Origin of the sequence: Seonamhaeicola sp. (genome assembly GCF_028281565.1) — a bacterium.
Classification (GTDB): domain Bacteria; phylum Bacteroidota; class Bacteroidia; order Flavobacteriales; family Flavobacteriaceae; genus Seonamhaeicola.
The window spans coordinates 230687-277866 of the sequence record NZ_JANQJQ010000016.1; the positions used below are offsets into that span (position 1 = coordinate 230687).

At 37.3% G+C, this 47180-nt stretch carries 26 protein-coding genes and 1 pseudogene (1 of these 27 cut by a window edge); 23 read left to right on the plus strand and 4 right to left on the minus strand.

All coding sequences use genetic code 11. From position 1 onward, the window contains the following. A protein-coding gene (locus Q0983_RS08785) for a glycosyl hydrolase (protein ID WP_299551502.1) crosses the window boundary here: on the minus strand, positions 1 to 2487 show its 5' portion. Its footprint begins 159 nt before the window's first position; 2487 of the gene's 2646 nt are visible here — the first part of the coding sequence; the start codon lies at positions 2485 to 2487; the stop codon falls past the left edge of the window. 497 nt (positions 2488 to 2984) lie between these two features. On the opposite strand from Q0983_RS08785, the gene Q0983_RS08790 reads away from it, so the two are divergent. Beyond that, complete coding sequence (locus Q0983_RS08790) at positions 2985 to 4061, plus strand: LamG-like jellyroll fold domain-containing protein (RefSeq protein ID WP_299551505.1); 1077 nt, start codon at positions 2985 to 2987, stop codon at positions 4059 to 4061. A 99-nt stretch (positions 4062 to 4160) separates the two neighbouring features. After that, positions 4161 to 6062, plus strand: coding sequence for a sulfatase-like hydrolase/transferase (locus Q0983_RS08795; protein ID WP_299551508.1), 1902 nt, complete (start codon positions 4161 to 4163; stop codon positions 6060 to 6062). A gap of 189 nt (positions 6063 to 6251) precedes the next feature. Here the strand turns inward: Q0983_RS08795 and Q0983_RS08800 are convergent, their stop codons facing one another. Beyond that, the gene (locus Q0983_RS08800; RefSeq protein ID WP_299551511.1) at positions 6252 to 9134 is read right to left on the minus strand and encodes a sulfatase-like hydrolase/transferase; all 2883 of its coding nucleotides are present in this window, start codon (positions 9132 to 9134) and stop codon (positions 6252 to 6254) included. Positions 9135 to 9791: 657 nt separating this feature from the next. On the opposite strand from Q0983_RS08800, the gene Q0983_RS08805 reads away from it, so the two are divergent. From Q0983_RS08805 to Q0983_RS08850, 10 genes and pseudogenes are all read left to right on the plus strand, one after another. Further along, positions 9792 to 12959, plus strand: coding sequence for a TonB-dependent receptor (locus Q0983_RS08805; protein WP_299551514.1), 3168 nt, complete (start codon positions 9792 to 9794; stop codon positions 12957 to 12959). Positions 12960 to 12969: 10 nt separating this feature from the next. Next, positions 12970 to 14703 (plus strand): RagB/SusD family nutrient uptake outer membrane protein, encoded by a 1734-nt coding sequence (locus Q0983_RS08810; protein WP_299551517.1) that lies wholly within the window; start codon positions 12970 to 12972, stop codon positions 14701 to 14703. Between the two features lie 35 nt (positions 14704 to 14738). Then, positions 14739 to 16235 carry an arylsulfatase gene (locus Q0983_RS08815; protein ID WP_299551520.1) on the plus strand — a complete coding sequence of 499 codons (1497 nt, stop codon included), beginning with the start codon at positions 14739 to 14741 and terminating at the stop codon, positions 16233 to 16235. A 10-nt stretch (positions 16236 to 16245) separates the two neighbouring features. Beyond that, positions 16246 to 17700: a sulfatase gene (locus Q0983_RS08820; protein WP_299551524.1), complete on the plus strand. Its 1455-nt coding sequence runs from the start codon at positions 16246 to 16248 to the stop codon at positions 17698 to 17700. A 116-nt stretch (positions 17701 to 17816) separates the two neighbouring features. After that, complete coding sequence (locus Q0983_RS08825; protein ID WP_299551527.1) at positions 17817 to 19343, plus strand: sulfatase; 1527 nt, start codon at positions 17817 to 17819, stop codon at positions 19341 to 19343. Next, positions 19343 to 20773: a sulfatase gene (locus tag Q0983_RS08830; RefSeq protein WP_299551529.1), complete on the plus strand. Its 1431-nt coding sequence runs from the start codon at positions 19343 to 19345 to the stop codon at positions 20771 to 20773. Before Q0983_RS08825 ends, Q0983_RS08830 begins: the two co-directional genes overlap by 1 nt. Position 20774: 1 nt before the next feature. Then, entirely contained in the window at positions 20775 to 22217 is a 1443-nt protein-coding gene (locus Q0983_RS08835; protein ID WP_299551532.1) for a sulfatase-like hydrolase/transferase, read from the plus strand. A gap of 51 nt (positions 22218 to 22268) precedes the next feature. Continuing rightward, positions 22269 to 23816, plus strand: coding sequence for an arylsulfatase (locus Q0983_RS08840; RefSeq protein ID WP_299551535.1), 1548 nt, complete (start codon positions 22269 to 22271; stop codon positions 23814 to 23816). Positions 23817 to 24260: 444 nt separating this feature from the next. Beyond that, positions 24261 to 24785, plus strand: a pseudogene (locus Q0983_RS08845) (CPBP family intramembrane glutamic endopeptidase); the annotation flags it as partial. 13 nt (positions 24786 to 24798) lie between these two features. Beyond that, positions 24799 to 25041 (plus strand): hypothetical protein, encoded by a 243-nt coding sequence (locus Q0983_RS08850; RefSeq protein WP_299551537.1) that lies wholly within the window; start codon positions 24799 to 24801, stop codon positions 25039 to 25041. 3 nt (positions 25042 to 25044) lie between these two features. Here Q0983_RS08850 and Q0983_RS08855 read toward each other — a convergent pair whose 3' ends face one another. After that, complete coding sequence (locus tag Q0983_RS08855) at positions 25045 to 25641, minus strand: TetR family transcriptional regulator (RefSeq protein ID WP_299551540.1); 597 nt, start codon at positions 25639 to 25641, stop codon at positions 25045 to 25047. 135 nt (positions 25642 to 25776) lie between these two features. Between Q0983_RS08855 and Q0983_RS08860 the strand changes: the two genes are divergently transcribed. The 4 genes from Q0983_RS08860 (at position 25777) to Q0983_RS08875 (ending at position 32910) form a co-directional block, all read left to right on the plus strand. After that, the gene (locus tag Q0983_RS08860) at positions 25777 to 29064 is read left to right on the plus strand and encodes a TonB-dependent receptor (RefSeq protein ID WP_299551542.1); all 3288 of its coding nucleotides are present in this window, start codon (positions 25777 to 25779) and stop codon (positions 29062 to 29064) included. A gap of 23 nt (positions 29065 to 29087) precedes the next feature. Beyond that, entirely contained in the window at positions 29088 to 30872 is a 1785-nt protein-coding gene (locus Q0983_RS08865) for a RagB/SusD family nutrient uptake outer membrane protein (RefSeq protein ID WP_299551545.1), read from the plus strand. A 27-nt stretch (positions 30873 to 30899) separates the two neighbouring features. Then, positions 30900 to 31742 (plus strand): hypothetical protein, encoded by an 843-nt coding sequence (locus Q0983_RS08870; RefSeq protein WP_299551548.1) that lies wholly within the window; start codon positions 30900 to 30902, stop codon positions 31740 to 31742. Positions 31743 to 31812: 70 nt separating this feature from the next. Then, entirely contained in the window at positions 31813 to 32910 is a 1098-nt protein-coding gene (locus tag Q0983_RS08875; protein WP_299551551.1) for an endonuclease/exonuclease/phosphatase family protein, read from the plus strand. A 761-nt stretch (positions 32911 to 33671) separates the two neighbouring features. Here Q0983_RS08875 and Q0983_RS08880 read toward each other — a convergent pair. Next, complete coding sequence (locus Q0983_RS08880; protein WP_299551555.1) at positions 33672 to 34277, minus strand: RNA polymerase sigma-70 factor; 606 nt, start codon at positions 34275 to 34277, stop codon at positions 33672 to 33674. Positions 34278 to 34391: 114 nt separating this feature from the next. On the opposite strand from Q0983_RS08880, the gene Q0983_RS08885 reads away from it, so the two are divergent. From Q0983_RS08885 to Q0983_RS08915, 7 genes are all read left to right on the plus strand, one after another. Then, on the plus strand, positions 34392 to 35555 hold the full coding sequence (locus Q0983_RS08885; RefSeq protein ID WP_299551558.1) for a FecR family protein: 1164 nt from the start codon (positions 34392 to 34394) through the stop codon (positions 35553 to 35555). Positions 35556 to 35799: 244 nt separating this feature from the next. Next, complete coding sequence (locus Q0983_RS08890; RefSeq protein WP_299551561.1) at positions 35800 to 39183, plus strand: TonB-dependent receptor; 3384 nt, start codon at positions 35800 to 35802, stop codon at positions 39181 to 39183. A gap of 10 nt (positions 39184 to 39193) precedes the next feature. Further along, complete coding sequence (locus Q0983_RS08895; RefSeq protein WP_299551564.1) at positions 39194 to 40912, plus strand: RagB/SusD family nutrient uptake outer membrane protein; 1719 nt, start codon at positions 39194 to 39196, stop codon at positions 40910 to 40912. A 488-nt stretch (positions 40913 to 41400) separates the two neighbouring features. Next, a complete protein-coding gene (locus tag Q0983_RS08900; protein ID WP_299551567.1) occupies positions 41401 to 42144 on the plus strand; it encodes an SGNH/GDSL hydrolase family protein in 744 nt (247 codons plus the stop codon). Between the two features lie 102 nt (positions 42145 to 42246). Next, positions 42247 to 43863 (plus strand): beta-N-acetylhexosaminidase, encoded by a 1617-nt coding sequence (locus Q0983_RS08905; RefSeq protein WP_299551570.1) that lies wholly within the window; start codon positions 42247 to 42249, stop codon positions 43861 to 43863. A 23-nt stretch (positions 43864 to 43886) separates the two neighbouring features. Continuing rightward, on the plus strand, positions 43887 to 46046 hold the full coding sequence (locus tag Q0983_RS08910) for a hypothetical protein (RefSeq protein ID WP_299551573.1): 2160 nt from the start codon (positions 43887 to 43889) through the stop codon (positions 46044 to 46046). 50 nt (positions 46047 to 46096) lie between these two features. Next, positions 46097 to 47180 (plus strand): AGE family epimerase/isomerase (locus Q0983_RS08915; RefSeq protein ID WP_299551576.1); only part of this gene is annotated, 1084 nt, incomplete at its 3' end.

Consider the following 47180-nt stretch of genomic DNA (forward strand, 5'->3'; position numbering starts at 1 on the left):
TTTAATATTTAATAAGCCTTCATTTACAGGGTTGGGATAAATATTGATTAATTTATGTAAGTTGACATCTTCAACACTCAAGCTTGCTGCTTTACCATAAACCTCGATTTCATACAATCTTACACGGCCTAGATCTGGCTCTTTAGTAATATTAAGCTTTACTTTAGTTGTGGTTACTGGAGTAAATGAAAGGGCATATTCACTTGAAGCATTACCAGTTTCATTAATGGTATTTGTCCAATTAGCACCATCCCAGTATTGAAATTGAAAGTCTTCTAAAGGTTTGTTGTATCCTTGATAACCCGTAAATAATCGCAGCCCGTTTATTTCATATTCGCCCGCTAAATCAATTTCAATCCAGTGAGGATAAGAATTATCTTCAGAGGTCAAAGTGACCCATCTTGAGTTGTCATCTAACAAATTACCATCTACAGCTTTAATTCCTGTGTAACCTGCACCAGCATTTTCAGAACTAACTATTAGATTTGCCGTTTTGTTTAAAGCCACATTTTCATGGTCTGGATTAATAACGGTTGTTGATGCATTATCACTGTAAGGAGAGCTGTTTCCGCCTACTACCAATTGCTTGACCCGGTATGTGTAACTTCCAAAACTTACATCTGTGTCTTTATAATAATTGATATCTGCAGTTTCGATACGGGCAATTTCAGTCCATGACCCGCCATTTTCTTTTCGCTCTATTATAACCGCATTTTCTATGTCGGATACATCATCCCAAGTTAATTCAACAGAATAATCTGAGTCGTTAAAGGATGCATTTAGATTAGTAGGTAATGCTAAAGGGTTAAAAGAATTGGCAAACTCCTTTTCTGGATTGAAAGCCATGGGTGATTTGTTGTCCCTGTAAACAATTCCGGTAGCTGTTAAGTTTCCATTATTTAGTGTGTTCCAGTTCCCTCCTAAATATGGGAAAATGCAGTAGCGCTCAACATAAGGTAGATCATCCATCATTTGTATAAAACTATCGACTTTGTTTGCGTTTTCTTGATTTGTTTGTGGCTTGCAGTTTGTCCAGTTTGCACCATTGTTCCATTCCGTTATCCATATAGGTCTGCCAGTTCTTTGATGAACTGCTTGAATAAAATTTTTGAAGTCGTTTGCAGATGCACAACCCCTGTAATAGTGAATAGCAACAAAATCTACGCGATAGTTTCGTTTATCACACTCATCAATAAAATTGTATAACCTGTTTAACCCACCATCGGATGGGGCAGGAGACCCAAGGCGTAAACCAGACTCTAAAAGTCTAGGCCATTGTTCAATCATTTCATCAACAGTAGCATCTGCTTGGTCCGGACGATCGGGCTCATTGTAGCCAAGCATTTGAGTAGAGCCTTCTATTGAAGTGAATTTTCCAAAACTAGGCCAACTTAAATTATGCTTTATGGGGATATATTCTGCATTTAAGCCAGAGGTTTTATTCGCGTTCCAATTATAAGTCCAAGCGCTATTTGTGCTAGACGCATTCCCTGGGTGTCCTTTTTTATGTGGCCATCGCCAAGGAATTACTCTTGCAAACGAGACTTTTCCAACTAAACCATCTGGCATTGTATTTACTACCAAATCGTTATCATGCGCTATAAACACTTTACTGTATCCGGTACCATTTTCATTTTGAGCCATTGTAACATAGTAACCTCTTTTCACTTTAAAAGAACTTACAGCATCATTAAAAGTACCCAGTTCGGCAACTTTGTTGTAAGTATATGGGGTTAACTTCATTGAGTTACCGGTAAGATTTGGACCATCAAAAATTTCAACTGCTTCATAGGTAGGGCTATGAGGTATAATGACACAGCCATTTACATATTGAACAATTCTAACATTTTGGTTTAGAACTGCCGGATGCCCATAAGCTTTTATAAGTGGTAAATAATTGTCTCTAGCGTTAATTGGTGAAATATTGTCAAGCCTTAACCAGGCATTTTCAGAGTTTATATTTACAGAACTAAATTTTAAAGGTATATCAGCTTCTTGAGCTGTTACAATTAATTCTGAAGCATCATTTAAAGTAATATTAAGATAATTTAATTGGTATTTTACACGACTATGATTACTTGTATACGTTTCATTTGTTATAGTTGGACCGTTCAGAACTATAGCATAGATTCTAACTGAAGCATCAGGAGCCGTTACCCGTACTTGATGTGATGATGTAACAACTGTGTCATTGTTTGAAATAACACCTGTATCGTCGGTAATATGAAAGTTAGAACCAGCTTCAACAGTTATAGCTTTACTTAATTGAATTACTGTTGAAGGATGCGGTATACCTTCAATAGTTGATGTTGTTTCATTAACCGTCCCGACTGTCAATGAAATAATGCTAGAAAAATTCGAAAATGAATTGCTCTTAATAATATTCTTCAAAACAGCATTTGAAAACGTTTTATTCGAGTTTAAATTTTTAGGAAAGCTCCAGTTAATGGTTAAGGTAATTAATAAGAGGAGTAGTTTTAGTTTCATAATTTAATTTTTAACAATTCTAGAAGGTATTTAAAGAATATCTTAACCGAATGAGGTAACGTTTTTAGAATGTCCGGTTAATAATCAAACTGAGTATTATCCTGATATTTATTGTGCCTTGATAAATCAATCCAAAAGCAAATATCTTATTATCTTCCAAGGGACCAAATTAACAAGACTTAATTGCAACCTAGTGACACCATATTGAGACATCTATGCAAATGCGTAAGCAGGAATTCGGTGAAAGGTGGTGTTGACGGGGTATAATGTTCTTTGTCAGACCCTTAGGGCTAATGAAATTACTGACTTAATTTTCTTAGATTATTTTATGTCTGCAACCTATAGGTACCTTTTTGAGACGGAGGAGCCAATTATAATAATAAACATTTTTCAAATTTGTTATCACTAGCGCATAAGGACGTTAACAATGCAGGGTGAAAGCATAATGGCGTTAGTAATGCGGGACTAAATAAGGTATTAACTAAAATTTGATAAGAATGAAAACAAAAATTACATTTTTTAAAACAGTTTTTTTAATTACAGCGCTGTTTGCATTAACAATTTTACAGGCTCAAACACTTGTTGCTCATTATGAGTTTAATGGAGATTTAACTAGTTCCGGAGGAACCTATTCTGACGACTTAACACCACATTCCGCTAATGATGGTGTAACAACTTTTTCTCCTTTTTTCACCTACACAAATGACAACAATTCTAACTCTAATGCTGCGGTTAATATAGCTTTAACAGGTGCTACCAGTGGAGGTAATCCAACCGAAGATAGACCATTGCATTTGAGAGGAACTAATAATTTCTCTATAAGTGGCGGAAGTAGTCGTACTTATGCCATGTGGATAAAAGTTCCTGCAATTGGGGATAATAATAATGGTATAGGGCTTATTGATAATGGCATAACATCAGCTGGAGAAAGATTTACAATGCTTTTGAATAGAGTAGATGGAAATGGAGGTGTTACTCCAAGAGCGGTAAATGTGGGCGTTAATGGCTGGGGGACATCAGGAACAACGGCCGTTGCTGAAGATGTTTGGACTTTTATAGCCATGACTTATTTAAATAATACAGATGGTTCGCCTGATGCTAATGGAACAATCTCTGTCTATTTAACTGATGGAGCAGATGTAACTACCTCAGATTTTTCGGCAGAACCAGGTCAAGTAATTAATACAGCTTCCACTCCATTATATATAGGAATGTCAATTAATAATTTTGTTAAAAGAGGGTTTATTGGAGATATGGCTGATGTAAGAGTTTATGAGGGAGCACTTTCTGTAGCACAGATAAACCAGGTTAAAAATGGGAGCACCCTAGGCGTTGAAGATGAAGGCTTTGCTGAAAATGAATTAAAAGTTTTTCCCAATACTGTAACTGATTATTTAAATATAAAAACCTCAGTTTCTGGTAGACCGCATATAACAGTTTACGATTTAGTAGGTAAAGTAGTTAAAAAAGATTTTTCTGAGAAAATTGATATGAGAGACTTGCCTTCTGGTTTATATATTATTAATGTAAGAGCTGGTAATAAAGCAGGTAGCTTAAAAATTATCAAAGAATAGTTTGTTTTTTTGATGTTTTAGTGTTTTAAAAGGGTGCTAAATAGCACCTTTTTTTAATAATGGCTAATAATTGTTAGATATAGATTAAGAAAAATTATTATGATGAAAGGAATTATGTTAATACGGGGTCTAATACCTGTGTTTTGGATATTGGGAGTCTCTGTATTTGCACAAGGCCCTCCCAAACCTAATATTATATTGATTATAGCAGACGACCAAGGGTGGTCTCAAGTTAGCACTGGAAAAACAAACTTAAATAACCCAAGCGATTTTTACGAAACCCCTGTATTGGACAGATTGGCAAATGAAGGTATAACGTTTCCGCATGCATATGCTAATGGTGCTAATTGTGCGCCAACCCGTGCTGCCATATTAAGTGGGCAATATGCAGTAAGATCTACTAATGATGTATATGCTGTAGATAATTTAAATAGAAAAAATGGTAAAACAACAACACTATGCGGACCAACAATGGGTATATCAAATGGACAGGATGAACTACCAGAAGGAGCCATAACCATTGCCGAAACTTTGAAAACAGCTGGGTATATAACAGCACATTTTGGTAAGTATCATGTTGGAGGGTCTATAAACTCTAATAGACCCCAGGATCAGGGGTTCGATTTCAACTACGGAGGAGGTTCAGCTGGCAATCCGGGCACTTACTTCGCTTCAAATTCTGGTGGATGGAAGTTTAGTGGTAATATAGGCGTGGAGTTAGATCCTTTTGCGCAACCATATACAGAAACGGAATCTCAATTACTAGCCAAAAACAGTTCACTTACTGGTACTAAAAAACATGTTACAGATGCTTTAGCTGAAGCAGGTTTGGAGTTTATTAATAATAATAAGGAAGCGCCTTTTTTTATGTATTTTAGTCAATATGCAATACATGGCCCTTATAATACAGCTAATGCCAGACCTGACTTAGTATTAAAATATCAAACAAAAAAAGCAAATAATCCTAGTCAGATAGGGCATCATAATGTTGGCCAAGGAGCTATTTTGGAAGGGATGGATCAAACTATTGGAAGAATTATAAATTATTTAGAAAATACCGACGACCCCAGAAACGAAGGGCATAAACTATCAGAGAACACTTTGGTATATTATGTGTCTGACAATGGGGGTACGGTAAGTACGGATGATAATGGTCCATTAAAAGGAAAGAAAGGCGAACTAGATGAAGGTGGTATTCGTTCCGTTACGTTGGTCTGGTCTCCTGGTTTGGTGGCCAATCCTGGCACCATAATAGATACGCCGGTTTTAACTTTTGATACTTATCCTACATTTGCCGAACTTGCGGGAGCTTCTTTGCCCAGTAATTATGCTATTGATGGTGTTAGTCTCTTGCCTATTATTAATGGAACGGATATTAATATGGATAGGGGTTCCTTATTTTGGCATTTCCCTGGGTATTTATTAACAAACGGAAGAAATGCAAGACCAGAAACCTGCATTAGAAAAGGCGATTATAAGCTCAGATATACTTATGAAGATCAAAACTATCGTTTATATAACTTAATTAGTGATATGAGTGAAAGTACCAATTTGATTGATGAAACTAATAGTCCTACTCAAGCAGATAGGTTAAAGGCAAAAGAACTAAGTACGGAATTAAGAAATTATTTAATAGATACTAATGCTAAGCTACCATTATTGCAAAATGCAAATGGAAGTTGTTCTTCAACTGAGGTAGAATTACCAGAAATTTATACTCAAGGTATTTTGTCGTTTAAAGATTTTGAAATGAAATCTAGTGTAAAAGTTTTTCCAAACCCCTTTAATTCGGAACTAAAATTTGATTTAACAAGCTTAAATATAAATTCAGACGATATTCATATACTGCTAACAGATATTACCGGTAAGAAGGTATATTCTAGAACTGAAAAATTTAATAAAAATATTATTTTACATGATATAAATATTACCAAAGGGTTATACTTTGTTGAATTAAGAATTGGAACAAACAAAATCGTTAGAAAATTATTGAAAAACTGATGAATAAGTATAGTTGAGCAAGTTAAAAGTTTACCTGCACTTGTTTTGCTTACAAAGGTCTATAATTGCAAATGAGTTTATTGATTTATGTAGTTGGCAAATTATTGAGCCTGAATTGAATTGTGATTATCATCATCATCATCATCATAATAATAATAATAATAAAATTATTGTTAGTAGATAATATTTTTACTTCTTAATGAATTTTTTAATCAAGACTTCATTGTTTATATCAAATTTCAACAATAAAAAGTAATAACCAGAATTCAATTTCGATACCGATATATTTACATTATTCATGCCAGCATTAACATTAGTGCCTGCTTCATTTGTATATACTTTTTGTCCAGAAATATTATATATATTGGCAGTATATGTAGCTTTTTCTAAACTGGTAATAGAACCCATTAGTGTGTCTTTGACTGGATTTGGATAGATTTTTAAGTTAAACTTTAATGGTTTTACATTTTGAATGGATAATGTATTTTTTTTAAAATACATACTGTTTGGAATACTGGTTTTTGAAATCTCTGAACTAGAAATTTTTAAGTCTAAAGCAGGCGTTATATTGTCGTTTTGTTGGTAGTAAATTCTAATTGGATGCTTGCCAGCTTTGAGGTGTAATGTTGTTGATACCTCTGAAGGAGTAAACTCAAAATCATTATCAAGGGCATGAATGTCATGGATCATAACATGGCACTTTGAGGCAGATTTTAAATAAAACGTATAGGTTCCATCTACTGGAATGTCAAGGAATCCAGAATGCGATATGCCAAAATTTGATGTCAAACCACCTGTTGATAAGTCTATTCCCAATGTCTCTTCATTGCTAATAGGTGTTAAAAACTCAAAATTTGGTACCCAATCTGCTTCACCTATAAATACGCTTTTGGCTAGCCCACTTGAAAGTCCGGATATTGGAATACTTGGTATTAATTCATTATCATAAGGACGACTTGCAGTACTTTCATTCGTTCTAACCTGAAGTACTCTATCTAGCATTTTTTGTTGTAACTCAGTCATAGTAGATGCCAAATTGGTTGTCTCCCTTTCATCATTTACAACATCATAGATTTCAAAGTAATCCGAATGTCTCTGAATGTTATATCTAACACCTTTATAATCTCCCATTCTTATTACTTGCATTTGGTTTCTACGTCTAAGTCTCTTAGAGGCTTCGAAATCTGAATAATTTGGCGTAGAGCCATTATTTTGATATTCAAGATAAATGTAACCCTTGTCCTTTTGGTTAGTATTATCTTGTTTTAAAGAAGGTACAAGAGACGTTCCGTCAGTATAAATGGGGATTGAAACTTGAGCTAATTCAGCAAATGTTGCAAACCAATCCCATTGGCCAGAGGGAAAAGTAACTGTTGAATTAGCAGGAATCACACCAGGATATCTTGCAATGGTTGGCATTTTAATACCGCCTTCCCACATATCTCGTTTTATTCCATTTAAATTAGCATAAGACTGAAAAGCTTGTCCTACGCCATTACTTGAGTGAGGTCCATTATCTGATGAAAATACAATTAAAGTTTCATTGTCAATATTTAAATCTTTTAGTAATTGAATGATGTCTTCAACGGCATTATCAACACGACGAATCATAGTTGCAAACTTCTTTTCATTATCCGTCCAGCTTGTTGTTGCATAATCAGGATGAATATAGGAGTTTGGTATTCCAGAAGCAGTATTTACCCATGGTGTTGGCGATGTTGAGCTTGTCCATTGCAAACCTCCATTTAAACCTCTTCCGCTAGGGTAGACTTGTGTAGGGGTTTCCAAAGCTGTGTGAGGGACATCATAGGCTAGATATAAGAAAAAGGGTTGCTCAGGTCTTTTACTTTCATGCTCTACAATCCATTGTTTTGATTTTGCTGTAAAAACATCAGTAGTATAGGTTAAGTCGGTTCCCTCTAGTATTTTGGTATAGCCATCAGTAAAGAATGATTCTTTACCTGTAGTTCCATTTTGAGGATAATGAATATGCCCTTGGTTGTGATATAAAAACCCATAAAATTGTTCAAAACCTCTTTTTAATGGATGAGCTGGAAGTCCTGAATTACGTGGGCCAGCAGTTCCGTTTTTACCAACATGCATGGTTCTGTAACCTGATTTAGATAACATTTGCGCTAAGGTCAAGCTATTTTTAGAAGCCTTATCAAATTGATTATTTCGAACGCTTGAATGTCCCTGACTGAGGCCTTCTAAAAATGATGCTCTTGATGGCGCACAAACAGGAGCGGCTGTATAATGATGGGTAAGCATAGCACCTTCGTTAGCCATTTTATCTAACTGGGGGGTTGCCATTTTTTTATTTCCAGTTCTTAGATTTTGCCAAAAATTACCTAAATCACCATAACCTAAATCGTCCAATAATATATATATGATATTTGGGCCATTGTTTGGTTTTGGAGTATCTGCATAACTTTTATTGCCGTTACCTGGAAAAAGTTTTATAAGTGTTTCTTCTCCAGTTTCTGAAATAAAAATATTATCATCTTCAACTGCTGGAGAACTACCCACAGTTATATTGGATAAATAGTTATTGCGAACAAAATCAGCGGATATATTTTTTAAAAACAGTATTCCTGAATAATCAGGATCAATGCTGATAGTTGAACCTTGTAAAGGATCTGTAGCACTGTTAAGAGTAATGTGGGTGTCATTTTTTAAATCAATATTTAGATCCACAAGTTTATTAGTTGTAATTGTGCCTCCAAATGCTTCTAAAGTACTTTTTTGCCCGGTACTTGGAGTAAAAGACTCAATCCTATCTCCAATAAGGCTACCTCCGTGGATAGTTAGTGTATTTCCCCCTAAAAGCAAACTGCCGTTGAAACCACTAGAACCACCTACAGTACCATTATTAATTAACAAATTAAATGTTATTGGTGTATTCTTATCTATTTGAGGTGGAGGGTTTTCATTATCACTCCAATTTCCAATGTTAAAAAGTGAAACACCATCCGCATTTCCTGTCCAAGTATAAGTTTGAGCAGTTAAGTTAGTTGTTATTATTATTCCAATAATGAGTACGTATAATTTCATTGAAATGATTTTTTTCAAAATTAATTGCTTATAGATTAAAATATGTCTCTTATATGTTATTCACATGTTGCATATTTTAATGAAATGATATAAACTTGATGTTTTTAAGTATATGGAAGAGAGTTGATAGGAGCTAAAATGTTTTATGTATTATTTGCTAATTGCAATTCTAAAATACCGATTTCGACTTTTGAAGGGACTAGGTTTTTTCCCAAGGAACATATCGCTGTTCATGAGCCTATTGCAGAAACTATAATTGTTTGAATTTTAAATAGACTATATTCCTAATTAGCTTTATTTCGAGTTTTTATTTTGGTGTGTAATCAGCTTGTTTTCGTTTCAATCTCCAATTTTACTATCTTTTTGAAACTTTAGGCTTTCATCTATTTCTCTTTTGTCTTTAATAAGTAGGGCACTACCTTTTCAGTTTGTGTTATTTTGTTGGTGTCATGGTAATTTATTATTCCTTACAAAACCTTTTTAGGTTTTGAAAATCTGGTTGATTATTAGAGTTTTAACAACTATAGACTATTCACAAAAAAGCAGAGTAGAAGATCAAGTCTAACTTTTCAATTATACAATTTGCAACCTGGCGATACCTTATTGAGACATAGAAAGTCATATACATGGTTAATTAAATATAGATTTGCCGGTAAACTAAATCTAAATAGAATTATGAAGAAAAAACAGGTCATGTTTTTATTGCTGCTACTGAGTTCTATATCAGTTATAGCGCAAACAACATTAACGGGTAAGGTAACAGATGCTTCTAATGTTCCTCTTCCTGGGGTTAATGTTATTATTAAGGGAACAACACAAGGAACAACAACAGATTTTGATGGGAATTATTCAGTTCTAACATCGACAGGAGATATTTTGGAATTTTCTTATCTGGGATTTGTAAGCCAAAGTATTAGTGTTGGAGATCAAACTCAAATTAATGTTATATTAAATGAAGATGTTGCTAAACTAGATGAAGTAGTGGTAGTAGGTTATGGGACACAGAAAAAAATTAGTGTTACAGGTTCTGTAGCTACTCTAAAAGTAGAAAATATTGTTGAGCAGCCTGCTAGTAACGTTAAAAATTTACTTGTGGGTCAAGTACCTGGTTTGGTTACAAATCAAAATCCCGGACTACCTGGAGCGGACAATGTAGATTTAAGTGTAAGGGGTTTTGGTAATCCGCTAGTGATAGTAGACGGTGTAGAATCAACACTTGATAGATTAGATCCTAATGATATTGAAAATATTTCCGTTTTAAAAGACGCCTCGGCTGCAATTTATGGAGCTAGAGCAGGTAATGGAGTTATTTTGGTAACTACAAAAAGGGGAACTAAGGGTAAGATGACTGTTAACTATCATGGATGGACCGGTACTCAAGCTCCGGTTGCGTATAATAAAAAATCTAATGCAGTAAACTACATCTTACGTGGAAGAGAAGCCCTTTTTAATGAGCAATATGACCCTAATAACCCTAATGCAACAATTGACTATGGTACGGGAAATTTCACTGATGAAAATTTACAGAAATTCATCGATTCGGGAGAGAGTTATGATTGGGTTGATGCAACCCTTCGTAGTTCTGGAGCTTCAATAGCTCAACATAATTTTAATTTTAATGGAGGAAGTGATAAAGTAAGATATTATACCTCACTGGGAACCCTTTCACAAACTGGTATATTTAGAGGAGATTACGATTATAAAAAACTCAATGTAACAAACAATCTTGATGTGGAGCTTACTAATAACTTAAGTCTAAAATTTAACAGTTCCTATATATATGAAGAACAAGATTATGCTTTTACTCCAATAAATAGAATTTGGAATGATTTAGATACGGCACAACCTGTATTTAGAACATCCCTTCCTAATCCAGATTTAGCTCCTTATTCGGGGTTTAGCGAGCGTTCTCCGGTAGCTAGAACGTTTAAAAAATGGGCAGGTTATAACTATACCGAAAAAAACACATTAGCGGCCGCTATAGATTTAAATTATAAAACACCTTTTATAGAAGGTTTAAGCTTAGGTCTTAGAGTTAATTTTAGACATAGGGCTTTTTATAATGAAACATTTGAAAAACCTTATACAGTTTGGTCTTATGATCCTGATGATAATGATATAGAAAGAGTTGATGGTTATAAAAACGAAGGTGAGTTATTGCCTAATAATTTTTCTAAAAGATATTTCTCTGGAACAACAAATGGCAGACCGGATGCGAGATTTAGATTGTTGTACAGGGGAACCGCTAACTACAGCAAAAATTTCAATAAACATGCATTTGGAGTTTTAACCTTTCTTGAAAAAGAAGATAATACGTATAGAACAATATTTTCCACGACAAGGGACAATTTATCTTTACAAAATCCGGATATTGACGCCACAGATGATGCTTTGACTACTGTGGGAGGAACAGGTATAGATACGGAGTATACTCGAATAAGTGCTGCAGGAAGAATAAATTATGCTTATGATAACAAGTATTTATTAGAAGCCACCCTTCGTGCAGATGCAAGTTCTAAGTTTGGGTCTAATAACAGATGGGGGTTCTTTCCATCAGTTTCTATGGGATGGAATATTGCTAAGGAAAACTTTTTATTGGACAACAATACCATAAATCAATTAAAGCTCAGGCTGTCTTATAGTCAAACGGGTATTGATAGTAATGTTGGTAATACACAGTTCGACTATTTAACCGGATTTACGATACAAGATGGTTCGTATATTTTAAATGGAAATGCAGTTCCACTTATCGGAACAGCTGGAGTGGTAAATGAAGATATAACATGGGAAACAACGACCTTATACAATATTGGGTTGGATGTGACCCTTTTTAGTGGCAAAGTTAATGCTAGTATAGATGGTTTTTACCGGGCGAGAAAAGATATTTTGGCAGAAGCTATAGAATCTTTTCCAACTACATTTGGTGCTAATTTGCCAGATTCAAATATCAATTCAGATAATACAAGAGGTTTAGATGTTGCATTGGGTTATAAAGGACATATAGGTGAGGAGTTTAAATTTTCATTAAATGGAGTGTTTGGTATTCACAAAAAAAGATGGGACCATTTTGAAGAAGATATTGATGAAAATGATCCAATTCAAGTAAAATATGACCAACGATCAGGGAGAAATAAAAATATAACCTGGGGCTATCAAACAGCTGGTCTTTTTAATACTCAAGAAGCTGTAGATGAATATATTGCGGCCTATGATTTATCAAATTTTGACGGTGGTGATTTACCAAGACCTGGAGATTTTATATATGTAGATACCAATAATGATGGAGTGCTTGACACTTCAGATAGAGTAAATATTGGTTATGGAACATCTGCGGAGGTCACATATTCATTAAATACAAATTTTGAATATAAAGGGGTTTCATTGAACATGCTTTGGCAGGGAGCAAGTAATGTGAAAGTAACCGCCGGAGGTATATTAAGAGCGCCTTTTGGAAATGAACAATCATCCTTAGAGCTACATGATAAATATTCTTGGAGACAAGATCCAGCAAATCCTGGTGTTAATATAAACCCTAACGCTATTTTGCCGGCATTTGAAACAGGTTCTAGACAGTGGAATAGCCAACTTAATGATTTTTGGGTACTGGATGGTACTTATGTTAGGTTAAAAGCAGCAACATTGAGTTATAGTCTTGATAGTAGTTTATTAGATAAAATAGGGTTCAATAGGTTTGAATTATATGTGTCCGGAGATAATTTATTCACGTTGTCCAAATTAGGAATTTTCAAAGATGGTATTGACCCAGAACAGGCGAATAATCCAAGTGCTAATAGTTTACCTGTGCTAAGAACATATACTCTAGGATTAAGATTAAGTATTTAAAAAAATAGTTATGAAAAAAATATTTTATTTATTGGTAATCACAACTTTTACTTTTAGTTGTGAGTCGGAGTTGGAAAAAGTGGCTCCGTTTATTTCTGAAGATTCCGTTTTCGAGGAAGCCAGACTTACAGAAGCTTATATTGCAGAACTTTATGATGATTTAAGGTTCTTTGATACACGTCAGTCTCACTCTATCGGCATAATTTCTTGTATGGGAGGCGAATATACGGCTTTAGCCAATTGGCAATCGCCAAATCAAGCAGTTAGAAGAAACTATAGTCCCGAAAATGGTTCTGCAAATATGGATTTTTGGGCATATGAAACACTAAGGGAATTGAATACCTTTATTGAAGGTATTGTTACAAGTAGTTCTTTTTCCCAAGAATATATTAATACAAAATTGGCCGAAGCAAAATTTTTAAGAGCCTATTTATTTTTTGATATGGTAAGACGATATGGGGGTGTGCCTATTATAACTACTCCTCAAACCGAAGATGATCCCATAGAAGAATTATATCCGGCTAGAAATTCAGAACAGGAAGTATATGACTTTATTTATAATGAACTTGAAGAAACAAAGTCTTTGTTTACAAATACTAAAACAGGGGCTGTTGGTCAGGCGGATAAGTATGCCGCAATGGCTTTACAGAGTAGAGCCATGTTATATGCCGGGAGTATAGCTACTTTTGGTGATGTTCAATTGAATGGCTTGTTAGGTATACCGGCCTCGGAAGCCGAAGCTTATTACCAAAAAAGTTATAATGCTTCCAAAGAACTAATAGATTCAGGAATGTTTTCACTTTATAACGTGTCTTCTGACCCCGTAAAAAACTTCTCGGATATGTTTTTAGTAGAAGGTAATGATGAAGTTATTTTTGCCGAAGTTTTTGAACCTATAACTCATGGTCATTCTCTAGATTTGTTAGGTACACCAGAAGGATTTCCTGGAACATGGAACTCCAATTGGCAGGTTAATTATGACATTGTAGAAAGGTTTGAGTTTATGGATGGAAGACCGGATATTGATCGAGCAGATTTGAATTCTACTAACCTCTGGGATGTTGATGACTTTTTTGGCAATAGGGATCCAAGGTTAAGAGCTTCTGTTTTTTATCCGGAATCTGTTTACGAAGGTTTAACCCTTTATTTTCATTCGGCGTCTATAGTTAATGGTAACGAGGTAACGTCAGGTACAGTAATAAATGTCAATAATGAAGCTATACCTGCAGCCGGAGGTTCTAGAATGACAAGAAGATCTTCTATGCTTTTGCGTAAAAAATTAAATCTCTCAGCTTATGCTGCCATTGCTGATAATTCGGGACAAGACATGTATGTATTTAGATATGGCGAAATTTTGTTAAACTATGCGGAAGCTTCTCACTATCTTGGAAAGTTTGATGAATCCAAAGAGGCTGTTAATCAAATAAGAACAAGGGCAGGAATGTTTCTTAAGGATGTTGTTGGGGAAGAAGAAATTAGAAGAGAAAGAGAGGTTGAACTTGCTTTTGAAGAACATAGATACTGGGACATGAAGCGCTGGAGGCTCGCAGATACTGATTTGAACCAAAATAAAAAGGGTTGTACATTCAAATATTATCCAGATCAGGACCTTTATACTATTGAGTTAAGAAATGACGTAATTGGTAATAATAGAAGGAGGTTTGGAGAGGAACGTTATTATTTGCCTTTAAGAAGTGAATGGATAGCTGATAATCCAAAACTTTTACAAAACCCGGGATACTAATAAAAGGTCATAAAATTAATATTAAATAATTATGGATGAAGATTGTAATCTTCATCCATAATTGTAAGATTCAAAAAATGCTTAACAAAATAGTTAATTTTATCACCATAGGTTTCTTGCTTATAGGGCTTATGTCATGTAGTTCAAAAACTTCGACAAAAAAACCTTTAGTACTAAACTCTGCAGAGAAAAGCGAACGATTACCAAATATCATTTACATAATGGCAGATGATTTAGGTTATGGCGATTTAGGGGTGTATGGACAAGAAAAAATAAAAACGCCAAACCTCGATAAAATGTCATCAGAAGGTATGTTGTTTACACAGCATTATTCAGGCTCTACTGTATGCATGCCATCAAGAGCATCACTTTTAACAGGCAAACACATGGGGCATTCTACTGTACGAGGTAACCCTAGGTGGACGTCTACCGGTAAGCCCGTGGATATTAAAGATGAAGATATTACTGTTGCGGAAGAACTAAAGAGAGTAGGCTATAAAACTGGTATTATTGGTAAATGGGGACTCGCAGAAGGAGATGAAACAGGCATGCCATTAAAACAGGGTTTCGATTATTTCTACGGCTATAGAAGACATGGGCCAGCACATCATTACTATCCAAAGGAATTATGGGAAAACAATGAATCATTTGATACTGGTAATAATACCAAAGAAAAACGAGGCACTTACTCACATGATACATTTGCTGAAAAGGCAAAACAGTTCGTGACAGAAAACAAGGAAAATCCATTCTTTTTGTATTTAGCATTTACAATTCCGCATTATGAATTGACCGTGCCAGAGGAATCAAAAATGCCGTATCAGACGTTAAACTGGGAAGAACGGGACTTAACAAAAAAAAGAAGTAATTACTATCACGATAAGGATGGGCATGTGTCTTATGCAGGTATGATTTCTAGGATGGATAGGGATATTGGAGACCTCTTAAAATTGTTGGATCAACTTAATTTGTCAGATAATACATTAATTGTTTTCACAAGCGACAATGGGCATGAATTCGATAAAGATTTTTTTAATAGTAACGGTGCTCTTAAAGGTAAAAAGAGAGACCTTTATGAAGGAGGCATTCGAATTCCTTTTATAGTTAAATGGCCCAATAAAGTTAAACCTAACACAAAAACAGATCATATTTCCGCATTTTGGGATTTTTTGCCAACAGTTTGTGATATTGTAAATATTGAACCAACGGATAAATCTATTGATGGAATTTCTTATTTGCCAACGCTTATTGGAGAAACCCAGAAACAACATGATTACCTTTATTGGGAATTTAATGAAAGTAAAGGCCCTGTTCAAGCTATCAGGAAGGATAATTGGAAAGCTGTTAAGTATCTCGATAAAGATTTAGAATTGTACGATTTATCGATTGATTTAGGCGAAGAGAATAACCTGGCAAAAGAGAATCCTGAAATGGTTAAGGAAATGGAAAACCTCTTGATAGAGGCAAGAACGGAGGATGCAAATTTTCCATTGGATTACCATGAAAGAGTTAAAAACAAAATGGCAAAATAAGAATAAAAACATGAAAAATTATGTGCTAATAATATGGATTTTGTTTTTAACAAATTGTGGGTCGCAAGAAAAAGAAGTTGCAGAAGAAAAGTTAAACGATTATAATATTTTATGGATTGTAGCAGACGATTTAGGTATAGATTTAGGTTGTTATGGTAATAAATTAATACGTACCCCAAATTTAGATAAGTTTGCTTCAGAGTCTGTGAGATATGAGAATTTGCATACTACTACAGCAGTTTGCTCACCAAGTAGATCAGGACTTATCACTGGTATGTACCCTGTAACTATTGGGGTACATCAACACCGAACCCGTTTTAAAAGGAAATTACCAGATAGTATAAAACCTATAACAGAATACTTTAAAGAAGCTGGTTATTTTGTGACAAATGGAAGAGGAAATAAAAATGATAAAGGTGGTAAAACAGATTATAATTTTGATACTAAAGGAATAAAAATGTATCAAGCAGGTCATTGGAGCAAACGAGCAGAAGGACAAAAATTCTTCTCGCAAGCACAAATATTTTTCCCTCACAGACCCTTTCATGAAGATTCTTTGCACCCTGTAAATCCTGACCTGGTAACATTACCACCCTATTATCCTAACCACCCTCTAGCAAAGAAAGATTGGGCTTTGTATTTAGAAACTGTTCAGCATGTTGACGAAAGTTTTGGGAAGATAATAAAACAGTTAGAAGAAGAAGATTTATTAGATAAGACAATTATTTTCTTTTTTGGAGATCAGGGGAGACCACATTTGCGTGCAAAACAGTTTATGTACGACTCAGGTACTAATACCCCATTAATGATTAGGTATCCAGATGGTTATGGAGCAGGTACCGTTTCAGAAGAATTGGTAAGCAATATAGATATTCCAGCGGCAACTTTAGCTTTGGCGGGCATAGAGAAACCAAGCTATATGCAGGGACAGGATTTTTTATCAGAGGATATAGAAAGAAAATATACCTATAGTATGCGTGACAGACGTGACGAAACTGTAGACAGAATACGTTCAGTGCGTTCCAGCAAGTTTAAGTATATAAAGAATTATTATACAGACAGACCTTATACACAGTTTAATGCTTATAAAGAAATGCGTTATCCAATGCTGCCTTTAATGAGTCAAATGCTCAAAGAGGGTAAACTAAATGATGTTCAAAAACGCTTTATGAGCAACTATAGACCCGCCGAAGAATTATATGATCTGGAAAACGATCCTTTTGAAACTATAAATCTAACAGAGAATGAAGTTTATAAAGAGGAATTGGAAAAAATGAGAAGTGTTCTAAGTGAATGGATATCAAAGAATGATTTAGGTGAGTATCCCGAACCACAGGAAGAAATCGATGCTGCATCAAAAGAGGCCGCAAGAAGGTATCGTAAAACCTCTAAAGAACGGGGGTTAGAAAATGCAACACATAAACAATGGGTGGAGTATTGGGAAGAAAGGTATAACATAAAATAGAAATAGTCTTTTAATAACTATTTCTTATCAATCCATTATATACATATACTGCTCAATTATTCTACTATTTTATGATTCCGGAGTTTATGATCAAATACTTAACGATTAAATATAGAATGGTAAGATTAAGTCATTTATTTATAACAATTACTTGCTGTTTTGTAATAATTTCCTGTGCCGGAAAAAAACAAGCTGAACCAAATAACCCGAACGTCCTATTCATTATAGCCGATGACTTGGGGTATACAGACATTGAAGCTTACGGAAGTAGTTTTTACGATACACCAAACATTAATTCAGTAATTGACAATAGTGTAAAATTTAATAGTGGTTATGCCAATAGTCCTGTTTGTTCACCATCCAGAGCCAGTTTTCAAACAGGAAAATACCCAGTAAAAACAGGAGTTACCGATTGGATAAAAGGGCGAAAAGCCTTTCAGGGTACTACAGTAACTGATAGGTGGATAGTACCGGATACAGATTACGAGCTTAAACTTGAAGAAACTACTATAGCAGAAGTGTTAAGGAAAAACAATTATGTAACAGCTTTTATAGGAAAGTGGCATTTAGGAGAAGAAGAAAAATACTTTCCAGAATACCAAGGCTATGATATTAATATAGCTGGTTGGAAAATGGGAAGACCAAATACGGGTAAGGGCAAAAAAGGATACTTTTCACCTTACGGAAACCCGCGATTAAAAGATGGTCCAATCGGTGAATATCTTCCGGATAGACTCACAGAGGAAGCTATTAAAATTTTAAAGGATAATATAGGCAAACCTACATTTATATGTTTATCCTATTACTTGGTTCACGGTCCATTTCAAGCAAAAAAAAACGAAATTGAAATTTATAACAAAAAACGAATTCATAAAGGTATTAATAAAGAAGAAGAGTTTTTAGAAAATCAATCATGGATGCAATTCGCCACAGGAAACAATCCGAAAAAATATAAAGAACGTATTAAACAAGGGCATCCAATCTATGCGGCTATGGTAAAATCGTTAGATGATAACATAGGAAAACTTGTTAACTACTTAAAAACATCAGGACAGTATGATAATACCTTAATTATTTTTGTATCCGATAATGGAGGCCTGTCAACAAAAGAGGGCTCGCCAACGTCAAACCTGCCTTTAGCTAAAGGAAAAGGATGGATGCATGAAGGTGGTATTCGTGTGCCGTTTTTTATTAAACCACCAAGGTTTAAAAGCTCCAAAATTTCAGACATTCCTGTTACTGGTATAGATATATTTCCAACCATTTTGAGTTATACAGATAATCATTCTATTGTAAAAGACATTGATGGTGTAGACCTTAAACCTCTTATTGAAGCAAATAAACCCTTAAAAAAACGCCCCATTTATTGGCATTATCCGCATTATGGTAACCAAGGTGCTAATCCATCTAGTGCAGTTCGTTTTGGGGATTATAAACTAATTCAGGATTTAGAAACAGGTGGTTATGAACTTTATAATTTAAAAGAAGATATTGGAGAAACTACGAATCTGTTTAATTCTAAAACAGATATAGCTGAAAAACTAAAAAAAATGCTTACAGCATGGGTGTCTGAGAATTATAATAGGCCCTTAATTGAAAATCCGGAGTGGAATAAAAAAGATAGTATTATAAATTATAATTAATGAAGTATTTATGTGTTATAGCGTTATGTTTGGTTTTAGGATCATGTAATGCTCAAAAGTCAGAAAGCAACCCTGCTAAGCCAAACATCATATACATTAATGTGGATGATTTAGGTTGGATGGATACAGAAACCTATGGTAGTACATTTTACGAAACTCCCAACATAACAAAATTATCTGAAACAGGGATGCTATTTACAAGAGGATATGCATCTGCTGCAAATTGTGCGCCAAGTAGAGCTTGTTTTATTAGCGGACAAAATACACCAAGGCATGGCATTTATACGGTAAACAACTCAGATAGAGGTAATGCGAAAACCAGAAAAATAATTCCTGTTAAAAACACCGAAGATTTAGCAGATGCTAATGTAACCATATCAGAAATGCTTCAAAAAGCTGGTTATAGAACAGGAATATTTGGAAAATGGCATTTAGGAAAAGATGCCAGAACACAAGGTTTCGATGTTAATATTGGTGGCGACCATAGAGGAAACCCAGGAAAGAACGGATATTTTAGCCCTTATAATATCAAAAATATAAATGATAATAATCCTGGAGAAAATCTAACAGATAGATTAACACAAGAAGCTATTAAGTTTATAATTGAAAATAAAAACGATCCATTTTTTGTTTATCTACCTTATTATGCAGTACATACACCATTAGCAACGACTTCAGAATTAGAAAAAAAATATAATGAAAAAGGAGGCGATAAACATCAAAATAAAGCCGTTTACGCAGGTATGATTGAAACGGTTGATAAAAATGTAGGGTTAATCCTCGATGCTCTTAAAGCCTTAAGTTTAAAGAATACGGTAATTGTATTTACTTCTGATAATGGAGGTATTAGAGATATATCATCACAACACCCCTTACGGGCAGGAAAAGGGTCTTATTATGAAGGCGGCATAAGAGTCCCATATATTATTTCTTGGGAAGGTGTCGTAAAACCTAAAACAGTTTCGGAAGTACCAATAACAAATCTTGACTTTTATCCAACATTTATGGACATAGCGAGTATTGAAATGCAAGATAAAATACTAGATGGATCATCTATTTTACCGGTTTTAAAAGGAGAAACAATAGACGATAGAGATTTGTTTTTTCATTTCCCTATTTACTTACAAGCGTACGCCGGTAAACGAGATGATGCCCGCGACCCTTTGTTTAGGACTCGTCCAGGTTCCGTTATTATAGATGGCGATTGGAAACTACATCAGTATTTTGAAGACAACGAGATTGAACTGTACAATATTAAAAAAGATTTAGGTGAACGTCATGATTTAGCAAAAACGCACCCGGAAAAAGTTTCAGAATTGCTCAAGAAGTTAAATGATTGGCGTACTGGTATTAATGCTCCGATACCAACTGAACCAAACCCGAAATACATCCCTGATTTTAAACCAAATAACTCCAATAAGAAACGCTAAAATGAAAAATTTTATATACATATTACTGTGTGCTTTTGCAAGCATAATATCTTGCAAAGAGACTTCTAGGCAATCAAAAGATATTGCTTCAAATCAGATTGAAAACATCAATAGGCCTAACATTATTGTTATATTAATTGATGATGCCGGTTATGCAGACTTTGGTTTTATGGGATGTAAAGATTTAGAAACACCAAATATTGATAAATTGGCACAAAGCGGTGCAGTACTTACCGATGCCCATGTAAGTGCTACGGTTTGCGCACCATCCAGAGCAGGGTTAATGACTGGTAAATATCAACAACGATTTGGTTTTGAAGCTAACGGTACTGGAGATAGAAATGTTGGTGATATCGGGCTTTCTGATGATGTTACTACTATGGCAGATGTTTTTAAAGCAAATGGTTATAAAACCATAGCATTAGGCAAATGGCATTTAGGGCAGCATGAATCAGACCACCCAAACAGCAGAGGTTTTGATGAGTTTTATGGTTTTGAAACTGGTAGTAGAACCTATTTCCCCATGAAATCCCCCAGCAAAGATAAAATGCTACAACACAATGGAGAGCGTGTAGAATTTGAAGGGTATTTGACAGATGTTTTAGGAGACCAATCGGTTAAGTATATCGAGGATAATAAAGACAATCCATTCTTTATGTATTTAGCTTACAATGCTGTACATACGCCAATGGAAGCTAAAGAAGAGCATTTAGAAAAATACAAAGACCACCCAAGAAAAAGATTAGCAGCTATGACTTGGTCTTTAGATGAAAACGTTGGAAAACTTCAGCAAAAATTAAAAGCGCTTGGTATAGAAGAAAATACGCTAATTTACTTTTTAAGTGATAATGGAGGTGCAGCCAATAATAGTTCAAGTGGCGGGCCATTAAAAGGATGGAAAGGAAATAAATTTGAAGGCGGACACCGTGTGCCGTTTATAGTAAGTTGGCCTGCTCAAATTAAAGGAGATCAAACATTTAAGGGGTTATCATCATCACTTGATATTTTCACTACCTCTATGGCAGCAGCAGGAATAGAGAAAGAGGAAGGTTTAATTTTAGATGGAGTTAATCTGTTGCCATATTTAAAAGGAGACAAAACAGGTGATCCGCATGATAAGCTATTTTGGAGAAAATTGGAAGAAGCAGGAGCACGTATTGGAGATTATAAGATGGTAAGGTTAAAAGACTATGGGGCTACTTTGTATAATTTGGAAGCAGACATAGGAGAACTTAATAACCTTGAGAAAACTAATATAGAAGAATTCACTTTATTAAAAAATGAACTGAAAATATGGGAGTCTCAAATGACAGAACCGCTTTGGCTGGAAGGAAGAGATTGGATGGATGTTACATACCATATTCACAAGCGCTTAATGCAAAACAAAGAAATACTTTATTCTAATCCTGGTAGAATGAGACAAATATTAAAAAGTCAAAAATAAGATTAATTACTTTTTCAAATTATTATCAAATAAATTCAATAAATATTAATCATGCTTAAACAATTTTTACTGGCTGTTGTAATTTTTTCATTGTTAGTTTCATGCAAAACCGAGATAAAAAAAGAAACCTCCCAACTTACTGAAAAGGACAAACAGAAACCTAATATAGTTGTAATTTATGTTGACGACTTAGGTTATGGAGATATTGGCGTTAACGGAGCAATTGGGGCATCTACCCCCAATATAGATAAACTTGCCAATAATGGTATTAATTTTACTGATGCCCATTGTTCTGCAGCCACCTGTACGCCATCTAGATATTCATTATTAACCGGAAGTTACGCCTTTAGAAATAATGCTCAGATTTTGCAAGGGGATGCTCCATTACTAATTAATTCTGATGAAGCTACATTGCCAAAAATGTTACAAAAAAATGGCTATAAAACAGCTGTAGTTGGTAAATGGCATTTGGGCTTAGGGGATGGAGAAGTGGACTGGAATAAGGAGGTAGCACCAGGACCCAGAGAAATTGGATTTGACTATAGTTTTTTGATACCAGCAACAGGAGACCGAGTACCAGCAGTATATCTAGAAAATCAAAAAGTGATGAATCTTGACCCTAACGATCCTTTGAAAGTTAGTTATAAAGGAAAGATAGGGAATCTGCCCACTGGATTTGAAAACCCAGATTTACTTAGACAGGTTCCTGATGGACAGCATAATAAAACAATTGTAAACGGTATAAGCAGAATAGGTTTTATGTCTGGAGGTAGAAGTGCCTGGTGGGTTGATGAAGAATTTCCTGATGTATTGGTAGGAAAAGCAAAAAAATTCATTAACGAGAATAGAGATACACCATTCTTTTTATACTTGGCCTACCATGATATTCATGTGCCTCGTTTACCAAATGAGAAATTCTTAGGAAAAAGTAGTATGGGGGTCCGAGGAGATGTTATTGAGCAGATGGATTGGTGTACAGGTGAGGTCGTCAAGTATTTAGAAGAATTAGGTCTAGATAGAAACACATTAGTTTTGTTCTCAAGTGATAATGGGCCCGTTTTAAATGATGGATACCAAGATGAGTCTGTTGAAAAACTAGGAAACCACAAACCAGCAGGCCCTTTTAGAGGAGGCAAATATAGTGCTTTAGAGGCGGGAACAAGAATGCCTACCATAGCATACTGGCCGGGAACAATAAGTAGCAAAACCTCAAATGCTTTATGGTCACAAGTAGATTTATATGCTTCAATTGCGGCACTCACTGGTCATGACTTAGATGATAGAGAAGCTCCGGACAGCTTTAATATGCTAGATGTCATTTTGGGGAAAACAGAATACGGGCGCAAAGAAATGTTAGAAGAATCTTTTACCTTGAGCTTAAGGTTAGGAGAATGGAAATATATAGCTCCAACAAAGAGAAACCCAAAGTGGATAGATAATAAAGGGGTTGAATCGGGGTTCTCATCTGAACCTCAGTTGTTTAACTTACGCGAAGATATAAGTGAAACTAAAAATGTAGCAAAGGATAATGAAACATTAGTAAAGGAGATTCAGGAACGAATCAAAATGATTAAAGAAAAAGGAAGCCGGTTATTATAGAATTACAAGTAGGGTTAGGGTAGATGAGGTAAACTGTCGTTTCCAGATGAATAGGAACCTCGCTTGTTGAGGTTGTCATGAATGAGCATCTAGAAATTGCTGAATCCTCTATTGTAGATTTTCCATACAATATGAAATGAAATGCACTTTACGGTTATCTAGTACTAAAAGATACTGATGAAAGTAAGGGTTACAACACCCTTAGAAAGGAGATTAACCGGATCATTACCAAAAATAAAGAAGTTTCTTTCATAATATATGTTTTTTAGTTTATTTAAAAAAAACAAAAATACAGCAAGTAGTGTTTTACATGCTTTGTTTAAAGGGCATTAGAGAATGCTAAACTTAGAATATATGTTATGAAATTTCAGAATCGATTTTGTTTTTTGGATTGATTTACATTAAATTAGCAGGAAGCGTCTATTGAACTTGTGCAATTTGTTATGGGTTTTATCGTTCGGGTTGCTTGTCGCAGTCTTGAAGATAAGGACGTTTGACGGATTGACAAGTTCTTCAGAAGACAATATGCTTTACAGAGTACTCAAAAGAAATTCTACACCGTTAATCATTACATCCGTTGTATTCGGACTCATGCATATCCTCAATCCGGAAGTCGAAAAACTGGGTTATGTCATCATGGTTTACTATATAGGCACTGGATTGTTTTTAGGGATTATCACTTTAATGAATGAAGGGCTCGAATTAGCCCCAGGGTTTCACGCAGCGAACAACTTATTCACGGCGCTATTGGTTACAGCAGATTGGACCGCTTTTCAAACGCATTCTATTTTAAAAGATTTATCCGATCCTGAAACCATGGGGCTCATGGAGATTTTTGCGCCGGTATTTGTCGTATTTCCTATTTTTCTGTTGATCCTATCAAAAAAATACAAGTGGACCAATTGGAAGGATAAATTGTTCGGGCCAGTCGTTGCACCCCCAGCAGAGGACTACAAAATCTTAGAATAATAAATTCCGTTTTATGAGCAATTTCGAAATTATTGGGTGGTTGGGATCTGCGTCATACCTGATCTCTTATTTTTTGCTGAGCATTAATAAGCTGAAGTCGAACAGTGTTACCTATCAACTCATGAATGTGATAGGTGCCATATGCTTGATTGCCAGTGCTTATAGCTCCAAAGATCGTCCCAATTTATTTACGAATTTGGTATGGATGTGCATCGGAATAACAGCCATCATAACCATTCTTAAAAAAAGAAAATAAGTACTACACCTTAAGATTTAACATATTGATAGCAGCCTTTTTATAACGCCCAACTTTATTGAGGTAAGTGGGGTCGTTCGTATCAAAAAGGGACAGATAATAATAAGCACCTTCAACCAAAACAAAAATAAGCTCTGCCGTTTCTCGAGGGTCATCAATATCCACGATGTTTTCTTTCTTTGCTTCAGAGATTACATCGGCTAAATAATCGCGTAGCGAGTCATGAAGTTCTTTAAAAGCTTCTTTGATATTTTTATCTCTAAATATGAGGGTATAACAACTGTAAAAAACACCATCATCAATAAGCTTATTCCAATCCCTGGAAAACAAATTATCCATGGTCATTTTTAATTTGACCTCAATACTTTCAATATTATTGGTAGTATAAAGCGACTTATAATTTTCCAGAATATAGTTGATCAATCCGAAGATCAATTCGTCCTTAGAATCAAAATAATGTAATATTAAGCTAGTGTTAATACCTCTGTATTTGGCAACTTTGGCAACAGAGGTATTCTCCAAACCCTCCATCTTTGCTACCTCATAGAAGGCTTTTATGATCTCTTTTTGTCGTTCTGTTTTTAAGCTTTTTCTACCCATACTGCAAACATAGTTAATAATTATTTAACGAAAATACTATAATTAATTTAAATTGATTGATTGTTCAATCAAAATATTTTTATACATTAGCACAACATTTTAAATCATCAAAAACTAATAACTAAACAAAAGTCTATGAAAACATTAAACTTTTTGATTCTTGTAAGCAAAAAGGTCAGCAGTTACATGGTTGGTAAAAAACAACCTGTAATTTGTATTCTTGCTTTCGCTTTTTTATTTACAATAAATCAGCGTGCATTTGCACAGGAAAAGATCATCACGGGAACCATCTTAGACGCTGAGACGGAACAACCTCTTCCCGGAGCAACGGTGTTGTTAAAAGGAACAAGCACAGGAGCGTCATCAGATTTTGACGGCAAATTTTCCATAAGGATTGCGTCGGGAGACGACACAATTGTGGTGTCTTATGTAGGTTACCAAACCAAAGAGGTACTAGTCGGTAATCAAGAAAACCTAACTATTTTGCTAGATATTGATTCAAGTACTTTAGATGAAGTCGTGGTAGTAGGGTACGGAACTCAAAAGAAGGTCAACCTGAGTGGTGCGGTAGAAGTTGTTGATATGGATATTATTGAAGACCGACCCATAGCTAACGTATCTCAAGGGCTTCAGGGCGCCATTTCGAACTTAAATATCACCTTTGGAGGTGGGGCGCCGGGCGCTGCGGCTACCATTAATATTCGGGGATTCACGTCATTAAACGGAGGTACGCCATTAATATTAATAGACAACGTACCCTCATCTTCAGAAGATTTGACACGTATGAACCCGAATGATATTGCATCCATATCTGTTCTGAAGGATGCCTCTTCAGCAGCCATATATGGAGCAAGAGCGGCCTTTGGTGTGGTACTGGTCACTACAAAAACCGGGGGGCGGAATAAAATTCAGTATTCCAATACCTTTATTTGGGGAACGCCAACAGTAACTCCGGATCCCATCACAGATCCGTATATTTTTTCCAGGCTTTTGGATACTGCCACCAGTAATACGCCATGGAATTTTGTAAGTTACGATGACGATTGGTATGCATGGGCCCGGGCGAGATCAGAAGATACTTCTGTGCCTAATGTACGATTAGATCCGAATAACCCCAACAAGTACCAATATATGGGTAATACCAATTGGAATGAATATTTCTTTAATAAGTATTCATTTTCCCAAAATCATAATATTTCCATAAGTGGCAAGCGAGCATTTGGCGTCACTAAGGATGGTGATGAAGCCATCATCGACCAAGGTATCAGCTACTTTCTTTCGGCAAGTCACACGTTGGAGAACGGACTGAACCGCCTGGTTACTGATAACTGGGAACGTAATACCTTAAGAACCAAGGTCACCATTGAACCCAGTGCCTTTTTTGATTATGAAAACAATACCTTTTTAACTTTAGCAAACCGAAAGAATCCAAGTTACACTATCTTCAATGTTTTTAATTTACGTCCTACCGAAGTCGTGAAGAATCCTGATGGCTCATGGGCCGACAATCCGGCAGGTCTTGCAGCAGCCCAAATGATCGATGGTGGTAAACAGCATAGCAGGCAAACAGGAATTCAGACGACTAACCGATTGAATTTTTATCTACTAAACAAAGATTTGACCATAACGGCGGAGCACACGTTCAAAAGGGACTTCACTCGTTATCATTCCGACAATACGAGCTATCGTGTTAGTGACGGACCGAATTCATTCAGGGATATCTCTGTTAACGACTGGGCTTATGAAACCCAAGCCATAAATACCTATAACGTATTCAACATTTATGGAACCTATGCCAAAACTTTTGGGAAACATTATATTAAGGCGATTACCGGTTTTAACAAGGAGACTAACAAGTTTAATTGGTTTTCAGCCCAAAGAAACGGGCTCATATCAAGAGACCTCCCTAATTTGGCTTTGGCTACCGGAGATCAGGAAGTGGGTTATACCTATTCAGATTGGGCGGTTACCGGATTATTTAACAGGGTCAACTATATCTATAATGAGCGCTACATTTTTGAAGTGAATACCAGGTATGATGGTTCATCGCGATTTCCGACACAGGATCGCTATGGCTTCTTCCCTGGAATGTCTGTAGCCTGGTTAGTGAGTAAGGACTTAGGGCCTTCCATAACCAATGTTATGAATCAGTTGAAACTTCGATATTCTTATGGTTCTTTAGGGAATCAAAGTGTTGACAATTATGGGTATATCAATTCATTGGAACAAGGGGAATCCAGGTATTTGATTAATGGTGATTATCCCAAAGTGGTCTATGGGCCCGGTTTAGGAGTTGACCCTAACAATTATACCTGGGAGCGCGTGATCTCTTCAAATATTGGTGTCGATGCCAGTTTCTTCAATAACATGTTTAATATGACCTTTGAAATCTTTACCAGGGATACCAAAGACATGCTAGTGGCTCGAGGAGAACTTCCAGCGGTATTGGGAACAGAACCACCAACTCAAAATGCCGCCGATTTACAAACCAGGGGTTGGGAGTTCTCATTTGGATATAAAGACCAATTTGAAGTGGGAGGAAGCCCGCTTAACATAGAAATAGCAGCCAGATTATGGGACAATAGAACAAAGATTACGCGCTTTGATAATGAAAATCAGTTGTTCTCGCAGTGGCGGGAAGGTCAGGATTTAGGAGAAATGTGGGGGCTTGAAAGCGATGGATTCTTTCAGAACGAAGAGGAAATAGCAGCATTAGATCAGTCAGCCATTGTTCCCTGGGGAGCACTTACCGTGGTTCCGGGATGGCCAAAATATATCGATCAGGATGGCGATGGAAAAATAGAACGAGGACTATCAGCCCAGGATCCTAAAGACCTGAAGCTGATTGGTAACACGCAACCACGCTATCAGTTCGGATTTAACTTGTTCACTTCCTGGAAAGGTTTTGATTTAAGCTGCTTCTTCCAGGGAATCGGAAAACAGGATTATTACCCGAGGCACTATTTATTTTGGGGACCCTATCAGCAACCGTACGCCAACACATATCCTCATTTACTGGATTTCTACAGAGCCACAGGAGACAGTGATGCTTTAAGAGCACAGCATTCCCAATCCTATATTGATGCCGGGTTGGCCGATGCTAATACAGATGCTGAGTTTCCAGTTTTACAATCCTGGTTGGCAGATAGAAATTTTGGTTCCGGACTAGACATTTTTCAAACGAAATACATGAAAAGTGCCGCTTACTTAAGACTAAAAAACGTTTCCATAGGGTATTCTTTACCGCATAAACTATTGGATAAAATGAGAATCTCCAATTGGCGTGTTTTTGTGTCCGGAGAAAACGTTTTCGAATGGTCTTCCATCAGAAAATTTATCGATCCTGAAACAGCGACTTTAGGTAACGGTTTTGCATACCCCTTTCATCGCAAATTCTCTGTGGGGATGAATGTTACGTTCTAAATTAATTTTAAAGATAAGACACAATGAAAATAACAGATAAAATATTAGTATTACTTGCTTTTATAGCACTTAGTGCCTGTAATGACGATTTTTTGGATACGGTTCCACAAGATGAAATTTCTGCAGAAAACTTCTTTAATACCGCAAGTGATCTACAATTATATATTGACGGGCTACACGTGGTTGCTGGTTATGGTACCTTCCTGGGAGATCAGGGAACTGATGATGTTGCCACTACGGGCGCCGTAGAATTAAAAAACATCCTGATTGGTTCTCCAAGTGCCGATAATATTGGTGCTGGCTGGACCTGGGGACGTTTAAGAGATATCAATTTTTTTCTCGAAAATTTTGATAAAGCCAATGTCGATGACGTTACTAAAAGGCATTTTGAAGGGATTGCCCGTTTTCACAGGGCTAATTTTTACTATGCGAAGGTAAGGCGCTTTTCCGATGTGCCATATTATTCGAAAACACTTGGTGCGGATGATGAAGACCTTTATAAACCGAGAGATCCGCGTACCATGGTGGTTGATAGTGTTTTTAATGATATTCAGTTTGCTGCCCAGCATATTAATGAAGAATCGGCAGGGACCGAAAAATTTAGCAAATGGGCTGCATTGCATTTATTAGCCAGAATGGCCTTGCACGAAGGGACCTATAGAAAGTATCACCCGGAGCTTGGACTGGAAAGCACGGCCAGTACGTTTTTACAAATGTCGGCGAATGCGGCAAAGCAATTGATGGATTCCGGAAATTTTAGTGTTTATAATACGGGTAATCCGGATTCGGATTATGGAGCCTTATTCAATTCTGATGACCAAACGAGTAATCCGGAAGCTATTTTAGTCAATATTTACGATGTGGAAAAGGAAAAAACAAGTGGTAATCGTCATGTTTTTGGGGACTTTGAGCAAAGTGCTACCAAATCACTCATGAATAATTACCTCATGCAGGATGGCACTCGATTCAGTGATCAACCGGGATCGGATACCTTTACCTACGTTCAGGAATTCCAAAACCGCGACCCCAGAATGTCACAAACCTTTGTTTATCCGGGTTGGGTTAGAAGAAATGAACCTTCTGCTTACATTCCCGAGTTTAACAGGAATTTTACCGGGTATTTCCAGACCAAAGGGTATAATAACTCCGATACGAATGAAGATCAGGGGCATGATATCATTGTTATGCGTTATGCCGAGACCCTACTAATTTATGCTGAAGCTCTGGCGGAACTTGGAACGCTAACGCAAGCAGATCTTGACGACAGTATCAATAAATTAAGAGCCAGAGTTGGTCTACCGGATTTAAATATGGTAATGGCTAATGGCGATATCGACCCGATCATTGAAAGTGACTATCCGAATGTCACAGGCGCGAACAAAGGAGTCATTTACGAGATACGACGTGAACGAAGATCGGAACTTGCCCTGGAATCCTTCCGCCTGTATGATCTTCATCGTTGGTATGCCGGAAAAGTATTAGAGAAAAACCAGGTCGGGATGTACTTCCCGGGATTGGGTAAATACGATATGACCGGAGATGGGGTGGAAGACATTAGCATTATTGCGAGTAGTGATGATATTCCATCACCGAAAGAACAAAATTCATTAGGTGTCAACCTGATATACTATAAGGCTGGTGCCTTCGGTGATCCTGCTGCTAGTATTTATCTAACTGAAGGGACATCGGGATATATGGTTACCAGTACGGATGTAAGAACCTTTGAAGAACCCAAGTATTATTACCGCCCCATACCGGCACAACAGATTGCCCTAAATCCGCAACTGGTACAAATTATGGGATGGTAAGTTGTTTAAGATCAAAAATTTAATACTATGAAAATTTTAAAAACTATATTATATACAGCGATTATCTTCGTATGTTTGAGTTGCGAAGAAGAACCACAGTTATATAATTTTGAAGAATTCAAGTTTGTTTCGTTTATCGATCAAAGTGGCGAAATTTTAGAAAATGGAGATACATACATCATAGCATTGCGATATGATGGAAGTGTATTGACTGAAGGTTTTTCAGTAAACCTTGAAATAGCAGGTAACGCACAGGAAGGAACTGACTATTCGGTCGTTAATAAAGTGGTAAATTTTGAAGCCGGAGAAATAAAATCTGAACCGTTTGAAATCACCATTATTGACAATTTAGTCGTAAATGATATCGCTGATAAAATGCTAGAAATTTCCATTGCAAGCGTAAGTAACCCTAATATTGATATAGGTGTCGGTAAGATTCTACAATCTAATAAAGCATTTGCTTTAAAAATTATTGATAATGAATGTACAGAGTCTGTTGCTGATGTGTTCAATTCTTCTAACATTCATGCATCATACGGCGATAGTGCGGTGTCGGCTAGTGTTAGTGGAGATCTTGTAACATTAAATGGTAATTTAGTAGGTTACGGATCGTTCCCCGATGCTGAGCTGGGAATAACCTTGACACCTGTTGTACCGGGAGCAACCATTGGCACTGCAACCTTCGAGAACTATGCTGCAGGAACCGATACTGCTGGTTATGAATACCAGTTCAGGCAAAATGGTGAAGGCACTTTTGATGTTTGTACCGGACAAATTATGGTGGGTATCGATGTCTATTATTTAAACCTGGGGACTACGAGCCCTTGGATTTACTGGTATACAGCGAATACCACATTTGCAGCACAATAGCATCATGCTATAGTTAGTTTGAGTTTCGTTTCAGGGAGATGAAAATCTCCCTTTTTTTAAAATGTTTGATATGATGAAAAATATTATAATAGGATTTTTTTTTATGCTACTTGGAGTCGGTCATGGCTGTGCTTCATCGGATAAAAACGAGCAACATGAAGAGAATGCACCCGATATTTCAGAATTCTTTTCTGAAGTCCCTTTTGATGGCACTCTAAAAGTACTGTCCCTAAACACCTGGCACCATGGAGAGTCTGTTGAAGGTGGCTTTGATGCCATTGTGGAAGTTATTCTTCAAACGGAAGCCGATGTGGTGATGCTGTGCGAAATCCGTAATACGAATAATGTTATTTTCAGCACAAAAATAACAAAAGCATTAGAGGAAAAAGGTGCAGTTTACCATTCTTTTAATTCGGGAAAATCACCAATAATCCTTTCTAAATTCCCCATCGTCTCAAGGCCGGCGATAAACTCTACTTCATTAACCAAATGTATTGTAAAATTAAACGAATCGATAAATGTCGCAGTGTATTCGGCTCATTTAGATTATACACATTACGCCTGTTATTTACCCAGGGGATATGACGGCATCACCTGGCAAAAACTACCTGCGCCAGTTCTGGATTTATCAGCAATTCTGGCTCAGAATAAGGCATCGGCCAGAGATGAGGCTATTGAACTATTCGTTAAAGATGCGGCCAAAGAAAAAGAAAAAGAGAATCTCATTCTTTTGGCTGGAGATTTTAATGAACCCTCTCACCTGGATTGGACCTTAGAGACAAAAGACCTCTTTGATCATAACGGTATGGTCGTTCCCTGGCATTGCAGTAAAATTTTAGAAGCACATGATTATAAAGATGCCTACAGGATCAAATACCCTGATCCTGCATTATATCCGGGACATACCTGGTCCGCATATAACAAAGATGTAGAATTATCCAAACTGGTATGGACTCCCGAGGCCGATGACCGCGATCGTATCGATTTTATTTATTATAATGATGATTTTCGCTTAACGTTGGAAGATATTATGGTTGTTGGGCCATCGGCTAGTATTGTTAGGGGACAAGGTTTTCAGGACGATACATTGTTAGACAAATTTTTATTGCCAAAAGGGAAATGGCCGTCGGATCACAAAGGCGTATTGGCAACGTTTAAAATTGAATAAAACATCTAAACGAATATATCGTTTAAAAACACCTTTATTCAAATGCTTGTTAATCTCCGTTTTTTATTTACTAGTTGTTTTGATACCGATTTTCGGAAGCTGCCAAAATGAAGCGCAGCCTTCCAAAGGTTTAAAGTATCATTGCCAGCATTAAAAAAGGCTTGGGATCAACGTAAGATTAAATACGCGCAAACAGAACAAATCAAAAAACTAGATTAAAAATTAAAATACAGTCTTAAACACGAAACTATTCAGAAACTCTTTTTTGTTAGTCATCCCGATTGTCCTTTTAGGATTCCTGTCTTGCTCAAATTTCGGTTCCAAAGTGATCCATTGCCAATGATTCGAACCGGCAACGAAGAGCCGTTGTTCTCAATGTCATGGCAGAAGGTACCAGGTCCAATGTGGATACTCTTGAAAGGCAAGAGGATCTAAAGGGTTTTCCAATAATTCCTCAGGATGAAAAATGGAAGGAACGTTTTATCCAACCTTATTTGATAAGGACATGGAGCTTTTTAAAACCATTATGGTTGAAGTTCCAACTATTAATGATTTTGATTAATATATTACTTAACCCCTTATTACCATTATCATTGTGTAAAATCCATTTTTTACTAATGGTTAATTGTAGTATCCCGTACGCAATTTCTGCTCAAGTCTACCATTCAGAAATAGAAATGTTATGCGGCCCAGTGAAGAATAAGCTTTGTCTTAACTTAAAGAATGTAACCCAATTTGATTTTGAATCTGCTAAAGTGCTTTTATTGGACCAATAATCTCCTATTGGAGTACTTTTCAAAAAGTAAGAACAAAACAGCATGTAGTTTTTTATCAATCTTTTTACGAATAATAGAAAAAGCTCTGGTCATTTGCCGTTCAACGGCCTTTGTAGATACTTTCAAATATTGTGCAATTTCCGTGTTTGTTAAACCTTCCTGTTTACTCAATAAAAACATTTCCTTACATCTTGGAGGTAAATGCTGAATTTCTTCTTTGACCAAGGCAATTAAATCAGCTATTTCAGAAGTGTTTTCTATAGTAACAATAGCATTCAATCTCCTGTTATATTCGTTTTCCACCTCAGTTAAAGTAACTTTTTTTCTGTATTGATTGATAAACTCATTATAAACAGAGCGATACAAAAAACTTTTAATGGAGAACTTTGAACTTAATTTCGCTTTCTGCTCCCATAGCCTTAAAAAAACGTTTTGAACAATATCTTCAGCAGCGTATTTATCCCGGGCAAGACTACCTGCATAAACGCAAAGTTCATGGTAATAAGAATCTACAAGATAATCATACGCTTCCAGATTACCCTTTTTTAATTTTTTTAAAAAATTAATATCGCTTAGGTTCTTAGTTTTCAAATATATGAGAGATTTATATTGTATAGCATTATCGCAAATATAGAAAAAAAATTATGAGAGGCGTGGGGTGTTCAAATAGCTAAACGTCTTGATATATAAAGAAACAAGTTGTAAATGAAAGAAGAAATTGAAAAAGTAATTGTTAAATTCTTGACGAATGATGCAACGGAGGAAGAATTAGAAAAACTGGCCGAATGGCTCAAGGTTAAAGATAATGTGCTTCTTTTTGATCGCTATGTGAAGATAAACTATGCCTTTGATATGAATCTGAATAAGTTTAATGTTGAAGATGTAAAAATGGCCTTAAGGAAGAAAAAGAGGCAAGATAGAAACATCATTTATAGGCTAAGAACTAACAGGATATTGAAATATGCTGCTGCCGCTGTTATAGTTTTTGGGCTGGGTTATTTTTTTAGAGACAAACTAGATACCACGTCAATAGAACCAACTCCGAAAATTGTTAATACCGATACTATTATTGAACCGGGAACCGATAGGGCGGTATTGACCTTAGAAGATGGCTCAAAGATCACCTTGGAAAAAGGAAAATCTTTTCAAACACAAAATGCCAATAGCGACGGCAAGGCTCTAATTTATAATACGAATAAAGTTGCATCAAAAGAGATTGCCTATAACTATCTAACCATACCCAGAGGAGGACAATACTTTGTTGAGTTAAATGATGGAACGAAGGTTTGGCTGAATTCCGAATCGGAATTAAAATATCCTACCACATTTATTCCCGGAGAAGAACGACTAGTAGAACTTGTCTATGGTGAGGCTTACTTTGATGTTTCTCCAAGCGTAGAACATGAGGGCTCTAAATTTACGGTTATTAATAGCTCTCAGGAGGTTGAAGTTATTGGTACGGAGTTCAATATTAAAGCCTATAGAGATGAATCAAAGATCTATACCACCTTAGTGGAAGGAAAAGTAACGGTTCAGAATGATTTGATAAAACAAAATTTAGTACCAAACCAACAGTCCAGATTAGATACTAAAACAAATCGTATTGTGGTTGACATGGTTAATGTAGATTATGAAATTTCCTGGAGGAAGGGCATCTTTAGTTTTATAGATATGCCTTTAAAGGATATTATGAAAGTCCTTTCAAGATGGTATGATGTTGATGTGATTTTTGAAAATAAAGAATTGGAATCCGTTCAATTTTTAGGGGTAATAGAAAAACGACATAGTATTGAGAAAATATTATCCATCATGAAGTCTAATTCAATTAATAGTTATGAAATAAACGGAAAAACTATAATATTAAGATAGAAACAGAGTGCTCAAAAACTGCATAAATCAGTAAAACTATATATTAAAACTAAAACCAATAAATGCCTATGAAGTAAACTAACAATGGAAAAAAGGAGGATAAAGTTACACTGGTGAAAGTAAAAACTTTACCCCCTCAGAATTATTATTAATTAATTAAAGTTTTAACTAACTAATAACACACAAATTTATGGAAATTAAAATTAATAGTCGGTTAATTTTTAAACCGATTTTAATGACTATTATGAGAACATTGATATTTCTATGTTTCACAGTTGCCTTTTCTTTAACTCCCAGTGAAATTGTTTCACAAAATTCTAAAATTGAAGTTAAGGAAGATACAAGCTTAACAGTTGAGGAGGTTTTCAAACTAATTATGGATCAAACAGATTATAATTTCTTTTTTGAAAAAGGAATATTCAAGGATTTCTCTAAGGTCCATATAAAAAAAGGAATCATTAGAACAAATAAATTACTAAGACGTAGTTTATCTCAAGGAAATTTTGATGTTCAAATCGACGAGGACAATACCATTATCATAAGGGAAAAGACTTTAAATAATGGTATGAATGAACAACAACAGGTCACTATTTCGGGTGTTGTATCAGACCAGGACGGACAGCCGTTGCCGGGAGCCAACATTATCGAAAAAGGAACAAATAATGGTACACAAACAGATTTTGATGGAAAATTTTCCTTAAACGTCTCGAACGAAAATGCGACGTTAGTTGTTTCATTCCTTGGTTTTGCCACCAAGGAAATACCCATTATCGGCCAAACGGAGATCGCCATATCTATGGAAAAAAATGCCGCCGCACTGGAAGAAGTTGTGGTAGTAGGCTACGGAACACAAAAGAAAGAGAACTTAACAGGATCTTATCAGCAGGTAAGTGGTCAAGTCCTCGAAAATCGTCCTGTCGCAAATGTAGGGCAGGCACTTCAAGGACAGGTTGCCAACCTTAACATTACCGTAACAGGTGATCCGGGTGGTGTTGGAACGCCTGCTACATTTAACATAAGGGGGTTCACCAGTATCAATGGAGGAGGACCTTTATTAGTAGTCGATGGAATACCCATTGATGACCTTCAGAATATTAACCCTCAAGACGTGGAAAGTGTTACCGTATTAAAAGATGCTGCTGCATCTGCTATATATGGTGGGCGCGCAGCCTTTGGAGTTATTTTGATCACCACCAAATCGGGGACCAAAGGAAAGACCGTAGTAAACTATGGTAACATTTTAGCATGGAACGCCCCAACGACGCTTCCAAAAATGGCTAATTCTTTGGAATTTGCACTGGCAACCAACGAGTCTGGTGCCAATTCGGGAGCCAATCCGCTGTTTAGCGATGAGCATCTCGATCGTATTAGAACGTATTTGGAGAATCCGGGTAGTATTCCTACCACATTACCCTGGGGTGGAAATCCCAACTGGTGGGGATGGGTAGAAGGTAATGATAATAACGATTGGTATGATGTTTATCTCAAGGATTGGGCACCCACACAAAAACACGACTTAAGTGTTAGTGGCGGTACGGATGCCGTAACCTATTACCTTTCCCTGGGGCATTATTACCAAAAAGGGCTATTGGAATTTGGCGACGATCGCTATACAAGAAATAACCTGACCAGTGATATCACGGCAAATCCATTACCCTGGATGAAGCTCAATTTAAAAACCAGGTATAGTGAGGGCACGACGAATGAACCACATGCTTACGGACCCTGGTTAGGGAATTGGTTCCACCTGGCCGGCACCAGATGGCCAACCTGGCCTTTGATCAACCCGGACGGGAACCCTTCATGGGTAGGTATTGAGCCCTGGTATACCCAACCGGGACGGGATATCAACAAAACAAAAGATATATGGTTTACCGGAGGCGCGGAATTAACCCCGATAAAGGGACTGAACGTCAACATTCAATATTCAAGAAACCATGAGACCAATAACAATAGTCAGCATCGAACACCTATTTATCAGATTTTGGTAGACGGAACCAAACAAGCTATCGTTCCGAATTCAAGGATCACGCGATCATTATCATCTTCCAACTACCAATCGATCAATGTTTATGCTTCGTACCAAAAAACGTTCGGAGGTCACTATTTTAAACTTTTAGCGGGACATCAGTACGAAAAATGGGATGGCACAGGTCTTTTTGGAACCAATACAGGCCTTATAAATGATAATTTAGCCTCATTTGCGGTAGCTACCGGAGATCCCATTATTACAAACAGCTTGACGCACCGGGGGGCTTCCGGTACGTTTGGTCGTTTCAATTACAACTACAAGGAAAAATTTCTATTCGAGTTCAACGCGCGTTATGACGGAACCTCGATCTTTCCCGAAGGAGACCGATTCGGTTTTTTCCCATCGGTATCCCTTGGATATGACATAGCCAAGGAAGATTTTTGGCCCGTTGAAGATATCAATCAATTGAAACTTCGCGCCTCCTATGGCTCTCTGGGAAATCAGGATGTAATTAACACCCTGGGGAACTACCCTTATTTATCACAAATACCGATCCGTACCACCCTGCCTTATGTATTGGGAGGCATTCAGCCCAACTATTTATCTGCCCCTGGTTTGGTGTCCTCAAGCTTAACCTGGGAAACGGTAAGATCCACGAATATAGGCTTTGATACCTCCTTATTTAAAAACAAACTGGAATTGTCTTACGAATGGTATCGTCGTGAAACACTTGATATGTTGGGTAGGCAGGCACCATTACCATCTGTTTTAGGTGCAGGGCTTCCTGTTGGAAATAATGCTGATTTACGAACTACAGGCGTCGAACTTAATATTCGGTGGCGAGACAACATAGGAGATCTAAATTATCATGCCTCCCTCGTATTATCTGATAATAAAACAAAGATTACGAGGTACCATAATCCGACCAAACTTCTGGACACCTGGGTGGCAGGTCTTACCGTTGGCGACATCTATGGGTATACCAGTGATGGTCTTTTTCAGACTGAAGAGGAGGTTCAAAACGGACCGGATCAAACCTTATTCTGGCCAACCTGGAACCCCGGTGATGTGCGCTACAAGGATTTGGATGGTGATGGCGAGATAACGCGAGGAAATCTCACGCTTGGAGATTCGGGAGATTTACAGGTTATTGGTAATAATACACCCAGATACAGCTATGGATTCACTTTAGGTGCCGATTGGAAAGGTTTTGATTTCAGCATGTTTGTACAAGGTATCGGTAAAAGAGACTATTGGCTGGGTGGTACTAACTTCTGGGGATTTTTGGGAGCTTATGGATCGGCTGTCTGGAAAACGACGTTGGATTACTGGAGTCCTGAGAACACAGATGCTTATTGGCCAAGGCCTTATGCTACCGGAGAAATTGGTAAAAACCAACAAACTCAAACCCGATTTTTACAGAATGCAGCCTATATGCGAATTAAAAACATTCAGTTAGGGTATAATGTACCTAAGGAGTTTCTAAATCGCTTTGGACTAAACAAGGCTCGAATATTTGTCAATGGTGAAAACCTGTTTACGCTCACTAAATTGAATGACAATTTTGACCCGGAAGTACTAGGCGGAGGCTGGGGATCCGGGAAAATTTATCCGGTGCTTAAATCCCTATCATTCGGTGTTAATCTTCAACTTTAAAAAAAAAGACATGAAAAATATATTTATTACAATGATATGCGGAACAATGATCTTTTTAACGGCCTGCGAAAAGGAGTTGGATCTTCCGCCATTAGATAGTATAACAGACCAGGAACTGGCATTCTCTCGTACGGAAATGGAATTGTATGCCAATCAGTTTTACACCATGCTGCCTAATTTCGAGAGTATGGTTTATGGGGATCTCAGTTCCGATAATATGATCTATTTCACTTATTTATTTAACGGCCGTTTGGCAGGAACAATAGTAGTTCCGGAAAGTGGTGGCGGATGGAGCTGGGGAACCATCAGGGCCCTGAACTATTTCCTCGCTAACTATCGTAAAACGCAAGAACCCATTGAAACAGTAGGGCCTTACATAGGTGAAATCCATTTTTTTAAGGCCTATGCCTATTTTAATCTTTTACAGGCTTTTGGAGATCTTCCATGGTTAAGTGCTCCTTTAAACACAGATTCCGAAGAACTCTTCGATCCCCGTCTTTCCAGAAGTGTCATAGCAGACTCGATTCTGGTGAATTTAGATAAGGCCATTACACTTTTGAATCCTAAGAATGCTACTCCTGCGGGTAGAGTCAATAAAGATGCTGCACTGGCTTTTCAAAGTCGGGTCGCACTTTATGAAGGAAGCTGGGAGAAGTACCACGCGGGTACGCCTTTTGGTGTTGCCAATTCAGATCCGAATAAATACTTCAGAAAAGCAGCTGATGCCGCTAAACAACTCATGGATACCGGAGGATATTCTATCCATTCTACCGGTGATATTGAAGGCGATTATTGGCGACTTTTTAATCAGGAAGACCTTCAGGCAAATCCTGAGGTCATTCTTTGGAGGGACTATGATGTCGAATTCGGATTTTCAGGAACCCATCAGGCGCAAAACAGGCTGCTTAGTGATGGAACTTTCGGAAGTGTTTCCAAACAATTGGTCGATTCTTATTTGACCACGGATGGCACACCAATATCTGTAAGTGCCCTTTATCAGGGAGATGCTACGGTTGAATTGGCTGTAGCCAACCGGGATCCCCGGTTAACACAGACCATTTATCAAATTGGTCATGTTCAAAGAATTGTTGGCGTCGATACGACCTATTATGAAAGGCCTTTTTTAAACCTTCCGGCGAGAAATGCCAATACAACGGGATACCAACTATTTAAGGGAACAGATCCTGACGCCCCCGGAGGAGGACCAGGTGGGCAAGCTTCAACTACAGCTAACCCCATTTTCAGATACGCTGAAGTCTTATTGAATTATGCTGAAGCCAAAGCCGAACTTGGAGAAGTCGATCAGGCGGTTTTAGATGAAAGTGTCAATTTGCTTAGAGATCGTGTGGGAATGCCTCATATGGATGCTAATATTGGGTTTACGGATGCTGATTGGGAGTTCCCTTCACTATCGCCGTTGATTAATGAAATTAGACGCGAACGAAAAGTGGAACTGGCCTGTGAAAATTTCCGTTTCCATGATATCATGCGTTGGAGAGCACATCATCTGATTCTAAGGCCACTTACCGGAGCGCCATTTGCTCAATTTGAAAATATGCCCTGGAGCCCACCGTTGGGAGAGATCAAAGTTGATGATAATGGCTATATATATCCTTTCAAGGATACGCCGGGATGGCAATTCGATCCTGCCATTCATTATTTATCACCGTTGCCAACCCAGCAACTCGTGTTAAACCCCAATTTGACACAAAACCCGGGATATGATTAATGATATAGATTAATAGTTTTTTTAATGTAGTCATGATTTTGTTAGGACGTTTTAATCCTGCCGGATTAGAGCGTCCAGCAAAACGATCAATACAATTTTTGAAAAAAGGTTTTATAAAAAATGGAGCTCCTCCATGGCTTTGCAATACACCGTGAACCTAACCTACTTATTGCTTAAATATGGAAACATCAATTTTTCATTTTGCTACCAAAATTAAAAACACTTTTGACGAATAAACGAACATTTTAGACGAAAAAATAAAAAGCTCTGCCGATAAAAAAATAGATATTGCTTGCTAAAATCACAATCAACTTTTTACTGTTTTTATGAAAAAAACAGAGTATTCACCAAGGTCATTAAAATACTCGATTAACTTAAATAATCATCAAAACATAAAAAACTTAAACACTATTAGAAGTTTGAACTTAAGCTCTATTACTTAAAATAAAAAACGAATCAGACGGTAAACAATCGTCATAACGGATATAATGAAACAAAACAGAAGGAAATTTATCATAAATAGTGCGCTTACTCTAGCTGCTTCCTCAATACTGTATAATGAACTATTGGCAGAAACATACAACCTTCCGAAAGGTCTTACCATTTTATTTCAAGGAGACTCTATAACGGATGCCGGACGTTCTTTCGAACAATCTCAGCCGAATACATCTTTGGGATTTGGATCAGGGTTTGTTTTTCAGGCAGCGGCTCAATTACTGGCCGAAAACCCCAATGTCAATTTTCAAATTTACAACAGAGGTAATGCAGGTAACAGAGTATCCCATTTGGCAGACCGTTGGGAAAATGATACTTTAAAAATTAAACCAGACGTTATAAGTATTCTAGTTGGAGTAAATGACTACTGGCAGAAATTGAATCTTGGCTATGACGGAACCGCCGCCAAGTATGAGAGTGAGTACAGAGCACTCCTTACCTATACGAAAAAAAAGTTACCCAATGTTAAGCTCATAATATGTGAACCCTTCGTTATTTGGGGAGGCTCAGGCATTACAGATCATTGGAAATATGAATTTCCAGCATATCAGGATTCTGCGGCTAAACTTGCGAAGGAATTTGACGCGCTATTCATACCATTTCAGGTTTCGTTTGATAACGCCATAAAAAAATCAAAACATAATATTTGGAGTCCCGATGGCATTCATCCTTCGCCAGCGGGAGCTTATCTTATGGCACAGACCTGGATTAAACATTTTATAAAAAATATACTTTGATTATGATTATAGGTACGAAAGTTTTAAAAATCGATTGTGAACGAAGAATGAAACTTATTAATATTAATTCAATTATAATTTATAAACTACACATACAATTCAATGAAAGATAAGATTAAAAATAAATACTTCATCATTGTTGTACTATCTATTGTTAATTTGATGGCCACAGCGCAAGTCAAGATTATCCCTCATCCTCAAAAAGTAACAGAGTTGAAAGGAAGGTTAGAAATCTCTTCACTAAGGTGCTATTATACTCAGGAGTCCAAGAATGAAGTCTTGTATCTTGGAAAAAGACTGGCCGAAGATTTTAATATGACATTGGAATTTTCTACCGTACAACGTTCGGCCAATTTGAAACTGGTCATCGAAGAACGTAAATGGTTACGATTAGGAAGAGAAGGCTACAAGTTGGTCGTGTCGAGTCAAGGCGTGAAGATATACGCTGGGGCACCAGCAGGCGTTTTCTACGGGATTCAGTCTATGCTGCAAATGATGCGTAAAGAAAGAGATGGATCGTTTAGCATTCCTCATGTAGAAATAGAAGACACCCCAAGGTTCGAATGGAGAGCGTTCATGCTGGATGAAGCGCGTCGATTTAAGGGTGTAGTAGTTGTGAAACAAATGCTCGATGAAATGGCCTATCTTAAGATGAATACCTTCCACTGGCACCTTACCGATGATCAGGGATGGCGTGTTGAGATCAAAAAATATCCCGAATTAATAAAAACCGGAGCACATAGAAAGGGGTCTAAAGTAAGTCCCGGAGATGTCAGCGATGGGATTCCGCATTCCGGATATTATACACAGGATGACATCCGCGAGATTGTCTCATATGCGGCGGCAAGACACATTAAAGTGATACCGGAAATAGAAATGCCGGGACATGCCAGTGCGGCCATAGCGTCTTACCCGTGGTTGGGAGCTAAAAATAAACAAATAGAAATTCCGGAAGCCTTGTTAGCCATTTATAAAGACATTTATAATGTTGCCGATCCCGGGGTTCGGGCATTTATAAAAGATGTTATTGATGAAATTATCCCGCTCTTTCCTTCTAAAATTATTCACATTGGTGGTGATGAAGTCAAATACGATCAATGGAAAGCATCACCAATGGCCAATGAATTTATGAAAACAAATAACCTGCAATCTCCGGCTGATTTACATCTGTGGTTTACCAACCATATGTCGTCTTATATCAGTGACAAGGGGTATCGCATGATGGGATGGAACGATATCACCGGAAATAAGATACATGATTATATTGCATCTGAAGACCTGAAACTGGGTACGGACCTGGATTCCAGAACCATTGTTCAATTTTGGAAGGGAGACCCTAAGCTCATAGAAGAAACCGTCAAAAAAGGCTACGATATTGTTAATTCATATCATGTCTATACCTATCTGGATTATAGTCATGAAAGTATTAGCCTTGAGAAAGCTTACAGCTTTGATCCAATTCCTGATACCCTGGACCCCATCTACCATAATAAAATACTTGGTTTGGGCTGTCAGATGTGGAGTCAGGCCATTCCAACCGTTGAAAGTATGCACCAACAGATTTTCCCCAGGTTGGCAGCTTATGCCGAGATAGGATGGACCACCAAAAAACATCGAAACTTCCAAAGGTTTAAAGAATCATTGCCAGCATTAAAAAAGGCCTGGGATCAACGTCAGATTAAATACACGCAAACAGAACAAATCAAAAAACCAGATTAAAAATTAAAATACAGTCTTAAAACATGAAACTATTTAGAAACTCTTTTTTGTTATTCATCCCGATTGTCCTTTTAGGATTCCTGTCCTGTTCAAATTTCGGTTCCAAAGTGATTCATATATATTGTAATGAAACCAATGATGTGTATGAGGTATTACAGACCTCTGAAAATGTGAGGGTTCTTAGATACAATAATATCGAAAGGCTCATGAATCGTGTCAGAAAGGGAGAATCGGTCATGATTTTAGCAGATAATTATCCTGAAGAAACCCTAAAGCTTCCCGATGGGTTTTTTGATAAAATGAAAAGTAAAAAGGCACATTTCTACGTGGAATATGCTCAACAACTTCCCGGTATTGTAACCGAAACCGAAACTATAAAACCGAAATACCAAAGGGCTATTGTGAATTCGTCATTTTTCGGAAAACAGGTGGATAGCTTAGCGATTCTCTCTGTTAGTGGCCTAAGGTATATCCCCGCAAAAGTGCCATCAGCTCATATCGTTGCCGGACGTGTAGCCGGTCTTGACCATGCCGAATACGGGTTACCTAAAGAAACTAGTCCGCTACTTTTTGAGATGCCCGAATATTCCGGAATTGTGGCAACCACCTCACTGAGTAAGTTCATAAAAGGGCGTTATGCGCCTAAACGTGAGTGGCAATTTGTTTGGAAAGCCATATTCCGGTTCCTAATCGGTGAGGATATGGGTTCCTTGAAATGGTCATCTGTTGTGCAACCCTATTTTGGCAGAAATGAAACTTTACCGGAAGACGTTCAAAAACAAACTTTAAAACGAGGTATTGATTGGTTCCAAAATGCGAGAATGCTGATTCCTGAAAATTATGATCAGGTGATCGCCGATGCCATCGATCCCACTATAAATACAGGGTTTCTCACTTATAGCGAAGACATCCCTATAGGCGATGGCAGTAATGGTGTTTTCGAATGTATATTTTCTAAAATTGATGAGAGCGGAAACCAACCCATAGGCGTTGTTCGTCGAGCCGATTGTACCGGGGAGACCGCCATGGCCTTTGCTACTGCCGGTAAAGCGCTTAACAATAAAGAGCATTTTAAAATTGCCGAAAACTTACTTAATTATTACCTGACAAAATCACCAGCCACAAAGAATGAATATGGTGACCCGAACCATGGCGCCTATGGTCTTGTTGCATGGGGTTTTGAAAACTTTGCCTGGTATAGGGCTAACTATGGAGACGATAATGCCAGACTCATGTTAGGAACCATGATCACCTCGGCCATCACGGGGAACGAAGACTGGGATCCTATTCTAATGAAACTTCTGTTGGCTCAATTAAGAACTACCGGGAAAAACGGATTTAGAGGAGATCGTATTGATCTTCCCGACCTGGAAAAAAATGGATGGCGTCATTTCTATGATCGGGACTTTGTTAGTTTTTCACCTCACATGGAAGCGTATCTCTGGGCCTGTATGCTATGGGCCTATGATAAGACAGGTGACCCGATTTTTCTGGAACGGACAAAAAATGCCATAAAGGCCACTATGAATGAATATACGGACGGCTGGCGCTGGATGAACGGTCTTGCCCAGGAAAAAGCCAGAATTCTGTTACCGCTTGCCTGGTTGGTACGTATTAATGACACCAAAGAAAATAGGGACATGTTATATAAAGCTATCGACGGATTATTGGAACTGCAGGGTGTCTCCGGTGCCATACGGGAAGAGCTTGGAAAGCCAGGCAGAGGTGTATTTCCGCCTACCCGAAGAAATGAAGATTATGGTTCTCATGAAGCCTCATTGATCGCTAAAAACGGGGATAAAGTCAGTGATTTACTGTACACCACCAACTTTGCCTTTCTCGGTTTACACGAAGCATACTACGCAACAAAGGATGAGCGTATTAAGAAAGCAGCAGATAAATTGGCGGAATTCCTTTGTAGGATACAAGTAAAATCTGAAAATCATCCTGAATTAGACGGTGGGTGGATGCGTGCCTTCGATTACGGTCGCTTTGAACATTGGGGATCTAATTCTGATGCGGGCTGGGGAGCCTGGGCCATAGAAGGCGGCTGGACCCAGGGATGGATCACCACGGTATTGGCATTAAGAGAAATGGATACCTCCGTATGGGATTTGACAAAAGATTCCAAAGTTGGGGATCATCATGAGTCGCTTAAGAAAGAGATGCTTCCGGGACTATAGGCTTACGAAATTAATATGAATCGTCAACGATAAAACATAAAAATAATTAGATGACGTTAGTAACATTCAATATTCGCGAATCACAAGTAAGAGAACTCAAGGAAATATATAGATCAGCCTTATTCGATGATTTGGTTCCCTGGTGGGAGAAGCACTCGTTGGATACGGAAAAAGGCGGCTATTTTACGCGTTTGAATCAGGACGGCAGTGTTTACTCGGGCGATAAGGACATGTGGATGACAGGTCGCCAGGTCTGGATGTTTGCCCATTTGTACAATAACCATGAAAACAAGGAGCGTTGGAAGGCCATGGCTGGTCATGGCCTTGACTTTATGCAGAAACACGCCTTTAAAGAGGACGGAAAAATGTACTTCAGACTGGACCGGGCGGGAAAACCACTGGCCTCTGTGCTAAGTGTTTATACCGAAGTTTTTGCATCCATTGCCGTGGCCGAATACGCGGCCTTATCCGGAGATCTTAAACTAAAGCAAAAGGCCTTTACCATGTATGACTTTTTACTTTCCAGGTTAGGTAAGGCCTCAGACACGCCCTTGTTAGGATACCCGCTGCACCGGGAGTTTCACCTCCATGCCCATGATATGTGCCGGATCACCGTATCCAAGGTCTTTAATGATCTATGGCCAGATAAGCAATTCCGGGATGATCTTAGCAAATCCGTTGACTCCATTTTAAGTCGACATTGGAAACCGGAAGCGGGCTATTTACTGGAAAACGTGGCGATGGATGGTTTGGAGGTTTTCGATCTTCCCGAAGGTCGCCTGTTTCATCCCGGTCATGCCATTGAAAGTGCGTGGATGCTTATGGAAATAGCCGTGGAGGGTAACGATCAGGCATTAATGGATACCGCCATAGACATTACCCTGGCCTCATTGGAATATGGGTGGGACCAGACCTATGGCGGCATTCGCTATATGACCAATATAGATTGGACCCCCACCCATGAACTGGAAGCCGATCTGAAACTGTGGTGGCCCCATAGTGAAGCACTATACGCCCTGCTTATGGGCTGGTTATATACAGGAAGAGATGATCTTAAACTATGGTATAAAAAAGTACACGATTATACCTTTTCAAAGTTTCCCGATAAGGAGCACGGTGAATGGTTTGGTTATC

Bases quoted from the DNA above. Each gene is read 5' to 3' on its own strand.
- Q0983_RS08840 (WP_299551535.1), top strand. From the start codon at position 22,269: ATGCTTAAACAATTTTTACTGGCTGTTGTAATTTTTTCATTGTTAGTT.
- Q0983_RS08805 (WP_299551514.1), top strand. From the start codon at position 9,792: ATGAAGAAAAAACAGGTCATGTTTTTATTGCTGCTACTGAGTTCTATA.
- Q0983_RS08890 (WP_299551561.1), top strand. From the start codon at position 35,800: ATGAGAACATTGATATTTCTATGTTTCACAGTTGCCTTTTCTTTAACT.
- Q0983_RS08870 (WP_299551548.1), top strand. From the start codon at position 30,900: ATGAAAATTTTAAAAACTATATTATATACAGCGATTATCTTCGTATGT.
- Q0983_RS08900 (WP_299551567.1), top strand. From the start codon at position 41,401: ATGAAACAAAACAGAAGGAAATTTATCATAAATAGTGCGCTTACTCTA.
- Q0983_RS08885 (WP_299551558.1), top strand. From the start codon at position 34,392: ATGAAAGAAGAAATTGAAAAAGTAATTGTTAAATTCTTGACGAATGAT.
- Q0983_RS08830 (WP_299551529.1), top strand. From the start codon at position 19,343: ATGAAGTATTTATGTGTTATAGCGTTATGTTTGGTTTTAGGATCATGT.
- Q0983_RS08850 (WP_299551537.1), top strand. From the start codon at position 24,799: ATGAGCAATTTCGAAATTATTGGGTGGTTGGGATCTGCGTCATACCTG.
- Q0983_RS08795 (WP_299551508.1), top strand. From the start codon at position 4,161: ATGATGAAAGGAATTATGTTAATACGGGGTCTAATACCTGTGTTTTGG.
- Q0983_RS08835 (WP_299551532.1), top strand. From the start codon at position 20,775: ATGAAAAATTTTATATACATATTACTGTGTGCTTTTGCAAGCATAATA.
- Q0983_RS08825 (WP_299551527.1), top strand. From the start codon at position 17,817: ATGGTAAGATTAAGTCATTTATTTATAACAATTACTTGCTGTTTTGTA.
- Q0983_RS08905 (WP_299551570.1), top strand. From the start codon at position 42,247: ATGAAAGATAAGATTAAAAATAAATACTTCATCATTGTTGTACTATCT.
- Q0983_RS08815 (WP_299551520.1), top strand. From the start codon at position 14,739: ATGAAGATTGTAATCTTCATCCATAATTGTAAGATTCAAAAAATGCTT.
- Q0983_RS08895 (WP_299551564.1), top strand. From the start codon at position 39,194: ATGAAAAATATATTTATTACAATGATATGCGGAACAATGATCTTTTTA.
- Q0983_RS08810 (WP_299551517.1), top strand. From the start codon at position 12,970: ATGAAAAAAATATTTTATTTATTGGTAATCACAACTTTTACTTTTAGT.
- Q0983_RS08875 (WP_299551551.1), top strand. From the start codon at position 31,813: ATGATGAAAAATATTATAATAGGATTTTTTTTTATGCTACTTGGAGTC.
- Q0983_RS08860 (WP_299551542.1), top strand. From the start codon at position 25,777: ATGAAAACATTAAACTTTTTGATTCTTGTAAGCAAAAAGGTCAGCAGT.
- Q0983_RS08820 (WP_299551524.1), top strand. From the start codon at position 16,246: ATGAAAAATTATGTGCTAATAATATGGATTTTGTTTTTAACAAATTGT.
- Q0983_RS08790 (WP_299551505.1), top strand. From the start codon at position 2,985: ATGAAAACAAAAATTACATTTTTTAAAACAGTTTTTTTAATTACAGCG.
- Q0983_RS08865 (WP_299551545.1), top strand. From the start codon at position 29,088: ATGAAAATAACAGATAAAATATTAGTATTACTTGCTTTTATAGCACTT.
- Q0983_RS08910 (WP_299551573.1), top strand. From the start codon at position 43,887: ATGAAACTATTTAGAAACTCTTTTTTGTTATTCATCCCGATTGTCCTT.
- Q0983_RS08855 (WP_299551540.1), bottom strand. From the start codon at position 25,641: ATGGGTAGAAAAAGCTTAAAAACAGAACGACAAAAAGAGATCATAAAA.